Origin of the sequence: Caballeronia sp. GAFFF1 (assembly GCF_023630705.1) — a bacterium.
Classification (GTDB): Bacteria; Pseudomonadota; Gammaproteobacteria; order Burkholderiales; family Burkholderiaceae; genus Caballeronia.
In genome coordinates this window covers 1-44,758 of the sequence record NZ_JALQEM010000033.1, presented here as the reverse complement: position 1 = coordinate 44,758, position 44,758 = coordinate 1, and the positions used below count along the sequence as shown (strand labels likewise).

General features: G+C 63.0%; 36 protein-coding genes and 1 pseudogene. 27 read left to right on the top strand and 10 right to left on the bottom strand.

Going from position 1 to position 44,758, the window contains the following annotated elements; translation table 11 throughout:
• Both NCR37_RS19685 and prpB read right to left on the bottom strand, forming a co-directional pair.
• A partial coding sequence (locus NCR37_RS19685; protein ID WP_284506945.1) for a citrate/2-methylcitrate synthase occupies positions 1 to 671 on the bottom strand: 671 nt, incomplete at its 3' end.
• A gap of 23 nt (positions 672 to 694) precedes the next feature.
• The gene (prpB, locus tag NCR37_RS19680) at positions 695 to 1,573 is read right to left on the bottom strand and encodes a methylisocitrate lyase (RefSeq protein WP_284506946.1); all 879 of its coding nucleotides are present in this window, start codon (positions 1,571 to 1,573) and stop codon (positions 695 to 697) included.
• Between the two features lie 205 nt (positions 1,574 to 1,778).
• Between prpB and prpR the strand changes: the two genes are divergently transcribed.
• The 15 genes from prpR to NCR37_RS19605 all read left to right on the top strand — a co-directional run bounded on the left by prpR (position 1,779) and on the right by NCR37_RS19605 (position 21,858).
• Positions 1,779 to 3,725, top strand: a complete 1,947-nt coding sequence (gene prpR / locus NCR37_RS19675; protein ID WP_250474512.1) for a propionate catabolism operon regulatory protein PrpR — start codon at positions 1,779 to 1,781, stop codon at positions 3,723 to 3,725.
• Between the two features lie 377 nt (positions 3,726 to 4,102).
• Positions 4,103 to 5,710 carry an ABC transporter substrate-binding protein gene (locus tag NCR37_RS19670; RefSeq protein ID WP_250474511.1) on the top strand — a complete coding sequence of 536 codons (1,608 nt, stop codon included), beginning with the start codon at positions 4,103 to 4,105 and terminating at the stop codon, positions 5,708 to 5,710.
• A gap of 10 nt (positions 5,711 to 5,720) precedes the next feature.
• Positions 5,721 to 6,710, top strand: a complete 990-nt coding sequence (locus NCR37_RS19665) for an ABC transporter permease (RefSeq protein ID WP_250474510.1) — start codon at positions 5,721 to 5,723, stop codon at positions 6,708 to 6,710.
• A 25-nt stretch (positions 6,711 to 6,735) separates the two neighbouring features.
• Positions 6,736 to 7,692: an ABC transporter permease gene (locus NCR37_RS19660; protein ID WP_250474509.1), complete on the top strand. Its 957-nt coding sequence runs from the start codon at positions 6,736 to 6,738 to the stop codon at positions 7,690 to 7,692.
• A complete protein-coding gene (locus NCR37_RS19655) occupies positions 7,689 to 9,395 on the top strand; it encodes an ABC transporter ATP-binding protein (protein ID WP_250474508.1) in 1,707 nt (568 codons plus the stop codon). Before NCR37_RS19660 ends, NCR37_RS19655 begins: the two co-directional genes overlap by 4 nt.
• Positions 9,396 to 9,428: 33 nt before the next feature.
• Entirely contained in the window at positions 9,429 to 10,652 is a 1,224-nt protein-coding gene (locus tag NCR37_RS19650) for an acyl-CoA dehydrogenase family protein (RefSeq protein WP_250474507.1), read from the top strand.
• Positions 10,653 to 10,690: 38 nt separating this feature from the next.
• A complete protein-coding gene (locus NCR37_RS19645; protein WP_250474506.1) occupies positions 10,691 to 12,049 on the top strand; it encodes an LLM class flavin-dependent oxidoreductase in 1,359 nt (452 codons plus the stop codon).
• 137 nt (positions 12,050 to 12,186) lie between these two features.
• Positions 12,187 to 13,194 (top strand): deoxyribose-phosphate aldolase, encoded by a 1,008-nt coding sequence (gene deoC / locus NCR37_RS19640; protein WP_250474505.1) that lies wholly within the window; start codon positions 12,187 to 12,189, stop codon positions 13,192 to 13,194.
• 26 nt (positions 13,195 to 13,220) lie between these two features.
• Positions 13,221 to 15,611 (top strand): aldehyde dehydrogenase family protein, encoded by a 2,391-nt coding sequence (locus NCR37_RS19635; protein ID WP_250474504.1) that lies wholly within the window; start codon positions 13,221 to 13,223, stop codon positions 15,609 to 15,611.
• 76 nt (positions 15,612 to 15,687) lie between these two features.
• Positions 15,688 to 16,161: an RbsD/FucU family protein gene (locus NCR37_RS19630; RefSeq protein ID WP_250474503.1), complete on the top strand. Its 474-nt coding sequence runs from the start codon at positions 15,688 to 15,690 to the stop codon at positions 16,159 to 16,161.
• Positions 16,158 to 17,093 (top strand): ribokinase, encoded by a 936-nt coding sequence (rbsK, locus tag NCR37_RS19625; RefSeq protein ID WP_250474502.1) that lies wholly within the window; start codon positions 16,158 to 16,160, stop codon positions 17,091 to 17,093. Before NCR37_RS19630 ends, rbsK begins: the two co-directional genes overlap by 4 nt.
• Complete coding sequence (locus NCR37_RS19620) at positions 17,090 to 18,133, top strand: ABC transporter permease (protein WP_250474501.1); 1,044 nt, start codon at positions 17,090 to 17,092, stop codon at positions 18,131 to 18,133. Before rbsK ends, NCR37_RS19620 begins: the two co-directional genes overlap by 4 nt.
• A 66-nt stretch (positions 18,134 to 18,199) precedes the next feature.
• Positions 18,200 to 19,204, top strand: a complete 1,005-nt coding sequence (locus NCR37_RS19615) for an autoinducer 2 ABC transporter substrate-binding protein (protein WP_175945355.1) — start codon at positions 18,200 to 18,202, stop codon at positions 19,202 to 19,204.
• Positions 19,205 to 19,270: 66 nt separating this feature from the next.
• Positions 19,271 to 20,800: a sugar ABC transporter ATP-binding protein gene (locus NCR37_RS19610; protein WP_250474500.1), complete on the top strand. Its 1,530-nt coding sequence runs from the start codon at positions 19,271 to 19,273 to the stop codon at positions 20,798 to 20,800.
• Positions 20,797 to 21,858 (top strand): ABC transporter permease, encoded by a 1,062-nt coding sequence (locus NCR37_RS19605; protein ID WP_502800561.1) that lies wholly within the window; start codon positions 20,797 to 20,799, stop codon positions 21,856 to 21,858. Before NCR37_RS19610 ends, NCR37_RS19605 begins: the two co-directional genes overlap by 4 nt.
• A gap of 33 nt (positions 21,859 to 21,891) precedes the next feature.
• Here NCR37_RS19605 and NCR37_RS19600 read toward each other — a convergent pair whose 3' ends face one another.
• The 6 genes from NCR37_RS19600 to NCR37_RS19575 all read right to left on the bottom strand — a co-directional run bounded on the left by NCR37_RS19600 (position 21,892) and on the right by NCR37_RS19575 (position 27,158).
• Positions 21,892 to 22,620, bottom strand: coding sequence for a DeoR/GlpR family DNA-binding transcription regulator (locus tag NCR37_RS19600; RefSeq protein ID WP_250474498.1), 729 nt, complete (start codon positions 22,618 to 22,620; stop codon positions 21,892 to 21,894).
• A gap of 131 nt (positions 22,621 to 22,751) precedes the next feature.
• A complete protein-coding gene (locus NCR37_RS19595) occupies positions 22,752 to 23,180 on the bottom strand; it encodes a hypothetical protein (RefSeq protein WP_206470871.1) in 429 nt (142 codons plus the stop codon).
• A gap of 111 nt (positions 23,181 to 23,291) precedes the next feature.
• Complete coding sequence (locus NCR37_RS19590) at positions 23,292 to 24,122, bottom strand: alpha/beta fold hydrolase (RefSeq protein WP_250474497.1); 831 nt, start codon at positions 24,120 to 24,122, stop codon at positions 23,292 to 23,294.
• Positions 24,123 to 24,210: 88 nt separating this feature from the next.
• Positions 24,211 to 25,473: a LysR family transcriptional regulator gene (locus tag NCR37_RS19585; RefSeq protein ID WP_250474496.1), complete on the bottom strand. Its 1,263-nt coding sequence runs from the start codon at positions 25,471 to 25,473 to the stop codon at positions 24,211 to 24,213.
• A 59-nt stretch (positions 25,474 to 25,532) separates the two neighbouring features.
• Positions 25,533 to 26,372, bottom strand: a complete 840-nt coding sequence (locus NCR37_RS19580) for a siderophore-interacting protein (protein ID WP_250474495.1) — start codon at positions 26,370 to 26,372, stop codon at positions 25,533 to 25,535.
• A 12-nt stretch (positions 26,373 to 26,384) separates the two neighbouring features.
• Positions 26,385 to 27,158 carry a PadR family transcriptional regulator gene (locus NCR37_RS19575; RefSeq protein ID WP_502800560.1) on the bottom strand — a complete coding sequence of 258 codons (774 nt, stop codon included), beginning with the start codon at positions 27,156 to 27,158 and terminating at the stop codon, positions 26,385 to 26,387.
• A gap of 203 nt (positions 27,159 to 27,361) precedes the next feature.
• On the opposite strand from NCR37_RS19575, the gene NCR37_RS19570 reads away from it, so the two are divergent.
• From NCR37_RS19570 to NCR37_RS19560, 3 genes are all read left to right on the top strand, one after another.
• Positions 27,362 to 28,525 carry an MFS transporter gene (locus NCR37_RS19570; protein ID WP_250474494.1) on the top strand — a complete coding sequence of 388 codons (1,164 nt, stop codon included), beginning with the start codon at positions 27,362 to 27,364 and terminating at the stop codon, positions 28,523 to 28,525.
• Positions 28,526 to 28,633: 108 nt separating this feature from the next.
• Entirely contained in the window at positions 28,634 to 30,370 is a 1,737-nt protein-coding gene (locus tag NCR37_RS19565) for a histidine kinase famiy protein (protein ID WP_250474493.1), read from the top strand.
• The gene (locus tag NCR37_RS19560) at positions 30,360 to 30,761 is read left to right on the top strand and encodes a response regulator (RefSeq protein WP_250474492.1); all 402 of its coding nucleotides are present in this window, start codon (positions 30,360 to 30,362) and stop codon (positions 30,759 to 30,761) included. The genes NCR37_RS19565 and NCR37_RS19560 overlap by 11 nt, the downstream gene beginning before the upstream one ends.
• 64 nt (positions 30,762 to 30,825) lie before the next feature.
• On the opposite strand, the gene NCR37_RS19555 is transcribed toward NCR37_RS19560, so the two are convergent.
• Entirely contained in the window at positions 30,826 to 32,166 is a 1,341-nt protein-coding gene (locus NCR37_RS19555) for an ArsB/NhaD family transporter (protein ID WP_250474491.1), read from the bottom strand.
• Positions 32,167 to 32,184: 18 nt separating this feature from the next.
• A complete protein-coding gene (locus NCR37_RS19550; protein ID WP_250474490.1) occupies positions 32,185 to 33,219 on the bottom strand; it encodes an amino acid ABC transporter substrate-binding protein in 1,035 nt (344 codons plus the stop codon).
• 294 nt (positions 33,220 to 33,513) lie between these two features.
• On the opposite strand from NCR37_RS19550, the gene NCR37_RS19545 reads away from it, so the two are divergent.
• The 9 genes and pseudogenes from NCR37_RS19545 to NCR37_RS19505 form a co-directional block, all read left to right on the top strand.
• A complete protein-coding gene (locus tag NCR37_RS19545; protein WP_250474489.1) occupies positions 33,514 to 36,012 on the top strand; it encodes a glycogen/starch/alpha-glucan phosphorylase in 2,499 nt (832 codons plus the stop codon).
• The gene (locus tag NCR37_RS19540; RefSeq protein ID WP_250474488.1) at positions 35,999 to 38,101 is read left to right on the top strand and encodes a glycogen debranching protein; all 2,103 of its coding nucleotides are present in this window, start codon (positions 35,999 to 36,001) and stop codon (positions 38,099 to 38,101) included. Before NCR37_RS19545 ends, NCR37_RS19540 begins: the two co-directional genes overlap by 14 nt.
• A 92-nt stretch (positions 38,102 to 38,193) precedes the next feature.
• A complete protein-coding gene (locus tag NCR37_RS19535) occupies positions 38,194 to 39,783 on the top strand; it encodes an aspartate-alanine antiporter-like transporter (protein WP_250474487.1) in 1,590 nt (529 codons plus the stop codon).
• A 22-nt stretch (positions 39,784 to 39,805) separates the two neighbouring features.
• A complete protein-coding gene (locus NCR37_RS19530; RefSeq protein ID WP_250474486.1) occupies positions 39,806 to 40,801 on the top strand; it encodes a 2-hydroxyacid dehydrogenase in 996 nt (331 codons plus the stop codon).
• 5 nt (positions 40,802 to 40,806) lie between these two features.
• Entirely contained in the window at positions 40,807 to 41,499 is a 693-nt protein-coding gene (locus NCR37_RS19525) for a hypothetical protein (protein ID WP_250474514.1), read from the top strand.
• A gap of 310 nt (positions 41,500 to 41,809) precedes the next feature.
• Positions 41,810 to 42,079 carry a hypothetical protein gene (locus tag NCR37_RS19520; protein ID WP_250474485.1) on the top strand — a complete coding sequence of 90 codons (270 nt, stop codon included), beginning with the start codon at positions 41,810 to 41,812 and terminating at the stop codon, positions 42,077 to 42,079.
• Between the two features lie 163 nt (positions 42,080 to 42,242).
• Positions 42,243 to 43,496: a DUF3300 domain-containing protein gene (locus tag NCR37_RS19515; RefSeq protein WP_250474484.1), complete on the top strand. Its 1,254-nt coding sequence runs from the start codon at positions 42,243 to 42,245 to the stop codon at positions 43,494 to 43,496.
• Positions 43,497 to 43,505: 9 nt separating this feature from the next.
• Positions 43,506 to 44,438: a DUF2950 domain-containing protein gene (locus NCR37_RS19510; protein ID WP_250474483.1), complete on the top strand. Its 933-nt coding sequence runs from the start codon at positions 43,506 to 43,508 to the stop codon at positions 44,436 to 44,438.
• A 57-nt stretch (positions 44,439 to 44,495) separates the two neighbouring features.
• A pseudogene (locus NCR37_RS19505) lies at positions 44,496 to 44,758 on the top strand (hypothetical protein); the annotation flags it as partial.

Below are 44,758 nucleotides of genomic sequence, written 5' to 3'. Positions count from 1 at the left end.
GTAATCGCCGAGTACATGTCCGATCCCGTGCCCGCGATCACGCGGCTCGTGAAGGTCGACGCGTTGAACTCGTGCTCAGCGTACAGGTTGAGCGATACGTGCATGGCCTGCACCCACGACTGCGACGGCTCCACGCCATGCAGCAGATGCAGAAAGTGCCCGCCGATGGAGTCGTCATCGGTTTCGACTTCGATGCGCTTGCCGTTGTGCGAATAGTGATACCAGTAGAGCAGCATGGAGCCGAGCGACGCCATGAGCTTGTCGGCGATATCTCTCGCGCCCGCGATGTTGTGATCTTCCTTCTCTGGCAGGATGGTGCCGAGCACGGACACGCCGGTGCGCATCACGTCCATCGGATGCGCGGAGGCGGGAATCCATTCGAGCGCGGCCTTCAGGTTCGCGGGCAAGCCGCGCAGCGCCTTCAGCTTCGTCTTGTACACCTTCAGTTCCGCGACGTTCGGCAGCTTGCCATGCACGAGCAGATACGCGATCTCTTCGAACTCGGACGTGGTCGCCACATCCAAAATGTCGTAGCCGCGATAGTGCAAATCGTTGCCGGTCTTGCCCACGGTGCACAGCGCGGTATTGCCCGCTGTCACGCCCGACAGCGCGACGGATTTCTTGGGCTTGAATGCGCCCGCGGATGCAGTGCTGTTATCGGCTTCGCTCATGGTGTTCGTCTCCTTCAAAAGGGTTATTTCTTCGCAGCAAAGAGCTGGTCGAGTTTATCTTCGTAGGCGTGATAGCCCAGATATTCGTACAGGTCGGCACGCGTCTGCATGGTTTCGACTGCGGCCTTTTGTGTGCCATCGCGCTTCACGGTCTCATAGAAGTTGAGCGCGGCGGCGTTCATCGCGCGATACGCGCCGCAGCAGTACAGCGCGATATCGACATTCGCTTCCCTCAGTTCGTCGACGGTAAAGAACGGCGTCGAGCCGAATTCGGTCAGATTGGCGAGAATGGGCACGCCCACGGCCGCCTTGAAGCGGCGATAGTCGTCGAGCGTCTTCATCGCTTCGGGGAAGATCATATCCGCGCCCGCTTCGACATACGCCACCGCGCGTTCGATCGCCGCGTCGATGCCTTCGGCGGCCGCCGCGTCCGTGCGCGCCATGATGACGAACGTGTCGTCGGTGCGCGCATCGACCGCGGCCTTCACGCGATCCACCATCTCGCCGGTCGGCACCACTTCCTTGCCCGGCCGATGACCGCAGCGCTTCTGCCCGACCTGATCTTCGATATGCACCGCCGCCACGCCCGCCTTGATGAACGAGCGGATGGTGCGTGCGATGTTGAAGGCGCCGCCCCAGCCGGTATCGATGTCGACCAAGAGCGGCAGCGACGACGCGTCGGTGATGCGGCGGGCGTCGATCAGCACGTCTTCCATTGTGCTGATGCCGAGATCCGGCATGCCGAGCGAGTTGGCGGCCACGCCGCCGCCCGACAGATAAAGCGCTTTGAAGCCGACCGCTTCTGCCATCTTCGCGGCGTAGGCGGTGATCGCGCCGACGACCTGCAATGGCGATTCTTCCTCAACCGCGCGGCGGAACCGCGCCCCTGCGCTGCTTGGCATCTGGTATTCAGAACTCACATTCGTCTCCTACTTGGGGTGCGCCTTTAAAGCAACTACCTTGCCAAGCGTTTATGTGCGCGTAACTTATTGATTTCTAAGTCTCCGGACGGATGACTCTCGCGCAACGGTTCCCACGGTGAATTGACGATTCCACAACTGAAATCGTGGTGCATACTGCGTGTTCGCACCGGGCATTCAAAACACCATGCAAACCGAAACTGCGTCTCGCCCTCGCATCTGGACGGTGGGGATCAGCCGGCTGAGGGCGTTGTTCATCGATCTCGCGGGCGCTTACGAGGATCGGGCCGAGCTCGAAGTCATACCGCTCGCCTATGAAGATGCCGCGCGCAGCATCGAATCCGCGCGCGATGGGCGGCCGGATGTCGTCGTGGCAGGCGGCTCCAACGGCGCTTATCTCAAGAGCCGGGTGTCGGTGCCGGTGGTCGTCATCAGCCCGACCGGCTTCGACGTGATGCACGCGCTGACGAAGGCGCGGCGCGAGGGCGCGAGCGTCGCCCTCGTCACGCACGGCGACACGCCCGATGAGATTCGCCGCTTCCTGGCCGCCTACGGAATCGAGGTGATCTGCGAGTCGTACCGGTCGGCGCAGGATGCGGAGAGCCTCGTGCTGGACCTGCGCGACCGCGGCGTCGACGTGGTGGTCGGCCCGGGGCTCGTCGCGGACCTCGCGGCGGAAGCGGGCATGAGCTCCGTGTTCCTCTATTCGCGCACGTCCGTCGTCGCTGCGTTCGAGACCGCGCTCGAAGTCGCGCAGGCGATGCGCGGCGAAGCTGCCCGCCGTAATCGCCTGGACAATCTGTTGCAGCATCTACGCGATGGCGTCGTCGCGGTCGATGGCGAAGGGCGCATCGAAGCGATGAATCGCCCGCTGGCCGGCGCGCTTGGCATTTTGGATGCATCGCGCGTGGTCGGCCGGGCGCTGCTGGATGTCGCGCCCGAACTGCAAGGCGTGTTGCCGGCTGCCGACGGCGACGTGTTCGGCGCCGTACGCGGCGTGAGCTACGCGATTCATCGCGGACCGCTCGCCAGCGGCGGCGCATCGGACGGCACCATCTTCACGTTCCAGGAATCGCGAGCGGTCGAGCGGCTCGACAGAAGCCTCCGATCGCGGCGAGGCGCGCAGGAGTTCGTCGCGCGGTATCGGCTGGAGGACGTCGTCGGCGAGTCGGAAGCCATCGAGCGGGTCAGGGCGCTCGTGCGCCGCTACGCGAAGTCCGATGCAACCGTGCTGATTCTCGGCGAGAGCGGCACGGGCAAGGAAATGGTCGCGCAAAGCATGCATCGCCTGAGCCGTCGCAAAGACTTCCCGTTCGTCGCGATGAACTGCGGCGCCTTTCCCGAAGCGCTGCTCGAAAGCGAACTGTTCGGCTACGAGGAAGGCGCGTTCACGGGCGCGCGCAAGGGCGGCAAGGCGGGCCTGATCGAGGCGGCGCATCGCGGCACGCTTTTTCTCGACGAAATCGGCGAGATGCCGCCTTCGCTGCAAAGCCGCTTGCTGCGGGTGCTGCAAGAGAGAGAGGTCATGCGCCTCGGATCGACGGAGCCGACGCGCGTCGATATCCGCGTGATCGCGGCGACGCATCGCACGCTTGTCGAAGGCGTCGCGGACGGCTCGTTTCGCGCCGACCTTTTCTACCGCATCAATATTCTGAGCCTGGCGTTGCCGCCGTTGGGCGCGCGCGCTTCGGACATCGTGCCGTTGGCCATCGAGCTGTTGATGCAGGCGGCGGGGCGCGACAAGGCGCTGGCGCTGCGCGTGCGCAGCCGCGAAGCGGCGGCGCGTGTCCTCGCGCCGCTCGAACAGGCGTTGACGCGTCACGCGTGGCCCGGCAACGTCCGCGAGTTGCAGAACATCGTGGAACGGATTGCCGTGGAGATATCCGACATGCCGCTCGACGAGGATCGCCCCGTCGCGTTGACGCTCGATCATCTGCAAGCGATCGCGCCCGAGCTCTTTCCCGCGCAAGCCGAGGCGACGGCAAATGCGTCGCTTAGGGACATGAGCCGCTCCGTCGAAGCGGATCAGATCCGCGCAACGCTCGCTGCGTTCAATGGCGATCGCGACGCGGTCTGCAAGGCGCTCGGGATCAGCAAGACGACGTTGTGGCGGAGGCTCAATGCGAAGCGGTGAAACGCGGGAGCACCGCGCACGTCGGAATTGTCAGTGACCGGCATCGCGACCCCGAAGCAATCGGCGAATGAACCCAATTCGACCGGGATCATAGCGGCATTGAGGCGTCGCATACCGTAGCGCATCGATTTTCACAAATCGGTCGATGCTGGCCGCGCTTGCGCTCAGATCGACTTCCACCCTCGCGGCAGCATGCTTCTTCGCTAATCTCCCCCGGCCTGCTTTGCATATGCCGAACGCTTGGTTTGCGTTCGGCGGGCGCCGTTCTATGGTGTCGGCTTGCGCGGATCACGCGGCGGCGCAGCATTCCTGCCGCAGGCGAAGGTTCGTCGCGATCCCATCCAACCGACGAACGCAACGCACGAGAACGGCATCGCATGACAGGCATCAACCGACGACACTTCCTTCTGACCACGGGCGCCACGCTGGCGTCGGCAAGTCTCTCCTCGCTTTCTTTCGCACAGAGCAAAGACGCCGGGGCGCCGCGGCGCGGCGGCACGCTCAACATGCTGATCAATCCCGAGCCGCCGGTGCTGGTGTCGATCTTCCAGACGACCGGCCCCGCGCTCGTGGCGAGTTCCAAGGTGCTCGAAGGTCTGCTCGCCTATGACTTCGATCTGAAGCCGAAGCCGCAGCTTGCGACCGCATGGAAGGTGGCCGACGACGGCCTCAAGTACACCTTCACCCTGCGCGAGAACGTCAAGTGGCACGACGGCCAGCCGTTCACGTCAGCGGACGTCGCGTTCTCGATCGACCTGCTCAAGTCGGTGCATCCGCGTGGCCGCAGCACGTTTGCCAATGTCACGCGAGTCTCGACGCCCGATGCCCGCACGGCCGTCATCGAGCTCGCCAAACCCGCGCCGTACCTGCTGAAGGCGCTGTCGGCGGGCGAGTCGCCCATCGTGCCGAAGCATCTGTACGCATCCGGCGACCCGCTCTCGAATCCTCACAACAACGCGCCCATCGGCACGGGGCCGTTTCGCTTCAAGTCGTGGACGCGCGGCGCGAACATCGTCTACGAGCGCAATCCGGATTACTGGGACGCGGGCAAGCCCTACATCGATTCGCTCGTTCTGAAAGTGATTCCCGATGCTGCCGCGCGCTCGGCCGCGTTCGAAACCGGCGCGCTCGATCTGGGCGGAGAAAACCCGGTGCCGCTCACCGACTTGCCGCGTCTCACGCAACTGCCGCAACTCGTGACGGAGACGCGCGGCTATCGCTTTCTCGAACCGCTGTCGGAGATCGACTTCAATCTCGATCACCCGATTCTCAAAGACCTGCGCGTGCGGCAGGCAATCGCGCATGCGATCAATCCGCAGATCGTGCAAAAGACGATCGCGTACGGATACGCCGACCTCTCGCCCACGCCGATCACGCCAGGCTCGCCGTATCACGATGCGAAGCTCGCGCCCTATGCGTTCGATACCGCCGCCGCCGAGAAGCTGCTCGACGCGGCGGATTATCCGCGCAAGAACGGTGGCCCGCGCTTTCAACTCACGCACGACTTCCTGCCTTACGGCGACATGTACCGGCGTCAGGCGGACTATGTGAAATCGGCGCTCGCGCGCGTGGGCATCGACGTGACGGTGCGCTCGCAAGACTTGCCGTCGTTCCTCAAGCGCGTGTATGCCGACCGCCAGTTCGACTTCACGAGCATCGGCGTCAATACGCTGTTCGATCCGAGCGTGGGCGTGCAGCGGCTCTACTGGTCGAAGAACATACGGCCCGGCGTGCCGTTCTCCAATGCGCCGCATTACAGCAATCCCGACGTGGACCGGCTGCTCGAATCGGCATCGACCGAGGCGGAAGAGGGCAAACGCGTCGCGCTCTTTCAGCAGTTCCAGCAGATCGTCTATCGCGACCTGCCGATCCTGAATCTCGTCGCGCCGCGCATGGTGACGCTCGCGAACCGGCGCGTGCGCAATCACACGGTATCGGCGCAGGGTCTCGAAGGCAATCTCGCCGACGTGTATCTGAGCGCGTGAGGGCAAGGGCATGAACCAGCGGAACCGACGCGCGCGCCTCGCCGCGATCGCCCGACGCACCGCATGGCAGGCGGTGCCGACGGTGTTGGCCATCGTGGTCCTGAACTTCTTCCTGCTGAAGCTGATGCCGGGCGACGCCGCCGACGTGCTCGCGGGCGAATCCGGCTCCGCAACGGCGGAGACGCTTGCCGCGTTGCGAGCGAAGTTCGGGCTGGACCAGCCGCTTCTGCATCAACTGGGAGCGTACCTGTCGCATCTCGCGCATTTCAGTCTCGGCTACTCGCCGCGATACGACGCGCCCGTGATGCAGCTCATCCTCTCTCGCTTGCCGAACACGCTGATCCTGATGGGCAGCGCGCTCGCGTTCGCGATCCTCGCGGGCGTCGTGCTCGGCGCCGTGATGGCGCACTGGGCCGGCAAGTGGCCCGACCGCGTGCTGTCGGTGCTCGCGTTGCTGCTCTATTCGACGCCGGGCTTCTGGATCGGCCTCCTCGCGATCATCCTGTTCTCGGTGCGGCTCGGCTGGCTGCCGAGCGGCGGCGACGTCACGGTCGGCGCGAATCTGCACGGCCTCGCGTATGTCGCCGATGTCGCGAAACACGCGCTGCTGCCCGCCGCGACGCTCGGCACGTTTTTCGTGGCGAACTACGCCCGCCTGACGCGCGCCGCGATGCTGGAAGTGCAGCGTCAGGACTTCGTGCGCACCGCGCATGCGAAGGGGCTGCATCCGTTGCGGGTGAGCGTGCGTCATGTGCTGCGCAACGCGCTGATGCCGCTCACGACGATGGTCGGCATTCACTTCGGCACGCTGCTCGGCGGCGCGGCCGTCACCGAGACGGTCTTCAGCTGGCCGGGCCTCGGCCGCCTGGCGCTCGATGCCGTCATGGCGCGCGATTTCAGCGTGCTGCTGGGCGTATTGCTTCTGTCGTCGCTGCTCGTGATGGCCGCCAATCTCGTGATCGATCTGCTGCAGGCGTGGCTCGATCCGCGCATCGCCTGAAACCTTCCCTTTCTTCGGCTCAAGCATGGCAACCGACTCTTCCGAACTCGTCACGGCGCAAGCACCCGCCGGGTCTGCCTGGCGGCGTCAACTCGCGGGCGCGGTGTTCGGCGCGCGCCGCGCGCAGGCCGCCTCGCCACGCGCCACGCGCGGCGTGTGGCGCGCGTTGCTGCGCAATCCGTCGGCGCTCGCGGGCATCGTGCTGCTCGTCGCGCTGCTGGCGCTCGCGCTCGCCGCGCCGCATCTGTTCCCCGGCGATCCGCTCGACATGGTCGCGCCGCCCTTCGAGTGGCCCGGCGCCGATCCGCTCTACACGCTCGGCACCGACTCGCTCGGGCGCGATGTCGCGGCGGGCATCGCGCACGGCACGCGCGTGTCGCTTCTGATCGGCGCGTCGGCGGCCGGCATCGGGCTCGTGATCGGCACGCTCGTCGGCGCGCTGGGCGGCTTCTTCGGCGGCGTCATCGACGATCTGCTCGCGCGCGTCACCGAAGTCTTTCAGACGGTGCCGTCGTTTCTGCTGGTGATCGTCATCGTCGCCATCGGCAAGCCGAGCGTGACGGTCATCGCGCTCGCCATCGGCATTGCGTCATGGCCGACGGTCGCGCGCATCGTGCGCGCCGAGTTCCGCACGCTGCGTCAGGCCGATTTCGTGCTCGCGGCGCGCAGTCAGGGCTTCTCGAATGCGCGCATCATCTTCGGCGAAATCTTGCCGAACGCGCTGCCGCCGGTGATCGTCACGGCCTCGGTCATGGTCGCGAGCGCGATTCTCATCGAATCGTCGCTGTCGTTTCTCGGCATGGGCGATCCGAACGTCGTCAGCTGGGGCGGCATGATCGGCGCGGGGCGCGATTCGCTGCGCACCGCCTGGTATCTGACCGCGCTGCCGGGCGCGGCCATCGTGATCGCGGTGCTCGCGCTGAATCTTCTCGGCGACGGTCTGAACGACGCGCTCAACCCTCGCTTGCGGGAGCGCGCATGAGCGAAGCCAATCTGCTGCAAGTGCGCGACTTGCGCGTGAACTTCGGCGCGCATCAGGCGGTGCGCGGCGTCGATTTCGACATCGCGCAGGGCGAGACGCTGGCGCTCGTCGGCGAATCGGGCTGCGGCAAGTCGGCGACGGCGCTCTCGCTCATGCGCCTCGTGCCGGCGCCGGGCACCGTGACCGGCAGCGTGCGCTTCGCCGGTCGCGAGTTGCTGACGCTCGCGCCGCGCGAGATGCGCGAGATTCGCGGCTCGCAGATCTCGATGATCTTTCAGGAGCCGATGACCTCGCTCAATCCCGTGCTGTCCATCGGCGCGCAGATTGCCGAAACGTTGCGTCGACACGAATCGCTGTCGAAGCAGGCGGCGCTGCGGCGCGCGGCCGAACTGCTTGACCTCGTGCGCGTGCCCGAGCCGCAGCGGCGCGTGTCCGACTATCCGCATGAACTGTCGGGCGGCCAGCGTCAGCGCGTGATGATTGCGATGGCGGTGGCGTGCCGTCCGCGCCTTCTGATCGCCGACGAGCCGACCACTGCGCTCGACGTGACGATTCAGGCGCGCATTCTCGAACTGCTCGACGAACTCAAGCGCGAGTTGTCGATGTCGCTCCTGCTCATCACGCACGATCTGGGCGTGGTCGCCCAACACGCCGATCGCGTCGCCGTGATGCTGGCCGGCCAGAAGGTGGAAGAGGCGCGCGTGGAGACGCTCTTCGCCGCGCCGGCTCATGCCTACACGCGCGGTCTGCTGGGCGCGTCGCTGAATTTGTCGGGTGAGATTCACTATCGGGACTGGACGCTGCCCGAGATTCGCCGCGGCAGCCGCGAGGACGGCGACACCGGGTTCAACGTGACGCCGCTTGCGCCGCGCACATTCGATGCAGCGACGCCTACCGCCGATGCGCCGCTCCTGTCGGTGGACCGGCTCACGGTGGACTACGCGCATCGGCACGGCAAGGGCACGCTGCGCGCGGTGGACGGCGTGTCGTTCGATATCGCGGCCGGGGAGACTGTCGGCCTCGTCGGCGAATCCGGATGTGGCAAGTCGACGCTCTCTCGCGCGATTCTGCGGCTCGCGCCCGTCACCGATGGCTCGATCCGTCTGCAAGGCACCGACCTCGTGCCGCTCGCCGAACGTGCGCTGCGGCCGCTCCGGCGACACGTGCAGATGGTGTTCCAGGACCCGTATGCGTCGCTCAATCCGCGCCGCACCGTCGGCGAGATTCTCGATACGGTGATGGCCGTGAACGGCATCGGCGGCATCGGCGGCGATCGGCGCACGCGGCGCGTTCGCGCTTTGGCCATGCTCGATCGCGTCGGCCTGCCCGCCGCCGCGCTCGCTCGCTATCCGCACGAGTTTTCCGGCGGACAGCGGCAGCGCATCGGCATCGCCCGCGCGCTCGTGCTCGAACCGGCGCTTCTGATCTGCGACGAACCGGTGTCCGCGCTCGACGTTTCCATTCAGGCGCAGATTCTCAACCTGCTCGTCGAGCTGAAGCGCGACCTGGGGCTCGCTTATCTCTTCATCTCGCACGATCTCTCCGTGGTGCGCTATATCGCCGACCGCGTGCATGTGATGCACGGCGGCAGGATCGTCGAGAGCGGCGACCATCGCGATATCTGGCGCGCGCCGCGGCATGCCTACACGCGCGCGCTGCTCGATGCGATTCCCGCAGGGCGCCCGAACGCGCACGCGGCCTGACCTCTCTGCAAGATTCACCAACAAGGAAGAAAGATGTCGACACTCGCACGCATCCGCACAGAGCCGGATCACGCATTGCAGGACGCGCTCGATGCGCTGCCGGCGCTCGCCCGCGAAATCGGCGAAGAAGCCGCCGCCCGCGAGGCGCGCCGCGAGTTGCCGTTCGAAGCGTTCGCGCGCTTTCGGGCTTCCGGCTTAGGCAAGCTGCGTCTGCCGGTGGAGTGGGGCGGTCTTGGCGGCTCGCTCGAAGACGTGTTCCATGTCATCTCGACGCTCGCCGCGCATGAAAGCAACGTGGCCCATGCGCTGCGCATTCACTTCGACCAGACGGAGGCGTTGCTGCTTTCGCCGCGCACGCCGTTCAACGCATTGCAGATCGAGCGCATCGTCGATGGCGCGATCTTCGGCGGCGCTTCGACCGAAGCGGGCACGTCCCGTCCGGGCGAGATCACGACGCAACTCACGCGCGACGGCGACCACTATCGCCTGAGCGGGCGCAAGTACTACGCGACGGGCACGGCCTTCGCGGACTATGCGCGGCTCAACGTGCAGGATGATCGCGGCGAACCGGTCGTCGCGATCGTGCCTGTGCGGCGCGAAGGTCTGCACGTGCTGGACGACTGGGACGGCATGGGCCAGCGCATGACGGCAAGCGGCAGCCTCGTGTTCGATTCGTTGCGCGTGCAGGCCGACGAAGTCGCGCCGCGCAATCTGACGACGCTTGCAGGCCGCCACGCCGGCGCGCTGCGGCAACTGCATCTGGTGGCGGTCGCGGCGGGCATCGTGCGCAACGTGCTCGCCGATGCCAAACGCTACGTGGTGCAACACGGACGCCCCGCGTTGCACAGTCCCGCGCCGACCGCGCGCGAGGATGCGTTCATCCAACAGGTCGTGGGCGATCTGTCGTCGCACAGTCACGCAATCGACGCCCTCGTGCGCGAGAACGCCCGCGCGCTCGACCGCTCGTCGCGTGCGGTGCGCGACGGCGACGCGCGTGCCGATGCGCTCGTGCTCGAAGGCGCGCTCGTCACCGCGCGCACGCAGCTCGTCGTGAGCAAGCTCGCGCTGCACGCGGCGGAACGCATGTTCGAAGCGGGCGGCGCGTCGGCCACCTCGCGCGCGCACAACTTCGACCGCCACTGGCGCAATCTGCGCACCATCTTCAGCCACAACCCGCTGCTGCATAAATCGCGGGTGATCGGCGATTACGAACTGAACGGCGTGACCACGCACTTGACCGAAGGGCGCGTGTTCTGAGCGCCGCGGCCATCATCATCGAAACGGAGTGATTAGTCATGAGCGCATCTCTTCCGCGCCAGTTGCATCTCAACATCAACGCGCTGCATTCGGGCTTCGTGCCGTCGGCGTGGCGCGTGGCTGAGGCCGATCCGCGCGCGTTCATCGACGTGAATCATTATGTGCGGCTCGCGCAGACCGCCGAGCGCGCCTGCCTCGACGCGATTTTTCTGGCGGACAACGCCGCGATCTCCGATCAGCTCGACATGCGTCCGATCACCGCGCTCGAACCGACGATGCTGCTCACGAGCGTGGCCGCCGCGACCACGCATATCGGACTGATCGCGACCGCTTCGACGAGCTACAACGAGCCGTACAACATCGCGCGCCGGTTCGCGACGCTCGATCTGATCAGCGGCGGCCGCGCCGGCTGGAACATCGTGACGACAGCCGATCTGCCGTCCGCGCGCAACTTCGGTCTCGACGCGGTGCCGCAGCACGCGGAACGCTATGCCCGCGCCGATGAGTTCGCGACGCTCGTGAAATCGCTCTGGAATAGCTGGGAAGACGATGCGCTGGTGGCGGACAAGGCGAGCGGGCGTTTCGTCGATCTGGCCAAGGTGCATCCGGCGCAGCATCGCGGGCGATTCTTCGGCGTGCAAGGCGCGCTCAACCTGCCGCGCTCGGCGCAAGGGCATCCGGTGCTGGTGCAGGCGGGCGCATCGGGCGATGGACGCGAACTGGCCGCGCGTCACGCGGAGGCCGTGTTCTCGGCGTCGCAGTCCTTCGAGGAATCGCGCGCCTACCGCGCCGACCTCAACGAGCGGGCGGCGCGTTACGGACGCGGCCCGAACGCCGTGAAGGTGCTCGCCGGGCTGACCACGATCATCGGCGCGACAGAAAGCGAGGCACTGCGCCGTCGCGATGAACTCGTCGATCTGATTCCGTGGCGCTACAGCCTCAACCGCCTCGCGGGTACGCTCGGCGTGCCCGTGGACTCGCTGCACCCCGATGCACGCCTGCCCGCCGATCTCCCGCTGCCCAACGACGGCAATGGTAATCACACGTTCTTTCACGCGACGCTCGCGCAGGCGCGCACGCACGGCTATACGGTGCGGGAGCTGGTGCGCGCGCTGGCGGGCGGCGGCGGGCATCGCGTGATCGTCGGCACGCCCGAACAGGTGGCCGACGACATCACGCACTGGTTCGAAAACGGCGCGGCCGACGGCTTCAACCTGATGCCGGACGTGCTGCCCGACGGTCTGGAAGCGTTCACGGAAGGCGTCGTGCCGATCCTTCAGCGGCGGGGCATTTTCCGTCGCGCTTACGAAGGGGCGACGCTGCGCGGACACCTGGGTCTTGCGATACCGGCGGGCCGGGGCGCTCGTGCCGTCGAGCCGGAAGTGCGGGCAGCTTGACGTCGAACGGGCGGTACGCCGAACCCGCCCATCTCCGCACTTTCCCTATGTTACGATCGTAACAACGTTGCGATAGACTGAGATCAATCTATCAAAAAGCTGTTGTGCGTGGCGCAAGCGCACAGCCTCTCGATCTCATGTTGGAAACCGCATCGAAGTCCATCGTCGCGTGGCCCGGAACCGCTCACCCGGCCACGCGCGCGCGCAATCCCGGCGTCCCGTTCGACCTCGCATGGCTCGAAGGGCTGCGCGTCAATCAGTCGGCAGTCGCCCGCCGCGCAGCGAGCTTCGGCCTGCGCCGCTCCGTCAAGAAAGACGCGCAGGCGGCGTGGCTGCTGAAGGCGATCACCTGTATCGACCTCACGACGCTCAGCGGCGACGACACCACCGCGCGCGTTCAACGGCTCTGCGCCAAGGCGCGCCGCCCGCTGCGCGAGGATCTGCTCGACGCGCTCGGCATGTCGGATCAGCCGATCACGACAGGCGCCGTGTGCGTCTATCACCGCTTCGTCAAGACGGCGGTGGAAGCGCTCGCCGATAGCGGCATTCCGGTCGCGGCCGTGTCCACCGGATTTCCCGCCGGCCTGAATCCGCATGCGCTCAAGCTGCGCGAGATCGAAGCATCGGTGGCGGACGGCGCGAAGGAAATCGACATCGTCGTCACCCGCGAGCACGTGCTGACCGGAAACTGGCAAGCGCTCTACAACGAGATGCGCGACTTCCGCGCGGCTTGCGGCGACGCGCACGTCAAGGCCATTCTCGGCACCGGCGACATACGCACGCTCTCCAACGTCGCGAAGGCTTCGATGATCTGCATGATGGCCGGCGCGGATTTCATCAAGACCTCGACGGGCAAAGAAGGCGTCAATGCGACGCTCGACGTGTCGCTCGTGATGGTGCGCATGATGCGCGAATATCTGGCGCGCACGGGCATCGCGATCGGCTTCAAGCCGGCGGGCGGCGTGTCGACCGCGAAAACGGCGCTGCAGTATCAGATTCTCATGAAGGAGGAGCTCGGGCGCGAATGGCTCGAAGCGGACTTGTTCCGCATTGGCGCGTCCGGCCTGCTTGCCGATATCGAGCGGCAACTCGAACATCACGTAAGCGGGCGCTATTCGGCGTTCAACCGCCATCCGGTCGCCTGAACCCGCCCAATACAGACACAAGCCTCATGAGCGTAGCCCACTATTTTTCTTCGATGGAATACGGACCCGCACCGGAAGACGATCGCGCCGTGCGCGCATGGCTCGATCAACACGCCGGACGCTTCGGCCATTTCATCGACGGCGCATGGCGAGACGGCGCGGACGAACATCGCTTCGATTCGCGCGAGCCGGCGACAGGCCGCGTGCTCGCGTCGATCGCGCAAGGGTCGAGCGGCGATGTGGATGCCGCCGTGCAAGCCGCGCACGATGCGCTGGAATCCTGGCAAGGCATCGGCGGCGCGGGCCGCGCGCGGCACCTGTACGCACTGTCGCGCATGGTGCAAAGGCATAGCCGCCTCTTCGCCGTCCTCGAATCGCTCGATAACGGCAAGCCGATTCGCGAATCGCGCGACATCGATATCCCCCTTGTTTCGAGGCACTTTCTGCATCATGCGGGCTGGGCGCAATTGCAGGACCGCGAGTTCGCGGACTGGGCGCCGCTCGGCGTGATCGGGCAGATCGTACCGTGGAATTTTCCGCTGCTGATGCTCGCGTGGAAGATCGCGCCCGCGCTCGCGCTCGGCAATTGCGTCGTGCTCAAGCCCGCGGAATACACGTCGCTCACGGCGTTGCTCTTCGCGGAACTCGCGCACCGCGCCGGCTTGCCCAAGGGCGTGCTCAACGTCGTGACCGGCGATGGCCGCACGGGCGCGGCGCTCGTCGAGCATCCGCGCGTCGCGAAGATCGCGTTCACCGGATCGACCAAAGTGGGCCGTCAGATTCGCGCGACGACGGCGGGCTCGGGCAAATCGCTCACGCTCGAACTGGGCGGCAAGTCGCCGTTCATCGTGTTCGACGACGCCGACATCGACTCGGCCGTCGAAGGCGTCGTCGATGCGATCTGGTTCAATCAGGGCCAGGTGTGCTGCGCGGGTTCGCGTCTGCTCGTGCAGGAAGGCATCGAAGCGCGTTTCATCGACAAGCTCAAGCGCCGCATGGAAACGCTGCGCGTCGGGCCGTCGCTGGACAAGGGCGTCGACATGAGCGCCATTGTCGATGACGTGCAGCTCGAACGCATTCGCGCGCTCGTGGCAAAGGGCGAAAGCGAAGGATGCGAGATTCATCAGCCTTCGCGTCTCGTATTGCCGGAAGGCGGGGCGTTTTTTGCGCCGACTCTGGTGACCAACGTCGCGCCGGCATCGACGCTTGCGCAAGAGGAAATCTTCGGGCCCGTGCTCGTCTCGATGAGCTTTCGCACGCCCGACGAAGCCGTCGCCCTGGCGAACAACACGCGCTACGGGCTGGCCGCGAGCCTCTGGAGCGAGAACATCAGCCGCGCGCTGGACGTCGCGCCGCGCCTGCAATGCGGTGTCGTATGGATCAACGCCACCAATCTGTTCGATGCGGCAGTGGGCTTCGGCGGCTATCGGGAGTCCGGTTTCGGGCGGGAAGGCGGACGCGAGGGCATATACGAATATCTCAAGCCGCGCGCATGGTCCAAGCTGCCGATGCGCAGCGACACGCAAGCGCCGTCCGCCGAGCCCGACTCGCTGATGGATTCGGCCAACGTGGGCGCGATCGACCGCACGGCGAAGCTCTTCATCGGCGGCAAGCAGACGCGGCCGGATAGCGGCTATTCGCGGCTCGTTCGCGCGCCTGCGGGCGAGATCGTCGGCGAAGTGGCCGAGGGCAATCGCAAGGACATTCGCAATGCAGTCGCGGCGGCGCGCGGCATGGCGAAATGGGCGGCAGCGAGCGCGCATAACCGCGCGCAGGTGTTGTATTACCTCGCGGAGAATCTGAGCGCGCGAGCGGAGGAATTCGCGCGCCAACTCGTGACGCGCGCGAATTCCAGCGAACGCGATGCGAAGCGCGAAGTCGATGCGTCGATTGCCCGCTTGTTCACCTACGCAGCGTGGGCCGACAAGTTCGACGGCGCGGTGCATGCGCCGCCGCTGCACGGCGTCGCGCTGGCGATGCACGAGCCGGTCGGCGTGATCGGCGTCATCTGTCCGGACGAAGCGCCGTTGCTCGGCTTCGTCTCGCTGATCGCGCCCGCGCTCGCGCTGGGCAATACGGTCGTGGCGGTGCCGAGCATGACGTGCCCGCTCATGGCGACAGACTTCTATCAGGTCGCGGATACGTCCGACGTGCCGGGCGGCGCGCTCAACATCGTGACCGGCGATGCGCGCTCGCTCGCAAAAACGCTGGCCCAGCACGATGACGTCGATGCGCTCTGGTGCTTCAGTGGCGCGGCGCTTTCAGCGATGGCGGAGCGCGAATCGGTCGGCAATCTGAAGCGAACCTTTGTCGATCACGGACGACTGTTCGACTGGCATGATGCATCGAGTGAAGGTTTGCCCTTCTTGCGCCAAGCCGTGCAAGTCAAGAATATCTGGGTGCCGTATGGAGATTGATCCGCGGCACTCGTAATCCGAGGTTCAACGGCGCAGATCCGCGAACAGGACGCGCCCATGCATGGAGGAGACGCTCTTGCTGAAGAACATTGACCCGCTTCTGAACGCCGACATTCTCTACGCGCTCGCCGCGATGGGACACGGCGATGAAGTCGTCATTTGCGACGCCAACTTTCCCGGCGATTCGGTCGCGCGCCAGACGGTCCTGGGCAGGCTCTTGCGGATCGACGGCGCGAATGCGCCGCGTGTCGTGCGCGCGGTGCTGTCCGTGATGCCGCTGGACACGTTCGTGGACGATCCCGCTGGCCGCATGGAAGTCGTCGGCGACGCAACGGCCTTGCCCGCCGTGCAGCGGGAAGCGCAACGCGAAGTCGATCACGCGGAAGGCCGCGAAGTGGCATTCGCGCCGATCGAACGCTTCGCGTTCTATGAACGCGCGAAGAACGCGTATTGCGTCATCCGCACGGGCGAGACGCGCGGCTACGGCTGTTTCATCTTCAAGAAAGGCGTCCAGCTTGCGCCGGATGCGCCGCAAGGGGATGCACCATGAGCGGCAGCGTCGTCATCCTCGGCATCTATGTGACGGACCTCGCTTTCCGTGCGCAGCGCATGCCCTTGCTTGGCGAAACGGTGGCGGGTTCCGCGTTTGCGATGGGACCGGGCGGCAAGGGTTCGAATCAGGCCGTGGCCGCCGCTCGCGCGGGCGCGGACGTCATCTTCTGCACGCGCATCGGCAACGATGCGTTCGGCAAGATCGCGCAGGCCACGTGGGCGGCCGAAGGCATTACATCGCGAGCCAGCGTGATAGACGATATCGCGACCGGCGCCGCGCATATCTACGTGGACGAGAACACCGGCGGCAACGCCATCATCGTCGCGGCCGGCGCGGCCGGCACGCTCGGCCCCGATGACGTGGACGCCATCGAAGCCGACATCGCCAGGGCAGCCGTCTTCGTCACGCAACTGGAGCAGCCGATCCCCGCGGCAAAACGCGGGCTCGAACTCGCCCGGAAGCATGGCGTGACGACCGTCTTCAACCCCGCGCCCGCGCTCGCGCTCGACGACTATATCTTTCCGCTTTGCGACTACATCACGCCGAATGAAACCGAGGCGGCGGCATTGACCGGAGTCGCCGTGAAGTCTGTCGACGATGCGCGTCGCGCGGCAGATGTTCTGTTGAGCAAAGGCGCGCGCGCGGCGATCATCACGTTGGGCGAGGCGGGCGCGCTTCTGCATAGCGCGAGCGAATCGGTGCTGATTCCTGCGTTCGAATGCGGGCGCGTGGTCGAAACCGCCGGCGCGGGCGACGGCTTTACCGGCGGCTTCGCGGCGGCGCTCGCGCGCGGCGACAGCGCGCTCGACGCGGTTCGCTTCGGATGCGCGTTGGCGAGCATCTCGGTCACGCGGGCAGGCACCGCGCCTTCGATGCCTCGCCTCGACGAAATCAATGCATTGTTGAGCGAAAGGAGCGTGACGCAATGAAGGCGTCGAAGTGGCTCGCTGACCGGCAGTTCAACTTTCTGATCGGCGTGAATCTGCTGGTGGTGATCGTCGCGACATGGCTCTCCCACGGCCAGTTTCTCGACATCGACAATCTTCAGTCGATGGGCGGCCAATTGCCCGAGCTCGGCTTGCTTGCGCTCGGCATCATGTTGTCGATGGTCTCGGGCAATGGCGGCATCGACCTCTCGGGCGTCGGGCTCGCGAACCTCTCGGGCATGGTCGCGGCGATGGCTCTGCCGCACATGGTCTCCGCCGACGATTCGCCCGCGCTCTATACGGCCGTCTTCGTAGGCATCGTCGTCGCCATGGGCGTGGTCGGCGGCCTGCTGAACGGCGTTGTGATTGCCAAGCTCAGGCTGACGCCGATTCTCTGCACGCTCGGCACGCAGTTGCTTTTTACGGGCATTGCCGTCGTCTTGAGCAACGGCGCATCGGTGCGGGTCGAATATGTGGATCCGCTCTCGAACATCGGCAACGGCACGTTCCTTCAGGTGCCCATTTCGCTGTGGATCTTCATTGCGGCGGTGCTCGGGCTCGGCTGGGTCCTCAAGCGCACGCCGTTCGGCCTGCGGCTTTACCTCATGGGCACCAATCCCAAAGCTGCCTTCTATGCAGGCATTCCACGCGCGCGCATGCTGATTCTGACTTACGGCATGTGCGGCGTGCTGGCATCGCTGGCGGGTCTCATCAGCGCGACGCATACGTCGAGCGCGAAGTGGGATTACGGCAACTCTTATCTGCTCATTGCGATCCTGATCGCGGTGATGGGCGGCGTGAATCCGGCGGGCGGCTACGGACGCATAGTCTGCGTGTTTCTCGCAGCAACGGTCCTGCAGTTCCTGTCGAGCCTCTTCAACCTGCTTGGCGTCTCGCAGTTTTTCGGCGATTGCGCGTGGGGTTTCCTGCTGCTCGCCTCGCTCGCCTTCGCGGGCGGCGAACGCGTGCGCGCGATCTTCGGCATCGGCGGAGCCAAACCCACATCCAAGATTCCACCGCCGCCTGCATCGACGGGACGTTGACCACTCGCTGTGTGATTGCTTCAAAAGACCATCGAATGACATTCGAAACATAAAGGAGACAACACGATGAAGCTCAAGACTTTCGGCACCGCGCTGACCGCCATTGCGCTCGCTGCGGGCGCGGTCATGGCCGCTCAGGCCGCGACGAACGAAACGATCGTCACGGTCGTCAAGGTGACCGGCATCAACTGGTTCAATCGCATGGACGACGGCGTGAAAGAGTTCGGCAAGGCGAACCCGAACATCAATGTGTATCAGACAGGACCCGGCCGCGCCGACGCCGCGCAGCAATTGAAGATCATCGAAGACTTGATCGCGAAGAAAGTCACCGCGATTGCAGTGGTTCCGTACGATCCGCCGACGCTCGAACCCGCGCTCAAGAAGGCAATGGATCGCGGCATCAAGGTGGTCACGCATGAAGCCGACAACGCGAAGAACACGATGGTCGATATCGAAGCGTTCGACAACACGGCATACGGCGCGGGCCTGAACGAACGTCTCGCGAAGTGCATGGGGCAGCAGGGCAAGTGGGCGGTGCTGGTCGGCTCGCTCGGCAGCCGCTCGCAGGTGCAATGGGCGGACGGCGGCATCGGCAACGCAAAGGCCAAGTATCCGAAGATGGATCTCGTCGAGCCCAAGCTCGAAACGAATAACGACGGCGAGCGCGCGTATCAGGTCGCGAAGGAAGTGCTGCGCAAGCATCCGGACCTGACCGGTTTTCAGGGCTCGTCGTCGCTGGATGTGATCGGCATCGGGCGCGCAGTGGAAGAGGCCGGCAAGGTCGGCAAGATCTGCGTGTACGGCACGGGGCTGCCTACCGAAGCGGGTAAGTTCCTCGAAAGCGGCGCGATCAACGGCATCGCATTCTGGGACCCGAAGCTCGCCGGTATCGCGATGAACAAGGTGGCGCAGATGCTCGTCGACGGCAAGACGGTGGAGAACGGCGCGGACCTCGGCATTACCGGCTATAACAAGGTCACGGTGAGCAAAGGGCCGGGCAAGGGCGTAATTGTTCGCGGCACCGGCTGGGTGGACGTGGACAAGACGAACTACAAGCAATATCCGTTTTGATGCGACTGATGTGATGTTAGCGGCGCGCGGCGTCCAACACGCGCGCGCCGCCCGAATCGATATGCCATGACCCAAGAGACACCGCTCCTCGAAGTCGTCGATATTCATAAACGCTTTACCGGCGTCTATGCGCTGCGTGGCGTGAGCCTCGCGTTTCAGCGCGGGCAGATTTATCACCTGCTCGGCGAAAACGGCTGTGGCAAGAGCACGCTCATCAAGATCATCTCGGGCGCGCAGCCGCCCGACGAAGGCGAGCTCGTGATTGAAGGCGCGCGTCATGCGCGGCTCTCGCCGCTCGAAGCATTGTCGGCCGGCATCGAGACGGTGTATCAGGACTTGTCGCTCCTGCCGAACATGAGCGTTGCCGAGAACGTCGCGCTGACTTCCGAGCTCGCGGAACACGCGGGCAAGCTCGCGCGCACGTTCGACCGGCGCGCGCTCGCGACGACTGCGGCTCGCGCGCTCGAAGCCGTCGGTTTGCCGGGCGATGCCGAGTTTCAGAAGACCCTGATCGAACAATTGCCCCTGGCGACGCGCCAACTCGTTGCCATTGCGCGCGCCATTGCGAGCGAAGCGAAGTTCGTCATCATGGACGAGCCCACGACGTCGCTCACGCAGAAAGAGGTCGACAACCTGATCGCGGTGCTTGCGAGGCTGCGCGCGCAAGGCGTGGCCGTGCTGTTCGTGAGTCACAAGCTCGACGAGTGCTACGCGATCGGTGGCGAAGTCATCGTGCTGCGCGATGGTCAGAAGATGGCGCAAGGACCGATCGAGCACTACACGAAGGCGCAGATCAGCGAGCTCATGACGGGCAAGCATCTTTCGACCGACCGCTACCGCGAAGAAGGCGAGGCGCGCGCATCGAAAGTCGTGCTCGATGTAAAGGAACTCGGCCGCAAGGGTCAGTTCGCGGACGTATCGTTCGCCTTGCATGAAGGCGAGATACTCGGCGTGACGGGACTGCTGGACTCGGGCCGCAATGAACTGGCGCGCGCGCTCGCGGGCGTGGCGCCTGCCAACAGCGGCGTCGTGACGCTCGACGGCATGCGCGTTCGCCTGCAATCGCCCGCGGATGCGAGAACGCAACGCATCGGCTATGTGCCGGAAGACCGCCTGAACGAAGGGCTTTTCCTCGACAAGCCGATCCGCGATAACGTCGTGACCGCGATGATCGCGAGCCTGCGCGACCGCATCGGGCAGATCGATCGCAAGCGCGCGCAAGCGTTGGCCGAGCGCACCGTCAAGGACCTGCAAATCGCCACGCCCGATGTCGACAAGCCAGTGCAGTCGCTTTCCGGCGGCAACCAGCAGCGCGTGCTGATCGGCCGCTGGCTCGCGATCAATCCACGCGTGTTGATTTTGCATGGGCCGACCGTCGGCGTGGACGTAGGGTCGAAAGACATCATTTACCGCATCATGCAGCGGCTGTCGAAAGAGGGCATCGGCATCATTCTGATCAGCGATGATCTGCCCGAACTGCTGCAAAACTGCGATCGCATTCTGATGATGAAGAAAGGCCGCGTCGCCGGCGAATACCGCGCCGATCGTCTGAGCGAGGCCGATCTGTATCACGCGCTACTTTCTGAGGCAGCATGAGCATGAGCGAATCCATCCGCGGCGCCGCAAGCGAGACCGTGCCGCAAGCCGTGAGCAATGTCGCGCCGCGCGTGCGCAAGGGCAGTCTCTACGCGCAGTTGATGCGCAAGCCGGAGTGGTTCACCGTCGGGCTGATCCTGGTCACGTGTCTGATCGTGGGCAGCCTCAACCCGCGCTTCTTCCAGTTCGCGACGCTCTTCGACATGCTGCACTCCGCGACCACGGTGTCGCTGTTTGCACTGGGAACGCTCGTCGTGCTCGCGTCGGGCGGGATCGACGTATCGTTCACCGCCATCGCTGCGTTGACGATGTATTCGATTACCAAGGCGGTATTCGCATGGTGGCCCGAATGTCCGTTCGCGCTGATCGTGTTGACGGGCGCATTGGGCGGCGTGCTGCTCGGCGTCGTCAATGGCATGCTCGTGCATCGCCTGAAGGCGCCTTCGCTGATCGTCACCATCGGCACACAATATCTGTTTCGCGGCTTGTTGCTGACCTTCGTCGGCACGCAGTTCTTCATGAACATTCCGCACAGCATGGATGTGTTCGGCCGCCTACCGCTTTTCTATTACCACACGGCGGACGGCTTGCGGGCGGTCCTTCCGGTGTCGGTGCTGGCGCTCGTGATCGCGGCAATCGTCACATGGTGGCTGCTCAATCGAACGATGATGGGCCGCGGCGTCTATGCAATGGGCGGCAGTCTCGCCATTGCGGAACGGCTGGGCTATAACCTGCGCGCGATTCACTTGTTCGTGTTCGGCTACACGGGTCTGCTCGCCGGCGTGGCGGGCATTCTGCATGTATCGACGAACCGGCTCGCCAATCCGTTCGATCTCGTCGGCACGGAACTCGATGTCATCGCCGCGGTGATTCTCGGCGGCGCGCGCATTACCGGCGGCACGGGAACGGTGACAGGAACGCTGCTCGGCGTGGTGCTCGTCACGCTCATCAATAGCGTGCTGATTCTCGTGGGCGTGCCGAGCACGTGGCAGAAGGTCATCATCGGCGCGTTCATTCTGCTCGCGGGGACGCTCTTCGCATTGGGTCGCAGGCAGTAACGCAATGCGCGGCGCAGTCGGACTACGCTTTCGCTATTCGCGCGGGTCCGTGCGCCGTTGCCCTTCTTCGGTGATGACAGAGTCGAAGTCGGAGATCTGCGAGAAGCGCACCGCTTTCACCTTGCCGAATTTGCTTGCATCGACGACGAGATGCCTTTCGACTGAGCTCGCCATGGCCGCTTGCTTGATGGCGACTTCATGAAAGTTCCAGCACGTCACGCCGCGTATTTCATCGACACCGCCGGCCGACATGAATGCCTTGTTGATTCCCATGCGCCGAAGCGTTTCGACGCTTTCGTCGCTGGCGAATGATTCCGACGAAGGCACGTATACGCCGCCGAGCAGAATCATGCGTATGTTGGGCTTGCGGCGCAGAATCTCCGCGACGTTGAGCGAGTAACACACCACGGTCAGATGCATTTCAGCGGGAATTTGCCGCGCCAGTGTCGTCAACGTCGTGCCGCAGTCGATGAACACAGTCTCGTTGTTCGTGAGCAGGCGCGCCGCATGACCCGACGCAATGGCTTTCGCTTGCGCGAAGTGATCCTTCTCTTCGTCGATGGTATAGCCCGCTGCATTGGGCAAGTCCGCCGCGCTCACAATATAGCCGCCCAGGTAAGTGAACTGCCCGGGGTTGGCCGCAACATCCCTGCGCACCGTCATTTCGGAGACACCGAGAAGCGCGGCGGCATCGCGCAGACGCATCACGTTTTGTTTTTCTAATGCGCTCGAGAGCGTGCGGAGGCGGTCGATCTTGGCCATCGTTTTGTAGTGCTTTCCACGCTTCGCCGAATGTGAGTTTCTGGTCTTACGTTGATAAGATTATAACAACGCAAGGCGCGTGGAATGAGCGCCTTGCGTGAGTTCACGGGTAAATACGGAGCGCGTGCCGCTTACGCGCCTTCGTTCTCTTCGAGCATCACTGCAAGCGTGCCGGCTTCGCTTTGCACGCCGGCATCGAGGTCGATTTCGTTGGGCGTCATCTTTGCAATGGCGCGCAACAGGCGTGGAGAAAACGTTGCGCCAAATAGCGCAATGGCGTCTTCGCGGCGCCTGTCGTCGGCATGCGCGAGCGAGCGCAGTTCGCTGAGCGGAAGTCCGACAAACAAGTCGAGCGGATACGGCGGAGCCGCAAGCGCGGCCGCCGCAGCGGTTGCCGCCGTCGCGCCCGGAGCGCGCACGCGCAAGCCCGGCTGGAGATGTTCCGCGAGTTCCATCGTGATGTCATAGTCCGCCTCGAATTCGAGGGACGTTCGGGCTTCGCTCTGCAGGAAAGGCGCAACGGTTTCCAGACGAGCGAGTTCTTCATCGGTAAGCAGCATGGCATTTCTCCTTCGATAAACGCGAGACGAGGTCCCCTTGTCTCGAACACTTAGCTAAATGCTTGCCCGGTAGCCGACCGAAACCCTAATGCCTCTGGCGGAAAAATTGACTCACGCAGTTCGGTGCGCATCGAAGAAGGCTGCGATGGCTTCGTTCACTGCTTCGGCTGCGTCGCGGTGAGGCGAATGACGGCAGCCCGGCAGCTTGACGAGCTGGGCGTGCGCAACCGATGCCTTGATCTTGTCGATCTGCTGCATGGACGCGTATTCATCGTCGAACCCTTGAATGGCGAGCAGCGGCCGGCGGATGGATTCGAGCGTCGTCGTGATATCCCAGTGAAGGAACGCGGGATCGAGCCATGCGTCGTTCCATCCATAGAAGGCGGAATCCACATTCTGATGGTAGGGCATAAGACGCGAGCGCAAGGCGCCGCTCTCATAGGCGCTTCGTGCCTGTCTGATTGCCTCAACCGTCATCGGCTCGACGAACACATGCGGGGCAAGCACGGCGACACCCGCCAACGACTCGGGATAAGCGCTTGCATACAGCAAGGCGATCGACCCGCCGTCGCTATGCCCGATGATCCACATGCGAGCGCGCTCGCTTTCGTTCACGCCGATTGCATCCAGCAGCGCAGGCAGCAACACCTGTGCTTGATGATGCAGGAAATCAGCCGCCCAGTGCTCATCTGCGCGACGCGGCGTCGATCGTCCATAACCCGGACGCGAATACACGAGTCCACGGCAACCGAGGCGATCGCATAGCGACTGCGGCCAGTCTTTCCATAACGCAATGGACCCCAGTCCTTCGTGCAGGAATACCGCAATAGGCGCGTCCTTGAACTCGGGGTTTAGCCACTGATATTCGATGGATAGCGGATACAGATCGCCAGTCACCTGAGCATATTGGACAGCTTCGATAGCGCTTGTGGAGTCATTCATAGCTTGAGATGTGACGCGAAGAATCACTCACCGGGAATTCAAGATTACCAGACGAGTGATTGATAGAACGGTCGGCACCATTGCCGGGTTATGCCGGATATTTAGTCGGCTTCGCGACGACCGCCGAATGCGCGAGTTGATCGACGGTCAGGCGAATTGCGTCGATCAGCGCGCGGGCTGCCGGAGAAGGCGTGCTGCCCGCGCGTAACGTGAGCCCGATATCGCGCCGCGTGTTGTGCATCGCGATGTCGAGCACGACGAGTTGCCTCGACTCGCATTCGTAGTGCAACTGCTGGGCCGATACGACCGCAAGCATATCGGTGCGCGTGAGCAAGCCACGGATCACGGCAAGGTCGGCGGTTTCGACCGTCGGCATCGGCGGTTTGAGCCTGAGCCGCTTGAATTGTGCTTCGAACATGCCGCGTGCGGGGGCGTGACTACGCGGCAAGACCCATTGCGCTGCGCTCAACTCTTTCAGCGTCAAACCCTCGGCTTTAGCCAGCGGATGATCGCGCCGCGCGATGACCACCATGTCCTCGGACATCAGGCGCTCATTCGTCAATCCGCTCGATGCATCGTTCGGCCTGAGCGCGCCCAGAACGAAGTCGATGTCGCCCGCTCGCAAGCCGGCCACGAGCGGTTCGTAGGCGCTCTCATCGGTGGCTATGCGGACGCCCGGATATTGCGAGGCCACGCGCGCGATCGCCCCCGGAAGAATCAGCGTCCTGCCGAGCGGCAGCGCGCCGACGGTCACATAGCCTTGAATGGTGCCGCGCAAAGCCGCGATATCGTCCGGGATGTGGCGCAGTTCGTTGAGCGCGCGACGCACGTGGAGCACGAACGTCTCGCCTTCGCTCGTGAGCAACAGGCCGCGCGGGCTGCGATAAAACAATTGCATACCCGCGCCCGTTTCCATGATGCGAATCGCGCTGCTGACTGCGGGCTGACTGATGCCGAGCGTCTGCGCGGCGCTCGGCATGTGTCGATGACGCGCCAATGCCGAGAATAACTGTAGCCGCCGCGTATTGAGCAGGAAGGCAGGCAATGCGTTACCGTTTGCCGAGCGTCGCCGAGACTGCCGTGCCGAGCACCATTGACCGAGCGCTTCGAGCTCCGCGAAGATCCGTTCGCAACGGAGAAGAACGGCGCGACCCGCAGGTGTCGGCAACATGCCTGACGGGCGACGTTCGAGCAGCGTCTCGCCGACTGTTGCTTCCAGTTCCTGCAAGGATCGGGTAACAGCGGATTGCGCGCGAAAGAGGGCGGCTGCCGCGCGCGTCGCGCTGCCCGTCTGGGCCACGAGCCTGAACGCGCGCAGATAAGCGAGGTTGAGCAGTTCGCGGTTATCCATGGCTATGCTGAAAGAGTCGTAGCCATCAGTTTAGTTTATCGGCACGCCGGGACGCGAGTTCAGTCCTCGATCGTGCCATGCACGCCTTGCTCGCCGCGCTTCCAATAGGCGGACGCGCGAATGCGGCGCTTGTCGATGCCTCGCTCATTACACAAGAGCTGGCGCACCGCCCGCATGAGCGCGGCCTCGCCCGCGGCCCACACGTAGCCGTCGCCGTCGGGCAGAAAGGTTCCGCGCAATGCCAGCAAGAGATCGCCGCCCGGGTACGCGGACTCGCTGCGGTAGCACCACTGCACATATAGATTGGCGCGTGTATCGAATTCGACTCGCGCGGAGGGGTCGGCGACTTCGAGCAGCGCCGCCACGCGCGTGCCGGGCGGAAGTTGCTCCAGGCGACGGGCAATGGCGGGCAGCGCGGTTTCGTCGCCTACGAGCAGATGCCAGTCGAACTGCGTCGGAATGACGAACGAACCACGCGGCCCGCCGATGCCGAGGTAATCCCCCGGCGCGGCCTTCGCTGCCCAGGCGGTCGCCGGGCCGGCGTCGTGGAGCGCGAATTCAATATCCAATTCGCACGCCGCCCGGTCGAAGCGCCGAGGCGTGAAGTCGCGGGCAATGGGCCGCGGTTTGGCGGGATCGAACACGGGACCGTCCGGGCCGGCCTCCGGCATCACCGGCATGCTTTCGCCCGGCTGAGGGAAGAAGACCTTCACGTGGTCGTCGAAAGAGGCGCTCTCGAAGTCTGCAAGCGCGTCGCCCCTCAGGGTGATGCATACAAAATGCGGATTGATTGGCCGAACGCGCTTGACCTGGAGCAAGCGGAATTTCAGCGGGTGACGCACGCGCGTGACTTCCAGTTCGGCGCGGCCTGGTTGTGCTTCGACGAGTGAATCGCTCATCCTGTCGTTCCTTTATGCCTGCTTCGGCGCGTTGTCTTGTTCGATGTCGGCCGTCGCGCGTTCGAGAATCGCGGCGATGCGGCGCTGCTCCTGCGGCGACGCATCGGTGCGCAGAAGTAGCGCGCGCTTCAGCGCGCGTCGTGCTGCGACGAGTTCGGGCACCCAGCCGCCGTCGCCGGCATCGTCGTCGACCTGCTCGCCCGCGTAGGCCCGCCGTACGAGGTCCATCTTGCGTGCAAAATGCAAAAGCTTGGCGAGCATCAAGTCGACGCGTTCGCGATTCGCCGCGAGGTATTCACGGCCCGCATCCGACAGGGCGTAGCGCTTGCGGTTGCCCTCCATCTCGACCGTCGCATAGCCGAGTTCTTCCAGATACGTCAGCGCGGGATACACCATGCCGGGGCTCGGCGCATAGAAACCGTTGGAGCGATCCGCCAGCGCCTTGATGAGTTCGTAACCGTGGCGCGGCGACTCGGCCAGCATGGCGAGCAGCAAGAGTTGCAGGTCTTCGGACGAAAATTTGCGGCCGCGCGGCATGCCGCCCATGTCGTCCGGGCCTCCGCCGAAACCACCCGCACCGCCGGGACCGCCCGCGCCGAAGCCGCCGCCAAAGCGCCCGCCGCCGCCATGCCGATGACGCCCGATCATCACCCAGCCGCGCCACGCAAGGCGATCGAGGCGGTCCAGTGCATCGAACGAAAAACCGGAACCGAAGCCGCGCAAATCGTCGCGCTTGCCGTGAAAGCAACGTGATCTCATGACACACTCCGTTATGTCGTAAAACATATCTAACGATATATATCGTAAGAGTGTCTGTCAAGGCGTTCTTTCGCACCGGAACGGGGCGAAAGCAGCCTTCGAAAACACGGGGCGTCTACAAAGGCGGTACACAAAAGACAGCGTTCACCCGCCTGCCACGCAAAAAGCTCGGTCCGTGCACGGAGTGTGCTAAAGCACCCGCATCCTTCGACAAATAAACCCACCTCTGCATGCCGGCTTATCTCGCACTGGCACTGGTATTCATGATCAACATGGCGGGCACGACGTTGCCCACCGCGATCTATCACGACTACCAGAGGACCTACGGCTTCAGTCCAGCGACCATCACGGTCATCTTCGCGGCCTACGCGATCGGGGTGCTCGGCGCGCTGCTGGCGATGGGCAGCTGGTCCGACCAGCTCGGGCGCAAGCGCATGCTCATGGCTGGCCTTGCTGCATCCGCCGTCTCCGCGTTGTTCTTCGTCTTTGCCGACGGCCTCGTCATGCTCTTGCTCGGTCGTCTTGTCTCGGGCATCTCGGCCGGCATCTTCACATCGACGGCGACGGTCGCGGTGATCGAATCAAGTCCGACCGGCTCGCGCTCGAAGGCGATGCTCGCTGCAACGTCATCGAACATGCTCGGGCTCGGCTTAGGACCTGTTCTCAGCGGAGTGCTTGTCGAGTTCGCGTCCTGGCCCATGCGTCTTTCGTATCTCGTGCATATCGCATTGCTGGTGCTCGGCTTCCTATTGCTACGCGCCGCGCCTGAAACCGTGCGCGCGGCGGATCACCCGAAACTGCGCATGCAACGCATCGCGCTCCCGCGTGAGGTGCGTGCTGCGTTCGTGCCGGCAGCGTTGTCTGGATTTGCGGGCTTCGTCGTTGTCGGATTCTTTACCGCCGTTTCGCCGCAACTCATGCGCAACGTGCTCGGATATCACAGCGGCTTGCTGATTGGTCTTGCAGTGTTTTTCATCTTTTTCTGCTCGGCGATCGGTCAGGCTGTCGAGAAACGCATTCCGCAAAGATGGCGGCAACCTACTGGTTCCGTCGCGCTCGTCGTCGGTCTCGCCTTGCTTGCGCTATGCGCATGGCAGCGTTGGTCCACCGCATTCGTCGTCGGGACGATGCTGTGCGGAGTCGGGCAGGGCATCAGCTTTCGAGCCTCACTCGGCGAGCTATCGAATCGCAGTCCGGCCGAGCGCAAGGCGGAAGTGACCGCGGCGTTCTTCGTCGTTTTGTATGTGGCGATATCGCTGCCCGTCATAGCGATAGGCGTCGCAGTGCAACGCATTGGCATCGCACCCGCGACGATCACGTTCGCCGCGATCACGGTCGTTATCGTGCTTGTTTCGCTCGTATGGCTGCACCGCGTCGAGAAGGCGCAGTCATAGCAACGGACGAATCTGCATCGAGTAATTCGTACTATCCGAAGGTTGCCGGCATCCCCTCGATGAATCTTCCTCGATGGGCCCAACATCACACACACTGGCGAATAAGTTATGGCGAAGGGCAGCGACAAAGACGAAGTCTTGAGCAAGCACGGCGATGAACAGGGAGATGGCCAGAGCATCGGCCGGCCGGCAGACGGCGAACTGGAAGGCAGCGCTTATTCACCGTTAGGCAATCCCGGGATCAGGCACTGGCAGGCAAGCCAGATTTCCCGCCCTGGACTGGACGACCGCAGCAATATCTTCTTCGCTGCCGTCGAAATGACGCGAATGCCAATGGTCGTATCCGACCCGAATCAACCGGACAACCCTGTCGTTTTTGCCAACCGCGCGTTTCTCGACTTGACCGAGTACACCGAGGAGCAGGTTCTCGGACGCAACTGCCGATTCCTGCAGGGCGCAGAAACCGATGCGCGCGCTGTGGATGAAATCCGTCATGCCCTGCGTGAACAGCGGGCGGTCGCAGTGGACGTTCTGAACTACAAGGCAAGCGGCAAGCCCTTCTGGAATGCGTTATTTATCGGCCCCGTGTTCAATAAGGATGGGAAATTACTTTACTATTTCTCCTCCCAGATGGACATTACTCGCCGCCGGATCTCGGAGCAGTCCTTCCTGCAGGCGCAGAAAATGGAGGCCATCGGGCAACTGACTGCGGGGCTCGCGCACGACTTCAATAACCTGCTGCAGATCATCACGGGCAATCTGGAACTGGCCGCAGCGTCTCTGCACGACAGACAGGCGACCCGCGAAGCAATCGGGCGCGCCATGTCGGCGGGAGAAAAAGCGGGCAAACTGACTCAGCAACTACTCACGTTCGCGCGCAAGCAACGCCTGGAACCCAAACAACTCAATCTGAATACGCTGGTGGTCGAGTTCAGTGAGATGTTAGTTAGAACGCTCGGCGACAGGATCGACCTGCACCTCGACCTGAAGCCCGGATTGCCGGCTTGCACCATCGATGCCACGCACATGGAAATGGCGTTGCTGAATGTGCTCATCAATGCTCGGGACGCGATGCCGAAGGGGGGAAGAGTGACGGTCGCCACCTCGGTCATCAATGATGCTGAGCGAATCGAGGCGCATAACCTGACGCCCGGAATCTATGTCGTGATCTGCGTGATTGATCATGGAGAAGGCATGACGCCGGACGTCGTAAGACGGGCCACCGAGCCATTCTTCACGACCAAGGGGCCGGGCACGGGTCTTGGCCTCGCAATGGTTCATGGCTTCGTACAACAGTCGCATGGCCGGCTCGAGATAGACAGCACGCCCGGACAGGGAACGACGATACGCATGATCTTCCCGGTGGTCAGTCAGGCGGAAACCGACGTCGGCCAGAAAGGCGACGAAGCTCTGAACTGGAGCACCGAGGCTATTCTCGGCAAGCATACCGTGCTGGTCGTGGACGATAACCGCGACGTTCGCGAACTCGCGTATGGCCATTTGAAGAATCTCGGCTTTCGCGTGTTGTCCGCGCAGAGCGGAGAGGAAGCATTGGAAGTGATCGAGCGATATGGCGATGTCGACTTGCTTTTCACTGACATCATCATGCCGGGAGGAATGAATGGGTTGCAACTCGTGGAGCGAGTCAGAGAACGACAACCGGATATCGCCGTGCTGCTCGCGACGGGCTATATGGATCAACTTCCCGCCGCGAACGTGTCCGCAGCGCCCATCACCACGCTCACGAAGCCTTATCGGGTGAGCGACCTGGCCGAGCACGTGCGCGCCTCGCTTGAGAAGAAGTTCCCGTCGCAGGCAGCTGATGGTTTTCGCCATGAAGGATGAGACCCGAACAAGGCACGTCCTGATTGTCGATGACGAGGTCGCAATCGCGTACGTTTTTCAGCGCTACTTCGAGTTGCGCGGATTCCGTGTTTCTGGGGCCTACGATGGAAATGCCGCGCTCGCCATTAGTCAGAGCGACTCCATTGACGCACTCGTCACCGACTTTCGCATGCCGGGTATGAACGGACAAGAGCTTATCGAGCGTCTCAGGCAGACGGCCCCGCATCTGCCTGCGGTCATCGTATCCGGATTCGGTGGTGAGATTCGCGAACGTCCGGCTGGAGTGCGCGTTATCGGCAAGCCTGTGGAGCCGGCATATCTCGTCGAGTGCGTCAGAGAAATGCTCGCTGAGGCGGACACTGTGCAGTGGTTGAACAACCCGAAAGATTGACGGTGAGATACGGCGCAGAAAAGGCTCAGCGTGCAGAGTGAACTGATAAATCATTCACACGAGGTCAACGCAGTACCTTCGACAGGACCATGACATACGCCGCCGTCACCGCGAGCTGGCACAGCGTGACGGGCAAGCCATAGCGCAGAAAACGGGCGAACGTGACGGGGCGTCCTTCGTTTGCGCAGACGCCCGCGGCGACGATGTTCGCCGCCGACCCGATCAGCGTCGCGTTCCCCCCGAGCGTCGCGCCATACATCATGCCGACGAATACCGGTAACACTGTCTGAGGCCACTGGGTGAATTGATCGGCCATCGCGGCTTCAGGGACGAATTCCGCAGTCACGAGATAGGCTTTCAACATCACGATGGAAGCTGCCGCAACCGGCACGTTGGCCAATAACGACGACAACAGGCCGATGCCGCCAATCATCGTGAGCGTGACGAGCGTCAGGTTGGCTCCGAACCATTCATGGAGCTTGAGCGCCATCACCTGAAGCAGGCCGGTTTTGACCATCGCCTGCACAAGACAAAAGATGCACGCGAGAAATACGAGCGTTTTCCAGTCGACGTCACGCAGCACGCGTTCGGTCGGCTCGATCTTGAACGCATACGCCACGAGAAGCGCGAGCGCGCTCGCGATCACCGCGACGGCTGGCGGAACGATGCGCGTCGGCAATTCCTCGCCCAGGATGAAGAGCAGCATCATCAGTGCGAGCACGACGAGGGAAAGCGCCGCATAAAGCGGCCTTTGCAATCTTGCATGTTGAGCGCGCTTCGGCACGGGCCTGACGACGCCCCATATGTCGCGCATGATAAGCGGCAACAACGGAATGACCGCGATGATGGACAGCAGGCCGCCGAGACTCGCGTACCTCAAATACTCGCCGAAGGTCATGCCGATGGAACTGCCGACAAGAAACGTGGCCGGGTCGCCCACGAGCGTCAGCAGCCCCGCGGCATTGCTAAGCATAGCGGTGAGAATGAGCGGCGACGCAATGTCGACGTCCAACGCACGGGCCACGCGAACGATGATCGGTGCAAGGAGGATCACTGTCGTCGCGTTCGGCAACAGCGCGCACAACGGCGCGACCACCACGATCAGCAGCAGCAGGAAGCGCTTGCCGCTTCCCGCGGTGGCCCGTAAGTACACGTCGCCGATTACGTCGAAGAGGCCAGTCGTCGCGAGAATACGCGCCACGACCATGCCGCCGAAGAGCAGGCTGATGGGGCCCGCCGCGGTTCGCGCGGTGGCGAGCAAATCCTGTTCATCGAGAATGCGCAGCGCAATGAGTATGCTGGCCCCGACGAGCGCCGCCACGGTCATGTCGATGACATTGAAGGCGATCACGAGTATGACCGCCGAAAAAACGCCGACGACGAGATAGATCTGCCAGTCGCTCACGATGCGTTCTTCCCCTTTTCATTGCATCGGCGGGGCGTACATCAGGCCGCCGCGAGTCCATGAGTCATTGAGTCCTCGTTTCATCTGGAGAGGGCTTGCACTGCCCATATTGCGATCGAACATTTCTCCATAATTACCGGCGCTGTTCAACGCTCTTGCGGTCCAGCCAGGCTTCATGCCGAGCATATTCGTTACTGCCGTGTCGGGAACCAGCGCGTGAGACACGCGTGGATCGCGCATACGTTCGACAAGATTGGCGCGCGTGACGCCGAGTTCTTCGGCGGCGATCAACGTGAAAAGAACCCAACGCACGACGGTAAGCCACGCGATATCGTCGTCTCGCACGACAGGGCCGAGCGGCTCCCTCGATATGCGCTCGGGAAGAATGACAACCGACGATGCCCCGCCCGGCGCGCGAGCCTGTAGCGCAGCAAGTAGCGACGCGTCCGCCGTGGCGGCGCTGCATTGGCCATCGTGAAACGCCCGCTCTAGCGCATCCACCGATCCGACGACGAGCGGCTTGATATCCAGCGCATTCGCATAGGCATAAGTGGAGAGGTTGCCCTCGCTCGACGTGTCGCGCAGCACGCATACCGTCGCGCCATTCAGGGACGACAACGCGCGTACAGGGCTCTTCGTCCACACCATGAACGCTTGAGCATCGTAGAAGAGAATGCCTGCGAACTGCACGCCGAGCGTCCCCTCGCGAAGCAAGGTCCACGTCGTATTGCGCGCGAGCAAATCGATGCGGCGCGTTCGAAGTGCGGGAAAGCGTGCGGACGTCCTGAGAGGAATGAATGCGACCTTGCCAGGATCGCCGAGGGCCGCGGCAGCCACGGCACGGCAGAAGTCGGCATCCATTCCCGTCCAGCGCCCGGACGCATCCTGTGCCGAGAAGCCGGCTATGCCTTCGCTCACGCCGCATCGGAGTACGCCTCTCGCCTCGATCTGAGCGAGCGTCTCTGAACCGGCAGCCAGCGATACGGCCGGCAACGCGAGCATGAGCAGTGCTGCGAGTACGACCGCGCAGATGCTTTCGGCAGCTCTTATCATTGCCTTCCCGGTTGACGAACCGAATGCATGGCCGGTCCGTTGGACATGGCGCACGGAACAATGCGTCACGCATTTGTCGTTAGGCCGTGAATACGTTGTAGGCGAATCACTGTTCCTTTCAAGGCGCCTTTTCCTGAGAGTGTGGCCTTGCTCTCTGACGTCAGCGAGAGAGATGTTGTAAGTGAATGAATAATCTTCGTGGAAAAAAGTGCAGCGCGAAAGCGCAATAGTTCGAGCGCTTGAAATTTGTAGCTCCTAACATATCCTTGCAACGTATCGAATGACGAGGCGACCATGAACGATGCTCCTGTCCTAGACGCAGCCTCCCGTCGCGCGGCAGCGACGAATGAGGTCGCCGATGATCCGTTGCAGCACGACATCGTACGGAACCTGATTTGTCGTCAGGCGCGCTATCCGGACATCGCTACCCGCCACGACTGGTACATGGCGCTCGCGTTCAGCGTCAGAGACCGGATGCTGGCGCGCTGGGCCGCCTCAACGAAAATCTATGCGGCGAAAGACGTGAAGGTCGCCTGCTATCTGTCGGCTGAATTCCTGATCGGTCCACAACTCGGCAATAACCTGCTCAATCTTGGCATGCAGGACGAGGCACGTGATGCGTTGCATGCGCTCGGCCAGGACCTCGACGCGCTGCTTTCGGTCGAAGAAGAGCCGGGCCTCGGTAATGGCGGGCTCGGGCGCCTCGCTGCCTGCTACATGGACTCGCTGTCGACTCTCGAGATACCCGCGATCGGTTACGGCATCCGCTATGAGTTCGGCATCTTCGATCAGCAGATCCGCGATGGCTGGCAGGTCGAGGTCACGGACAAGTGGCTCGAGAAAGGCAGTCCATGGGAGATCGTGCGGCCGGACGTGAGCTATTACGTCGGCTTCGGCGGAAATACGACACAGCACACGGACGAGCAGGGCCGTCTGCGCGTCGAGTGGCAACCGGCGCGGCAGGTCAAGGGCGTGGCATGCGATTTCCCGGTGCAAGGCTACCGCGTGGGCACCTGCAACGTGCTGCGGCTGTGGAAGAGCGAGGCAGTCGAGTCATTCGACTTTCAGGACTTCAACGCCGGCCAATATTACGAGGCGGTGCAGGAGAAAGTCTTGTCGGAAACTCTGTCCAAGGTGCTATACCCGAACGACGAACCGGAAGCAGGCAAGCGACTGCGACTCGCGCAGCAGTACTTCTTCGTATCCTGCTCGCTGCAGGACATGTTGCGGCTAATGACAATGAAAGGGACGCCGGTGCAGCATTTCGCCGATCTTTTCGCTGCCCAACTGAACGATACGCACCCGTCCATAGCAGTAGCCGAATTAATGCGTCTGCTTCTCGACGTGCATGGCCTGCCGTGGGATGAAGCGTGGGACATCACACGGCGCACGTTCGCCTATACCAATCACACCCTGTTGCCTGAAGCGCTCGAAACGTGGGGCCTGCCGCTCTTCCAGAGCATGCTGCCGCGCGCGCTCGAAATCATCTATGAAATAAACAGCCGCTTTCTCGAAGATGTACGGCGCGCCTTTCCGGGCGACGATGCCCGTGTGGCCCGCATGTCGCTCATCGACGAGGCCGGCAACAAAAAAGTGCGCATGGCGCACCTTGCCACAGTCGGCAGTCATGCAGTGAACGGCGTCGCAGCACTGCATTCGGACCTGCTCAAGCAGACGGTGATGCGAGATTTCGCCGACATGTATCCCGAACGGTTCTTGAACGTAACCAACGGCGTGACGCCGCGCCGCTTTTTGATGTTGAGCAATCCCGGACTGACACGTCTGCTCGACACGACCATCGGCGACGGATGGGCCACTGATCTTTCAAAGCTCGATGCGCTGCGAGCGCTCGCGGATGATCGCGGGTTCCATGACGCGTGGCGTTCCGTGCGCCGAGAGAACAAAGCGGCGCTCGCCGAGCGCATCAGGATTGTCACCGGCATCGTTGTCGATCCCGACGCGCTCTTCGACATCCAGGTCAAGAGAATCCATGAATACAAGCGCCAGCATTTGAATGCGCTGTATATCGTGAGCTTGTACCGTCGCTTATGTGCGAACCCCGACATTCCCTGTGCGCCGCGCTGCTTTATCTTCGGCGGAAAGGCTGCTCCCGGTTATGCGATGGCCAAACTCATTATCCGTTTGATGACGGGTATTGCGGATGTGGTCAACAACGATGCCGCAATCAGGGGGCGGCTGAAAGTCGTCTTCTATCCGGATTTCAATGTGAAGAACGGGCACTGGATCTATCCGGCGGCCGACCTCTCCGAGCAAATATCGACGGCGGGAAAAGAGGCGTCGGGCACCGGCAACATGAAGTTCATGATGAACGGGGCGCTGACTATAGGCACGCTGGATGGCGCCAACGTCGAGATTCGCGAGGAGGCGGGCGCCGAGAACTTCTTTCTCTTCGGACTCACTGCTCAACAGGTCGAGCAGACAAAGCGCGAAGGATACCGGCCCGCTCAATACGTGGAATCGAATGATGTTTTGCGCGATGCACTGGAAGACATCGCGCAAGGGCGTTTCTCGGGCGGCGACAGGAATGTATTTCGGCCGCTGGTCGATAACCTCATGCAATCTGACCCGTTCCTCGTGTTGGCCGACTTCGCGGATTACTGCGCATGCCAGGAACGCGTGAGCGAGACATGGGGAGATATTCAGCAATGGACTCGCATGTCGATCATGAATACCGCGCGTTCGGGCAAGTTCTCCTCAGACCGCGCGATCGGCGAATACTGCGAGCGCATCTGGAAAGCGTCGGCAGTGAGGATCGACCTTGCTCAAAGCTAACGTCGACGGCGCGCACAGGTATCGTGTGCAGCCGGGTTCGCGTTTTCCTGTCGGCGCGACAGTCGCGGACGGCGGCGTCAACTTTTGTCTGTTCTGCCGGCACGCGACAGGCATGGAACTGTTGCTCTACGCATCGACAGAAAGCATCGAACCGTTCCAGATTGTCTCGCTCGCGCCCGATGTGAACCGGACGTTCTACTTCTGGCATGTCTTTATCGAAGATTTACCGGTTCACTGTTGTTATACGTGGCGAGCCTGCGGTCCGCACGGCGTGCCGCAAATGGACGACGCTGCCGCCAGCCGCAAGGAGTTGCTCGATCCAAACGCGCGGGCGGTCAGCGAGCGTTTCTGGAACCGCCAGCAGGCTTCGGAGGCGCAAGGCGCATCGCACGCATCGTTCAGGGCCATCGTCACGGAACCTGTCGAAACGCGCGACGACGTCGACATTCGCACGCTGGACGATGCCATCATCTACGAGTTGCACGTAGGCGGTTTCACGCGGCATCCGTCGAGCGGTGTCCGATGTCCCGGTACGTTTGCCGGCCTGATCGAGAAAATCCCTTATCTGAAGGAATTGGGCGTCACGCATGTCGAGTTGCTTCCTGTCATGGCATTCGACGAGCAGGACGTTCCGCCGTCCGCAGCCGCGAAAGGACTCACGAATTACTGGGGCTACAGCACGCATAGCTTCCATAGTCCGCATTCGCGCTACTGCGTGGAAGCGGCACGAGCGCCGCAGGAATTCCGCGCGCTCATCGACGCGATGCACGCGGCGGGCCTTCGCGTGCTGCTGGACGTCGTGTTCAATCACACAGCGGAGGCCGGTGCTAACGGGCCCGTGATCAACTTCAAGGTGCTCGCCAACGAGATCTTCTATCACGTCGATCCGGCCGATGGCGGCCGTTACCGCGACTACACGGGCTGTGGCAACACGATCAACTGCAATCATCCGCTGGTATGCGCGTTCATCCTGCGATGCCTGGAGTATTGGGTGCGCGACCTCCGCGTCGATGGTTTCCGGTTCGATCTTGCGAGCGTCTTCACGCGCGGCGAGGGCGGCGCGCTGTTGAGCAACCCGCCGTTGCCTTGGGCAATCGAATCGTCGGAAGTGCTCTCTCGCGTTCCGCTTATTGCCGAAGCATGGGACGCGGCCGGCCTCTATCATGTAGGCGCCTTTCCCGGGATGGCGTGGGCCGAATGGAATGGACGTTACCGTGACGTGATACGGCGTTTCGTGCGCGGCGAACCGGGGCTCATCGGACAAGTATGTACGTGCATGGCGGGAAGCGCGGATCTCTATCAGGCAGATGGCAGATTGCCCGCCAACAGCATCAACTTCGTCACCTGTCACGACGGCTTCACTCTGCTCGATCTCGTCAGCTATAACGCGAAGCACAATGAGGCAAACGGCGAGGACAACCGCGACGGCACCAACGATAACCTGTCGTGGAATTGCGGCGCGGAAGGCGAGACGCACGATCCATCGGTTATCGGTCTGCGCCTTAAGCAGGCGCGCAACTTCATGGCGATCCTGCTTCTGAGCCAGGGCGTGCCGATGATTCTCGGTGGCGATGAAGTCCTGCGCACCCAGCGAGGGAACAACAACGCGTTCTGTCAGGACAATGAACTCTCCTGGCAGGACTGGCGCATGTCGCGCGATGCGCTCGACATGTTGCGCTTCGTGCGCGAACTCATCGCACTGCGCAAGCGTCACCCGAGCCTGCGCCGCCGACGCTTTCTGACGGGGCGGCCCGCGAACGGCGACACCTATCCCGACGTTGCGTGGCACGGCGAGCGACTGGGCGAGCCGCCGTGGCATGACCCCGGAGCACGTCTCGTTGCCTTCACGCTTGCCGCGCAAGCACCGGGCGAAGCCATGTTGCACATCGTGTTGAACATGAATGACGATGCGCGTATCGTCGCGGTGCCTGTCTTCGACGGACAATCGTGGCGGCGCATCGTCGATACGTCTCTTGCATCGCCACTCGATATTGTTTCGGATTCCGTAACCTCGCAGAGTGAGTTCGATGCCTGTCATGTCGCGCCACACAGCGTGCTGGTCCTCGAATCGCACCGAAACGCAGCCTGACCATGCGCGTCAATACCGCTGGACTGCTTCAGACAAACCGCCTTTAATATTCCTGTATCGCTGCGTTGCCTGATTCAATCACAGGAGGCCGCATGGACGCAGTCAGAACGTTTCTCGAAAGCCAGTCGCTCTTCGCATTGTTCCTCACGATCGCATTGGGCTATCTCATCGGCGAGATCACGATCAAAGGCGTCGCGCTCGGCTCGGGGGCCGTGCTTTTCGTCGGACTGGCCATCGGCGCGTTCGCGCCGAAGTCGGCGCCGCCGGCCTTGCTCGGCACGCTCGGCTTGCTGCTGTTCCTCTACGGCATCGGCATTCAGTACGGCGCGCAGTTCTTCAGAGGGCTCACCAGCCGCGAAGGGGCGAAGGCGAACGCGGCTGCTTGCCTCGGCGTCATTGCGGCCGGTCTCGTGTCATGCGCTTTTATTCGCTTCGGCATTTCGCTCGCTGATGCGTTGGGCATGTTCGCCGGCAGCGGTACCAGCACGGCAAGCCTCCAGGTGGCCATTGCATCGATGAAGAGCAATGATGCGGCCGTGGGCTATAGCGTCGCTTATCCGTTCGGCGTGGCCGGTCCCATTCTGTTTCTCTATGCGCTTAACGTGTTGCTGAAAGTCTCGATTCCGAAGCCGCCGGCCAAGGTGCTGGAAACGGCGGAGATCGCGCTCAAGAACGCCAGTTTCTTCGGCCTGCGCTTATCGGAACTTCTGAGCCGCTTGCCGCCGGGCGTGTCGATTGCGGCGGTGCGGCGCGCGCATCGTAATCAGTTGCCCGCCGACGACCTCATCGTGCAGTCCGACGATGTGCTGCTTGTCACCGCCACGGACCAGCGCCTGCTCGACGAGGCCACGGCGCTATGCGGCGAGTCGCAGCCAGGACGCATCGCGAGCGATCGCGAAGATATCGACTATATGCGCGTATTCGCATCGAATTCGGCGGTGGTCGGGATGCCGCTCGGCAAGCTGAGATATCCCGGCGGCGTGAACTGTTCGATTGCGCATGTGCGGCGGGGAGACGCCGATTTACTTTCGACGCCCGATCTCATTCTCGAAGCAGGCGACCGCGTAGGCGTGCTCGTGAATCGCGCGCATCGCGCGACGATTCGTGCGTTCTTCGGCGATTCGATCAAGGGCACGGCGGATCTGAGCTTCATCTGCCTCGGAATCGGCGCTGCGGCGGGGCTGCTGCTAGGAGCCGTTCCGTTGCGCGTGCCTGGCCTCGGCAGTTTCAGCCTCGGTCTCGCTGCGTTGCTGCTGTTCGCGCTGTGCCTTGGAAAAGCAAGGCGCAACGGACCGTTCGTGTGGGTCATGCCGCTATCGGCGAATCTCGTTCTGCGCAACCTCGGGCTCACGATCTTTCTTGCGCAGGTCGGGATTTCATGCGGGCCGAAATTCGTGGCGACCGTGGGCACAGCGGGTCCGCTGCTGCTCCTTTACGGCGTGATCACGCTGCTCGTGCTCGTGAGCGTCACAGCCGCGTCGTGTCTATGGCTATTCAAGCTGCCCTTCGATACCTCGGCCGGCGTCGTATGCGGCGCGACCGGCAATCCTGCCATTCTCGCGTTCGCCAATCGCATCGCGCCCACGGATCAGCCCGACGTGATGTACGCCATGATTTTCCCGTCGATGACCATCGTCAAAGTGCTGTTCGTGCAGATCGCAATCTCGCTGGCTAGCGGCTAGCTCTCGTATTGGAGATGAAATCATGGACGTGGCCATATTCAGTTCGACGCCTTACGAACGCCAGTTTCTGGACCAGGCGAATGAATCCGCGCACCACAGGCTCAAATACCTCGACGTCTCGCTGAATCGCGATACGGTCGGGGAGGCTGCAGGATTCGGCGCGGTATGCATCTTCGTTAATGACAAAGCAGACGCCGCCGTTCTGGAGGCGCTGAAAAGCGGCGGCACCGAATTGCTCGCACTGCGTTGCACCGGCTTCAACAACGTTGAGCTCGAAGCCGCCGCGCGCCTCGGGCTGAAGGTCGTTCGCGTCGTGACGTATTCGCCGAACTCAGTCGCCGAACATGCCGTCGCGCTGTTGCTCGCCATCAATCGGAAGGTGCATCGCGCCTACAACCGTACGCGCGATTCCAATTTTTCTCTCGACGGACTCATCGGCTTCGATTTGTGTGGCAAGACGGTGGCCGTAGTGGGCACCGGGAAGATCGGGTGCGTTTTTGCGAAGATCATGCTCGGCTTCGGCTGTAATGTGATCGGCTACGATCCGTATCCCTCGAAGGAATTCGAAGCGATGGGTCTGCGCTATGCGCGGCCGGGCGAGATCGGCGAGAAGGCCGATGTCATTTCACTGCACTGTCCGCTGACTCCCGCGACGCATCACATCATCAATGCGGAGACGCTTCAGCGTGCCAAGCGCGGCGCCTTGCTCATCAATACGAGCCGGGGCGCGCTCATCGACACCGAGGCCGTGATCGAAGCACTGAAAAGCGGGCAACTGGGCGGGCTCGCAATCGACGTGTATGAGCAGGAAGCGGACTTGTTCTTCCGCGATCTGTCCAATGAAATCATTCCGGACGACATCATTCAGCGGCTCATCTCATTCCCCAATGTGATCGTGACCGGGCATCAGGCGTATTTGACACGCGAAGCGCTGACGACTATCTGTGAGACAACGCTCGCGAGCATCACCGCGTTCGAGCATAACGAACCGCTCGTGAACGAAGTCAAGACCGGGTGAAATTCATGCTGCCGGACACCACCGCGGACGCCGCACTCGCCGAACCGTGCGGCAACACACGAGCACCCGTGCTGGACACGGTCGACCGCGTTTCCGAGCTGTGCTTCGGGTTGTTCATGGCGCTGACGTTCGTCGGTACGGTGTCGGCGGCGACGAGCGGCGAAGATGCCGGCCGCAAGATGCTGTACACGGCCCTCGGCTGCAATCTTGCGTGGGGCCTCGCGGATGCCGTCATGTATCTGATGCGCATTCTCGTGAATCGGGGGCGGCGGCGCACACTCGCGTTTGCGATCAAGCGCGAACTCGACGCGGGAGAAGGCGTGCGAGAACTGCGCGCAAGACTGCCGCCGTTTCTCGCGCCATTCTTCTCGGACGCCGAGCTGGAATCGATTCGCAGCCGAATCGCTCGATACGATGCGCTGCCGGAGCGCCCCGCGCTCGAGCGCGACGATTTTCTTGCCGCAATCGGCATCTTCATCATTATCGTGCTGTCCACGTTTCCGGTCGCCGCTCCGTTCGTCATCGTCCGGCATGTTCCCACTGCGTTGCTCGTGTCACGCGCGCTGACGCTCGTCATGCTGTTCGGATGCGGCGTTGCTTTGGGATCCTATGCGGGCTGGGGCGCGCTGAAAGCGGGGCTGGCGATGGTGACGTTGGGCGTGCTTCTGACAATGGCGATCATCGCGCTGGGCGGGTAAGTCAGATCGACCGGTTAGCCGGTCAATGCATCCAAATGACCGCGCCCGAGTCTTGAATTCGTCAAGAGGTTCGCATATCTTTCAATCACTATCCCGTGCTCATGACCGCGCTCTTTAGCGCGTTGCGCTATAAGCGGCGAAACGAACGAAACAAATGACGACGCTGCTTTGCTCGTGCATTTCCTTGCGGATTACCTCGTTTTTCAGAGTGCCGGACGCCACGCGATTCGACACGGACGGCTGATGCATCGGCGTATGCGAGTTCGATGCTTCGCGGTCGACCGCCGGCAATTTTCACATGGAGAAGGTCATGAAACGTCTATACGTAGCCTCTGCTTTGCTACCCGTCGCGTTCGTGACGAGTGCATGGGCGCAGAACGCAGCGCAGCCCGATCAAGCGGCCGGTCAAGCAAAACATAGCGACGAAATCGTACAGATGCGAATGGAGGTCGCGGCAGCCAACAAGGCGTACAACAGGAAAGTCGCGGCAGCGAAGAAAGTCTATGACCAGAAGAAGGCACAAGCCGCGAAGGAACGCGATGCCGCGATTGCCGCCGCCCATAATGGCGCAGCTCAATAACGGATTTCAAACGCCCTTAAGCGTCTCTTAAGCATGGGTGAATGAGTTTGTCTCACTGTTTTGAACGATCGGTGAAAGACCCGATGCGCTGCGGGGTACAGCTTGCGCTTTCGGCGAATTGGTAGAACAGGCGAGAGACGGCCACCTCGGTGGTAAGAGAACAATGCCCAAGTTCATCAACATGCTTCTGGTCGTGTCGGCGCTCGCATGTGGCACGCATGCGCTCGCTCAGGCGCCGGCGGCAAGCGTCCCGCCGCCCGCGGCGATGAGTGCAGCGGATCTGGACAAGCTCGTCGGTCCCGTTGCGCTGTATCCCGACGACCTCGTTGCGATCATTCTTCCCGCTTCGACGTATCCGGTCGAGGTGGTGCAGGCAGACCGGTTTCTCGAGCGCAGAAAGACGGACAAAAATCTTCCGGTCGACGAACGCTGGCAAGACTCGGTGAAGGCGCTGCTCAACTATCCCGAGATCGTGAAGAAGATGAGCACCGATCTCGACTGGACCGTTGCGCTCGGCGAAGCGGTCGTGGCGGATCAGAACGCCGTCTTGCAAGCCGTGCAGCGTTTTCGCCGGCAAACTCAGTCGGTCGGCAATCTGAAGAGCGACGACAAGCAGACGATCGTGGTCGAGAAGGAGGTCATCAAGATCGTGCCGTCTAATCCGGAAGTCATTTATGTGCCGCAGTACAACCCGTCCACGGTGGTCGTGAGCAGTCCGACGCCGGTCTATACGTACGCCCCGGCGCCTTACCCCGTCTACTACTATCCGTATGCGCCCGGTGCGGCCTTCGCCACGGGCATGATCTGGGGCGCGGCCATCACCGCCGCGTGGAACGGCGGACGGTACGAGGCCAACTATAACGGCGGCAATAACACGATCAACATCAATCGCGAACAGAATGCCAATCGAGCCGATGTCCAGAACAACCTGAGCAATCGCGCGGCGAACCGGTCTGGATCGGGCGCGACGCAACAGTCGAGCACATGGCGTTCCGAGAAGAAGCCGGGACAGGTCTCCGGCACCAGCGGGCGTTCCTCGATGCAGCGCGTGGGCGACGCGCCTTCGCGTGGAGGGGGAGCAGGCGGTACGGGCGGAGCAGGCCGCACGGGGTTGGGCGCAGGAGGCGGCACCGAGCGCGCTTCTGCACGCACGCAACCCGCCATGCAGAACACGCCTCGCGCGCAGGGCGCGTCGAACTTTCAGGCCCGCGGCGGCGATGCATTGAGCGGCTATGGCTCGGGCCAAAGCGCGCGCGCGGATAGCGCGCGAGGAGCCGCGAGCCGGCAGTCGATGGCAGGCGGCCAGGGCGGTCGCAGCTTCCAGGGCGGCGGTGGCGGCTTTGGCGGCGGCGGAGGCGGCGGCTTCTCAGGAGGCGGAGGTCGCAGCTTCGGCGGCGGCCGCGGGGGTCGTCGCTAGGGGGCGCCTATGAACATTCATCGAACCGATGGCCGGTTGACTCGTCTCGTCATTGCGTTTGCGACAGTCGCGATGTTGCTCGCGCCCGCGACGCTCTTCGCAGCGACCGACCAGCAGACTTTCGCGACACCCGAGGAAGCCGTCAGCGCACTCGTGCAGGCGCTCAGGTCGGACGATGACGCGGCGCTCATCGGCATCTTCGGCAGCGCGCACAAGCGCCTCGTCGTGACATCCGACGATGCCGAGAATCGCCAGTTACGCGCCGATGCGCTTGCCGAATTCGAGGCGTATCACCGGCTCGAAGAGGCTTCGCCCGACCGCCGCGTTCTCGTGATCGGCGACGATGCGTGGCCCATGCCCATTCCGCTCGTTCGAGAGAACGGCGTCTGGCGCTTCGCCACGGAAGAGGGCGAGCAGGAGGTGCTGGACCGGCGTATCGGGGCGAACGAGCGCGAGGCGATCAAGGTACTGCGCGCGTATCTCGATGCGCAGCGCGAGTACGCCTCGCAAGATCGGATGGGGGACGGTGTGTTGCAGTACGCGCGCAAGCTCGGAAGTTCGCCGGGCAAGCGCGACGGACTCTACTGGCCAGCGGATACGAGTCGGGGCGAAGAACAGAGTCCCTTCGGTCCGCTGATCGCCGCGAGTTCGACCTACTTCAAGGACCGTCACGCGGGCGACGCGTACCACGGCTACCACTACCGCATTCTCACGCGGCAAGGCAAGAACGCGCCGGGAGGCGCTTTCAGCTACATCATCAATGGGCGAATGCTGGCCGGCTTCGCGATGGTGGCGTACCCGGCGCAATACGGCGAGAGCGGCGTCATGACATTCATTGTCAACAACAACGGCGTGGTGTATCAGAAGAACCGCGGCCCGTCCGCGCAACCCCTGACGGAGTTCGATCCCGACCCGACATGGACGCGCGTGAACGAGCCGTGACCGAGGGGTCGCTGCGTCGCCATGCAGGCAGAAAGTCTGACAATTGAAGGAGTCCATATGAATGCACTGTGTTGGCGCGCGCTCGGCGCCATTGTGATCGCCTCGCTCGCTTTGGAAGCACTTGCGCAAAGCAAGCCGATCGCGTATCCGTCGAAAGGACAAAGCGCGCAACAGCAACAGAAGGATGACGGCGCGTGCTACAGCTGGGCGAAGAGCAATACAGGCATCGATCCGGCGACCGCATCGACGGCGCCGCCGCCGCAATCGGGCCCGGCAGTCGGCGGCGGTGAGCGCGTGGGCGGCGCGGCGCGCGGCGCGGC

Bases quoted from the DNA above. Each gene is read 5' to 3' on its own strand.
- NCR37_RS19525 (WP_250474514.1), top strand. From the start codon at position 40,807: ATGCTGCCGGACACCACCGCGGACGCCGCACTCGCCGAACCGTGCGGC.
- NCR37_RS19645 (WP_250474506.1), top strand. From the start codon at position 10,691: ATGAGCGCATCTCTTCCGCGCCAGTTGCATCTCAACATCAACGCGCTG.
- NCR37_RS19620 (WP_250474501.1), top strand. From the start codon at position 17,090: ATGAAGGCGTCGAAGTGGCTCGCTGACCGGCAGTTCAACTTTCTGATC.
- NCR37_RS19590 (WP_250474497.1), bottom strand. From the start codon at position 24,122: ATGAATGACTCCACAAGCGCTATCGAAGCTGTCCAATATGCTCAGGTG.
- deoC (WP_250474505.1), top strand. From the start codon at position 12,187: ATGTTGGAAACCGCATCGAAGTCCATCGTCGCGTGGCCCGGAACCGCT.
- NCR37_RS19515 (WP_250474484.1), top strand. From the start codon at position 42,243: ATGCCCAAGTTCATCAACATGCTTCTGGTCGTGTCGGCGCTCGCATGT.
- NCR37_RS19520 (WP_250474485.1), top strand. From the start codon at position 41,810: ATGAAACGTCTATACGTAGCCTCTGCTTTGCTACCCGTCGCGTTCGTG.
- NCR37_RS19510 (WP_250474483.1), top strand. From the start codon at position 43,506: ATGAACATTCATCGAACCGATGGCCGGTTGACTCGTCTCGTCATTGCG.
- NCR37_RS19605 (WP_502800561.1), top strand. From the start codon at position 20,797: ATGAGCATGAGCGAATCCATCCGCGGCGCCGCAAGCGAGACCGTGCCG.
- NCR37_RS19585 (WP_250474496.1), bottom strand. From the start codon at position 25,473: ATGGATAACCGCGAACTGCTCAACCTCGCTTATCTGCGCGCGTTCAGG.
- NCR37_RS19655 (WP_250474508.1), top strand. From the start codon at position 7,689: ATGAGCGAAGCCAATCTGCTGCAAGTGCGCGACTTGCGCGTGAACTTC.
- prpB (WP_284506946.1), bottom strand. From the start codon at position 1,573: ATGCCAAGCAGCGCAGGGGCGCGGTTCCGCCGCGCGGTTGAGGAAGAA.
- rbsK (WP_250474502.1), top strand. From the start codon at position 16,158: ATGAGCGGCAGCGTCGTCATCCTCGGCATCTATGTGACGGACCTCGCT.
- NCR37_RS19635 (WP_250474504.1), top strand. From the start codon at position 13,221: ATGAGCGTAGCCCACTATTTTTCTTCGATGGAATACGGACCCGCACCG.
- NCR37_RS19560 (WP_250474492.1), top strand. From the start codon at position 30,360: ATGAAGGATGAGACCCGAACAAGGCACGTCCTGATTGTCGATGACGAG.
- NCR37_RS19660 (WP_250474509.1), top strand. From the start codon at position 6,736: ATGGCAACCGACTCTTCCGAACTCGTCACGGCGCAAGCACCCGCCGGG.
- NCR37_RS19650 (WP_250474507.1), top strand. From the start codon at position 9,429: ATGTCGACACTCGCACGCATCCGCACAGAGCCGGATCACGCATTGCAG.
- prpR (WP_250474512.1), top strand. From the start codon at position 1,779: ATGCAAACCGAAACTGCGTCTCGCCCTCGCATCTGGACGGTGGGGATC.
- NCR37_RS19565 (WP_250474493.1), top strand. From the start codon at position 28,634: ATGGCGAAGGGCAGCGACAAAGACGAAGTCTTGAGCAAGCACGGCGAT.
- NCR37_RS19575 (WP_502800560.1), bottom strand. From the start codon at position 27,158: ATGTTTTACGACATAACGGAGTGTGTCATGAGATCACGTTGCTTTCAC.
- NCR37_RS19545 (WP_250474489.1), top strand. From the start codon at position 33,514: ATGAACGATGCTCCTGTCCTAGACGCAGCCTCCCGTCGCGCGGCAGCG.
- NCR37_RS19665 (WP_250474510.1), top strand. From the start codon at position 5,721: ATGAACCAGCGGAACCGACGCGCGCGCCTCGCCGCGATCGCCCGACGC.
- NCR37_RS19570 (WP_250474494.1), top strand. From the start codon at position 27,362: ATGCCGGCTTATCTCGCACTGGCACTGGTATTCATGATCAACATGGCG.
- NCR37_RS19610 (WP_250474500.1), top strand. From the start codon at position 19,271: ATGACCCAAGAGACACCGCTCCTCGAAGTCGTCGATATTCATAAACGC.
- NCR37_RS19530 (WP_250474486.1), top strand. From the start codon at position 39,806: ATGGACGTGGCCATATTCAGTTCGACGCCTTACGAACGCCAGTTTCTG.
- NCR37_RS19615 (WP_175945355.1), top strand. From the start codon at position 18,200: ATGAAGCTCAAGACTTTCGGCACCGCGCTGACCGCCATTGCGCTCGCT.
- NCR37_RS19600 (WP_250474498.1), bottom strand. From the start codon at position 22,620: ATGGCCAAGATCGACCGCCTCCGCACGCTCTCGAGCGCATTAGAAAAA.
- NCR37_RS19670 (WP_250474511.1), top strand. From the start codon at position 4,103: ATGACAGGCATCAACCGACGACACTTCCTTCTGACCACGGGCGCCACG.
- NCR37_RS19580 (WP_250474495.1), bottom strand. From the start codon at position 26,372: ATGAGCGATTCACTCGTCGAAGCACAACCAGGCCGCGCCGAACTGGAA.
- NCR37_RS19535 (WP_250474487.1), top strand. From the start codon at position 38,194: ATGGACGCAGTCAGAACGTTTCTCGAAAGCCAGTCGCTCTTCGCATTG.
- NCR37_RS19550 (WP_250474490.1), bottom strand. From the start codon at position 33,219: ATGATAAGAGCTGCCGAAAGCATCTGCGCGGTCGTACTCGCAGCACTG.
- NCR37_RS19595 (WP_206470871.1), bottom strand. From the start codon at position 23,180: ATGCTGCTTACCGATGAAGAACTCGCTCGTCTGGAAACCGTTGCGCCT.